The sequence below is a fragment of the Sphingobium cloacae genome, assembly GCF_002355855.1.
Classification (GTDB): domain Bacteria; phylum Pseudomonadota; class Alphaproteobacteria; order Sphingomonadales; family Sphingomonadaceae; genus Sphingobium; species Sphingobium cloacae.
The window spans coordinates 113274-167985 of record NZ_AP017656.1; the positions used below are offsets into that span (position 1 = coordinate 113274).

Genomic DNA, 54712 nt, shown 5'->3' on the forward strand with positions numbered 1-54712 from the left:
TTGTCTCTGAAAACGTTAACAGGCCAGCTTTTCAGCCTTAACCCGCGGCGTGTGCGGGCATCCGGTCATAGAACTCGACCTGCATTCGCATCGGTCCGAACGGTTCGACAAAATGTGGTTGGTCCGGGAGCACCAAGCCAGGACAATCGGGATCGAGTATGGTTTCCGAGGCCGGGTCGAGAACATGATAGCGCAATCGCCCGGCGCGCACTCGAATGGCGCCCACACCCCAGGCTTAGTGCGATGCTCTTTTCGCAGCCCGGCCGGAAGCGTGTTCTCGTCGAACACAGGGGTGCATTTATAGGGCAGCGGTCGCTCTGGAGGCGGAGAGCTCATGACAATGAATCCATCACTTCGTAGCCGCGTAGGTCAGATATTCGTCTGATCGGCGGGAACGTCGCGCGGCAGCGTCGCGGCGTCCTCTGCGTCCGTCTCGACCGGTAGGTTCGCGCCGAGTGCGTGGCATGTCATCGAGATCGAACCCATCGAAAAGCCGCGCACGATCGGTTCCGGCCGGGCGTCCTCAGCGGCCGCCAGGCCTGCCAGGTAGAGGAGCGGAACGAAGTGGTCGGGCGTAGGCACGGCGCGCGCGTAGTCGGGATGCTCGCGCACCCTCAGAATGTCGCTTGGCGCGTCGGCGAGCTGCGCTACCACGGCGTCGTCGAACCGCTCTGCCCAATCGAATGCTGTGTTAGGCTGGTCCCACTGGATTTCTCGTAGGTTATGGACGACGTTGCCGCTGGCGAGGATCGCCACGCCGCTGTCGCGCAACGCGGCGAGCCGCGCGGCGATGTCCACATGGTATTCGAGCGGGCGCAGCGCATTGATCGAAAGTTGCACCACGGGCACGTCGGCTTGCGGGTAGAGGTGCGCGAGCACGGACCAGGTGCCGTGATCGAGCCCCCACTGATCGCGGTCGAGACCAACCCATTCCGGTTTCACCACTTCCGCAATCTCCTGCGCCACGTCCGGCGCGCCGGGTGCCGGATAGTCGAAGTCGAACAGCGCCTGCGGGAAGCCGTAGAAATCGTGGATCGTTCGAGGTCTCGGCATGGCCGTCACCGCGGTCGCACCGAAATACCAATGGGCCGAGACGACCAGCAGTGCACGGGGACGGGGCAGTGTTCGCCCGAGCGACTTCCAGGCGTCGGTGAAGCCGTTCCGCTCCAGCGTGTTCATCGGGCTACCGTGGCCGATGAACAGTGCAGGCATCCGCCCGGCGACCATCATGCCCCTTCCCCGCGACGCTGGAGGGAAGCGTCCAGGCTCCAAGGTCCTGGCCCCGCGAACACGAGATAGAGGAACGCGAAGCAGTAGAGGATCGCTGCATCGCCCCCGTTGTTGACCGGGAATGCGTTCTGCGGCGCGTGCGCGATCCAGTAGGCGACGGCCATCGTGCCGGAAGCCAGGAAAGCGGCTGGACGGGTGAACAGGCCCAGCGCGATCAGAAGCCCGGCCGCCAGCTCGACCAAGCCCGCGTATGCCCCAGGGTTGTCGAATGCAAAGCCACTACCTGCCGCTTGGCCAAGCGGGAAGGACAGGAACTTCTGCATCCCGTGCTCAAGGAAGACGAGACCGGCAACGATCCGAAGGGCACTCAGCATTCGCGGTGCCCAGAAATGCAATCTTTCGTTCATGGCCATCGCCGCTCCTTGTTCCCTCAGTCAACGCGGCTTGTTCATTCAAAATCCAACATTTGGATGAAGGATCATCAAGAGCTTGCCTCGCGACAGGCATGCTTTTTGTCCCGCGCACTCAACGTAATGACCATCCCGGACCAATCCTCTCGTACACTCAGCTTTGCAGCGCGAGGCGACAGTCCCGCAAGCACCTGTGGGCGACTTAGGGCGTCGGACACGTAAGCTCAGTCCAAGCGGGGGGTATCTTGGGAGGCGAGGGTTAAGCCGCGCAAGTGGGTAAAAGAAGGTGGAAGGCCTGGGCGGCGCTTGTGTGGGCGGATGGTCCATAGCGTTTACATGCCCGACGCGGGTGGCGCGAGGGTGCCTAGCCATGCCACGAGCGCCAGAATGCCGATCACGCAGGCTGTCTCGATCGCGAGGCTGACCCGCAGCGCCCTAAGCGCCCCGCGATGGTCGTTCATGGCAATCGAGCGCTCAAAGGCCGGCGTGAGGCGAAACCGATTGAGGGAAGCGAGCCCCAGCATCCCGGCGAACAGGGCTAGCTTGGCGAGCAGCAACAGGCCGTAAAGTGTCGTTCCCAGAGCCATAAAATTGGTCGGCCCGACGAGCAGCCAACTATTGATCAAACCAGTTACCACCAGGGTAACAACAACGAGCGTACCAACGGAGCCAAACCCGTGCAGGGCGCGATGGGTCAGCCGAAGGTGCGCAGCATCGATCTCCTCGGCGCGCCGCGCCATCAGGAGAAGCAATCCGAACAGCGCCCCGACCCACAGACCGGCAGCAAGGAGATGGAGGATGTCCGCAGTGAGGTGAAGCCATCCCGTGCTTCCCTCGCTCGCGGCACCATGCCCGTTCCACGCGAGTGTCGCCAATGCCGCGGCTGCCGCAATCATGGCCATAGCCAGCCATGATGCTCTGCCTCGCGCCAGCAGGGCTGCACCGCCGGCGATGACGAGCGCCACCATACGCACCTTCCAGGCGGTGCCAACCGCCGACCCTCCGAGCAGCGCGGCCGCAGCAGCCTGATCGATCGGCCAGAACGGAGATCCGGCCATCGCCGAGGCCATGAGGATCAGGCCAGCGGCCGAGAGAAGCAACCCGAGCGCCGCGCTTGCCGTGAGCCAAGGCCGCAGCGCGATTGCATCATCGCGCTCGCCAAGGCGAAGGCCGTAGAGGCTGAAGGCCGACAGGCCGAACAGCGCCGCCAGGACCAGGTACAACGCCAAGCGGATGGCGACGGTCGGCCAGTCGAGCATTCGCTCACTTCACCGTGAAATTGTAGCTGCCGGTGATTTTATGTGTGTCGCCAGAGACGACCTGCCAGTCGACGCTGTAGCGTCCACGCGGGAGACGCTGCTTCGGGGTGATGGTGAGCGTCCGGCCATCGGCGCCGACTGCGGCGCTGCTGGGCATTTTCATGGCCGCCATGCCAGGCATCGCGGCCATGGTAAGGTCGGCCTTAGAGAAAGCCGGCACGAGCTTCTCGCTGAACTGGAGGCTGATCTTCTCGGGGGTCGCGACCGCCGCGTTGGCAGCGGGACTGGCGGACACCAGCTTCGGATGCGCGTTCGCCACGCCGCCTACGAAGAACAGGGCGGCGGCGGCAGTCGTGATGAACAAGCGGCGCATTTAGGTAATCTCCATTTCAATTGGGCTCACCTGTATTACGCAGCTGGACGGGTCACCCCTCACGATCTTTTTTCGTGCCGACGCACCGCTCTCGATGAGGGGTCGGCGGTGGCAGCGCGTATTCAGAAGGGAGCATGGAGCGCTTTTTCACTGCGTCTCCCCTTAAACCAACTGTGGCCGCGGGCCTGATAGGCGCATGCGCGGGGTAATGATGAGGTTGCGGTTGACCGATCAGGGCTGGACTGGAGATCCTGAGGAGGTCATCGACTGTCTGATAGTGGGCGGTGGTCCAGCGGGCCTCATGACCGCGATCTATCTGTCGCGGTTTCTCAGGAGCTGCGTCGTCTACGATGCGGCGGCAGGGCGCGCCGCGTCCATCCCGCGCTCGCACAACCTGCCAGGATTTCCCGGCGGCATTTCCGGCGTCACGTTTCTTGCCCGTTTGCAGGCTCAGCTGCGCGAATATGGCGGTACGGTCCAGAGAGGTGAGATTGACGCAATCGTCGCGTCAGGCGACCACTTCTCGGCAAGCTGCGAACTGAACGTCCTGTATGCGCGGACCGTTGTCCTTGCGACGGGCGTCGTCAACCGGCGTCCCGAGATGCCTGATGCGATGCATGACATCGGCGTGGCGCGTGGGCTTCTCCGCTATTGCCCGATCTGCGATGGTTATGAGGCCCGGCGCATGAACGTGGCGGTGCTCGGCGGCGATGGTCATGGTGCTGAAGAAGCCGAATTCCTGAGGGCTTATGGGGCCAAGGTCACGCTTCTGGCCGAACGCTCGCTCGATCTTGGGCCGACCGAACTTGCCAAGCTGGACCAGCAGGGCATTGATGTCGCCCCCTCGCCTGTCGGGCAGTTGCGTCTTGGCGAGTGTGTCGAGGTGAGGCTGGCCAATGGCTTGGAGCTACAATTCGACACGCTTTACCCCGCACTCGGCTCATCACCTCGGACGCGGCTTGCCTCTTTGCTCGGAGCACAGCTCAGCGAATCCGGGTGCGTGCTAACCAATGCCCACCAACAAACCTCGGTTAAGGGTCTCTACGCAGTCGGCGACGTCGTGGAAGGGCTCGATCAGATCAGCGTCGCAGCCGGACAAGCGGCGATCGCTGCGACCGCAATTCATAACCTGTTGCGCGACCGCGACAGTGGATTGTCATCCGCCCTCGCCGGGCTGTATTCCGCTCGGAGCGTACCGCCGACGTAGCGGGAGCCATTGGCGGTGCGACGAGCGAACACCGCCAACAAAGCGCTGATCGCCGGCTCGCTTGTCATCTTCTTCGGCTGCTTCGCGCTTATTCGTATCCACACGACGATCGGCGACACGGCCTTTCTCCGTTCGATGATCCCGTACCACGATCCCGTGGCTCGCGCGCGAGTGCATCGAGACAGTGTGCTATTATCAGGGTCGGGGTTCCTCGACACGCCCGAGCGGAGCCGGGATCGCTGGCGGCATCCTACGGCACGAAGGTCGGCGCTGCCGCATTCTCCTTCGAACCGCGCCAACACGCGAGCGGCTACTAAGCGTCGGGCCCCTCAGAACGCCAAGTGGTTTATTCCGCCATGCATGAAGGTTCCGCCGAGGAACCCCTGAATTGAGATCGCGAGCGTCATCAGGCCAAGCACCACCCAATACAACGACCGCGACCGCTCGGGACCCTTGCGGTGGCGGGCTGCCATCCAAGCCAGCACGACGCCGAAGACCGCGATCGATGTCCCGAGCCAGCGATGCGTCATCAGGATAGGGTTGCGGTCGGTCAGGTAGAACCCGCCTGCGAACCAGCCCAGGAACGCCGCCACGATCGCTCCCAGCGCGCCGACGACCAGCATTATGTGTGCGACATGCTGATAATCCCGGTTGCGGCGCCACAACCCGAACAGCTCCACCCCGAACGCACCGATGAACAGGGCGATGGGAAAATGAATGACCATGGTATGCACCCGCCCCAGCCAGCTCACAAGCCGTTCGCCGAAAGTCTTGTTCTTGTTGGCGGTCTCCTCGTGCATGCCGCCCATGTCCATGTCGTCGCCGGCGATGTCGCGGCCGCCCATGTTCATGTCCACGGTCGACATAGAGCCCATGCCCATGTGGCCGTCGCCAGCGTCCGCCCCATCTGCTTTCTGCGTCTCGGCTGCGCTGCTAGCGGCCGGCCCGGGACCGGCCCCGAGCGCATCGTGATCTTCGTGCGCCGATGCCGACGTGCTTACTGAGATTGCAACCGCAAGGAGTAGAGCGAAAGCCCCGCCTCGTTTACCGCCCATCACCCAACCCCTTGAACCGTGTTGTTTCAATCCAGTTTACGCACGCCGCGCCTTCTTCCCTCACCTGCCCAGCTTCCTTTGTGAAACTTTCCGTCTGCTCTTCAAGACGGACTGGACGCCACAGCTACGCTGGCTGCGGCGACCGCGTCATGCCACTCCGCCAAAAAACATCGGCCGATCAGCTGCCGTGGCGGGCGAACAGGCGGCGGCCGCTGGGACCAAAGGCGACCACGTCATAGGCTTGCGCCTTGACGCCCGGCACTTCCATTCCTGGCGAGCCGAACGGCATGCCGCCGACCGCGAGGCCTCGCACGCCCTTGGGCCGGGTCGAAAGAGACCGCTTCATGTCGGCGATCGGCACGTGGCCCTCGAAAGCGATGCCATCGGCGATTGCGGTGTGGCAGGACGAGACGTCCGCGGGAACGCCCGCGCGCTTCTGCAGCGCCGGGCGGTTGGGATCATCGACGACGCGCACCTGACGGCCGAGCTGCTGCTGCACCTGCGCCGCCCACTTGGCGCAACAGCCGCAGCCGGGGTCGCGGTGCATAACGATCGGGGTAGCCGCGCTGGCGGCAACCGGAACCAACAAGGCTGCGGCAGTAAGCGCAAATCGCAACGCTGACTTCATGGAAAAATCTCCTTGGTCGTTCCTCCCGTCTCCTCGCTGGGGGCGGGAGGAACGAGGCTTATTACTGAGGACGCTTGCCCATCGACCGGAGCATCGCCTGGAGTTCACCGATGCTCTTGTTCTGCTCGGCAATCGATTTCTGGGCCATTTGCCGGGTCTTCGCATCGGGCGACTCCCGGAGAACGATCTGCGACATGGCGATCGCACCGCGGTGATGCTCGATCATCTTGCGGACCCACGTCTCGCTCGCATTAGCGCCCTTGGCCTTCATCATCTTTTCGTGCATCGCCATTTCGGCGGGCATGAAAGGCGTGTTCATGCCAGGCATGTTGTCGTGGTTCATGCCTTGCATTTTCGAATGGTCCATGCCCTGCATCTGCTGCTGAGCCAAAGCGGGGCTCGCCGACGTCGCGGCCAGAGCCAGAAGTGTTACTGTCTTGAACATCGACTTCTCCTTCTTGACCTCAGCCAACCCGACAAGACTAGTCGGCCTCAAAACCATGTGCGAATGCCCAGAACGAGGCTGGTGGATATCGCATCCTCGCCATCCTCGCGTGCAAAACGAGCAGAACGGCCCACTCTGCGCTCGTACGAAACACCTATATAGGGGGCGAACTCTCGCTTCACCTCGTAGCGCAGCCGCAAGCCAAGCTCGATATCCGACAAGCCCGAACCGATCCGGTCTGCCGGAACGTCCTGCGCCGCAAACTCAGCTTCGACACGAGGCTGGAGAATCAGCCGCTGGGTGATGCGCTGATCGTAATAGCCTTCAACGCGGCCCAGCACGTCTCCCTTGCTAGACAAGAACAGTGCGCCCTCGACATCGAAGAAACCCGGAGCCAGGCTCTCAAAACCGACTGTCGCGTAAACACGCGAGGGATTAGGCTTGAAGTCGTACCGGATCCCTGCCTGAAAATCGGTATAGGGTCCGATTGCCCGTGCGTAGAGCGCCTGCAGCTCCGCCCTTTCCAAGCTTCTCCCAAAGTTCCCTTCGCCCTCGGTTTTAAGAACCAGACGATTAACGTCGCCACCGTACCAGGCGCTGCCATCCCAACGATAAGCATCGCGACCATCCCGGATCTGGACTTCAGCCAGGTTGAATATGACCTGCGAGAAATTCTGCCCGCCGTGCATCGACCGCAGATGCTGCTGCGAATGCGCCATGGCAGCGGCAGAGTAGACCTGGTCCGCGGCACGATCCGTCGGAATGGGGGGCGGCGGAGCGGTGCCGGCCTGCAGGTTGGTGCCGATCATCGCCGCGCCCGTGCCTGAGGGCATGCTTCCCATGTCGTGTCCCGGCATGCCTTGCATCGCGCCCGAACTCTGGCCCATTCCCGGCATCGATCCATGGTCCATGCCTTGCCTGGTGCTTGGCTGGCCGGAGGCGGCACCGCCGGAGGCACTTGGCATGGCCGACATGTCGTGCGCGGTATTGGGGTTGGGGTTGGCTCCAGGCGTATTCATGCCCGGCATGGTCGTCATGTCATGACCGGCGTGAGGATCGGCAACGATCGTTGCAGGGGCCGGAGGCTTGGCGGGCTGATTCGCAGCGGGCTTGGCCCCCGATCCCGTTTTCGCGGGCGGTGTCGATCTAGCGGCGGGCTTTGGGGACGCTTTGCGCGCGACGGGCTTGGTCGCTGCGGGCTTCTTGGCGGCCGGCTTTTTAGCGGCCGGCTTTTTCACCGCTGGCGTATTTGACGGCGGCATCTTCATGCCCGGCATATTGGAATGGTCCATCTGCGCGGCCACCGGACTTGCGAGGCCAAGTGCCGCGCCGCCAGCGATCAAGAGGAACTTAGGCTGCATCGCGGTTCTCCTCGCCCATCGGGCGAACCGTCACGACACGCATCATCCCCGCGGTCATGTGATAAAGATTGTGGCAGTGGAACGCCCAGTCGCCGGGCGCATCGGCCGTTACGTCGAATGTCATCTTACCGCCGGGCGCCACATTCACCGTGTGCTTGCGAGGCGCGAAGTCGCCATGTCCGGTCACCAGCTCGAAGAAGTGGCCGTGCAAATGAATTGGGTGCGGCATCATCGTGTCATTGACCAGGGTGACGCGCGCGCGCTCGTCCTTGCGGAACGGGATGGGGTCGGCAGGGTCGCTCATCTTCTGGCCGTCAAAGCCCCACATGTAGCGCTCCATATTGCCCGTCAGGTGGATCTCCAACTGACGCGACGGGGCGCGAACGTCCGGGTTGCGGTCGAGCGCGACAAGATCGCGATAAGTGAGCACGCGATGATCCGCGTCCTCCAGCCCCTGCGGCGGCTCGCCCGTGCGGTCCTTCGGCATCGGCGAGATGGTCTGCACTCCCGGCCCCATCTTGACGCCGGGCGCGTTCTTGGGGTTGCGCATGTTCATGTCCATGCTGCCGCCTGACCCATGATCCATCCCGGCCATGCCGCCGCTGCTCATCTGACCATGGTCCATGCCCGCCATCCCGGCAGCGCCCGCCGCCATTTGGCTATGGTCCATCCCTGGCATAGCGCCGCTCATCTGGTCGCCCCCCATCCCAGCCATGCCGGCCATCGCAGCGCCTACCGCCTTCGTTCCGTGATCGGTGGGCTCTTTCCACCCGGTGAGCTTCCACAGGTTGCGCGAGGCATTCTGCATCAACGTGGGATCCGGCCCGCGCTTTGCGACCGGGTTCTCGTCCGCCATACCGGACATCCCCTCCATCCCGCTCATGTCCATGCCCATGTCGGTCATGGTCAGCAACGTGCGCGGGCGGAGCGGCGGGACCGGGGCGATCATGCCCTCGCGCGGGGCCAGTGTCGCGCGCCCCATGCCGGATCGGTCGATCGCCTCGGAAACGAAGCTGTAGGCGCGGTCCTCGGGCGTCACGATCACGTCGAAGGTTTCCGCGACGCCGATCTGGAATTCGTCCACGGTTACCGGCCGGACGTTCTGGCCGTCGGCCTGCACCACCGTCATCGGCAAGTCAGGGATGCGCACGTTGAAGTTGGTTTGCGCCGCAGCATTGACGATGCGCAGCCGAACCCGCTCGCCCGGTCGGAAGAGGCCCGTCCAGTTGTCGTAAGGGCCAAAGCCATTGACGAGGAAGGTGTAGGTCGACCCCGTAACATCCGCAATATCGGCCGGGTCCATGCGCATCTTGCCCCATTCCATCCGATCCTTGAGGCGCATCTCGCGGCCGGCGAGCAGCCCGCTCAGCGTCGGGCGCTGATAGTTGAAATAGGCGCCGCCCATCTGCTTGAGCTTGCGGAAAATTTCCTCGCCCGTCATTTCGCTATGGTCGGAGAGGACGATCACATGCTCGCGGTCGAACGCGATCGGGTCGGCACCGGCCGGATCAATCACGATGGGTCCGTAGAGCCCTGCCTGCTCCTGTTCGCCCGAATGGCTGTGATACCAGTAGGTGCCCGACTGCAAGATCGGGAATTCGTATACGAAGGTCGAACGCGCCTTGATGCCAGGGAAGCTGATGCCGGGCACGCCGTCCATTTGGAACGGCAGAATGAGCCCGTGCCAGTGAATCGAGCTATCCTCGTCGAGATTGTTGGTCACTGCGAGACGGACGTTCTGGCCCTCCTGGAGGCGGACGAGCGGTGCGGGCACGGTGCCGTTGACGCCGATTGCCGGCGTCGTGATCCCGTCCATGACGAGCTTCATCCTGTCGATCGTCAGCGCGATGTTTGTGCCCGACACGGTCGGCAGGGGCCTGGCGATGCCGCGCGACACAGGTTGCGCCCAAGCCGGCAGGTAGGCCGACATGGCCAGCGTGCCGCCAAGCATGGCGGTTCCGCGCATTACGTCGCGCCGGTTTAGATTGCGGCTCATGCCTTTCCTTCGCTCCAGTTCAATGCTTGCGGCCGGCGGCGGGGGGGGGGGAGGGCCGCCGACCTTACCTTTCACTACGCGCGAACCGGCCCATCCCCTCACACTAAGTCGAGATTTTTCGACAATCTTTCACGCGCGCGCCGGAGTCGCATCTCCACGGCCTTGCCGCTGATCCCCAGCGCGGCCGCGGTCTCCCCCTGGGACAGTCCTTCCACGGTCCGCAGCAAAAGCGTCTCCTTGAGCGTGGCCGGCAGCTCGGACACCGCGCGCGAAAGCCGCGCAAGCTCTGCGCGATCGAAGGTTACCGCGTCGGCACCTGGCGCCTCGTCCCGCCCACTCTCCATGGTCTCGGGCGGCAGCGAAGAGGCGAACGATAGTATCTGGCGTATGCGCCGCCGCCTGTGCCAGTCGCGGCTCTTGTTGATCGCCACGCGGGTCAGCCACGCAGCGAGCGGTCGCTCTCCGTCATACTTTCGCAAGTTCTGAAAGGCGGCCACGAAGCATTCCTGAGTGAGGTCAAGCGCCTCTTCGGCGTCGCCGATATGCGAGCGGATCAGGCGGTAGACCGGTTTTTGGTGCCGCCGCATGATCTCAGCGAACGCAGCCTGACGTCCGCCGAGCGTCAAGGCGGCGAGTTCGCCGTCCGTGCAGGCCGCGAGATCGAGGCTCACCGCGCGTCTGCGGTCAGCGCCTTCACCACCGCGCGGTCGAACGCCGTCGTCTGATCCGGCCGCAGGATCTGCCGCATCGCGAACATATGGTTCAACGTCTCCTTTTGGAGCTCACCCATCGCGCCGTGCGAACGATCGACGGCCGCCGCGACCTGCGGCCCGTTACCATGTTCGGCCTCGATGGCGGCGGCGAGCCGGGCGTTGTCGGCTCTGAGCTCCAGCTCCAAGGCACGCCTTCGAACGGCGAAGTGAGACTCCAGCGCCTGGAGCTTAGTCCGTTGAGCTTCGTCTAGCTCGAGCCCGTCGTGGAGCAAGCTGTGAAGCTCAACGCCCGGGCTTGGCGGGGACGGGAACAACTCACGTCCAGCCCAAACGCCTGCGACCGCCGCCACGAACGCGATGATGGCGATCAGCATCGCCCTCCGGGCGCCGCTCGTCACTGGAACGCGAGCAAGGTCGAAGGCGCTAGCGGCATGGCAGGCCCGAAGGGTGTTAGCGTCGGCACCTGCGCAGTCGCCGCTGTGGACGACAATCCGCCGCCCACCACTCCCAAGGCGACTGCGCCTAGCGCTGCCAGCATGCCGGATCGCAGCGCCACTACGCCACCCGCGCGGCGCTCCGCCGCGATCAGTCGCATGACTTCGCCTTCCAGTTCAGCGAGCCGGGGATCAAGCGGTTGCTCGCCAAGGCGGCGCAACGCGCTGTCTAAATCCATGTCCATGGTCATTCCTCCGCCGTCCTCACATCCATTACGCACGGCCGGCGAACACCCCTCCAATCTGAAGTGAACGAATGCCACACGCCCCTCGGCGCGACTGCGCACTCTTCCATTGCGTCCAATCGCTCGCAGCTGGCTACGCAGCCGACAATCCACGCGTCCCGCTGTTCAAATTCCTTGGCAACTCTGTTTGCAGGCCGAGCGCGCCACTGAGCGGACGCCGCGGCGTTAGAAATAGAGGAGCCGGGCGACACCGGTCGGCACGGCTCTTCCGCTGTTTACAAATGAATGTGCTATCTCTTGGAAACCCTCGATTGCGGGAGGATCGCGCCGATCGCGCCCGAAGCGGCGAGAACGGCCTGTTCAGCTTCCGAAAACAGTCTCTTGTTTCCTTCTCCGAAATCCGACTATGGCGAGTCGAGTTTTCGGAGAAAGTCTTTGCTCGTCGGCTATGCGCGCTGTAAACGCTCGCGCTAAGTGGCGGCATTCTGATCGCGCTATTTGTCGGCGAGCGTCGCTACGCGGCTACCGGCTTGGTCTCGGCCGATCGCACATAGGCGTAGAGTTTTGGCTTGGAGATGCCGAGCATCGAGCAAATCTTGGCGATCGGCATCGTGTTCTCGTGGTAGAGCCTGACGGGCAGGTCGCGCTTGTCCTTGCCGAGTGCGGCCGGCCGGCCACCCTTCTTGCCGCGAGCGCGGGCTGCGGTGAGACCGGCCTGGGTCCGCTCGCGGATCAGGTTGCGCTCGAACTCCGCCAATGCCCCGAACAGGTGGAAGGTAAGCTTGCCCGACGTGGTGGTCGTGTCGATCGCCTCGTGCAGGCTCAGCAGCCCGACCTTTTCCTCGTCGAGGTAGGTCATCCATCCGATCAGATCACGGAGCGAGCGGCCGAGCCTGTCGAGGCGCCAGACCACCAGTGTGTCGCCGGCGCGAAGCAGCTCCTTCACCTTTTCCAATCCAGGGCGAGCGGCAGTCGCCCCGGAGGCCTTGTCGGTGATGACCTTCTCGCAGCCGGCAGCCTTCAGCGCATCACGCTGGAGGTCCAGGTTCTGCTCGGCGGTCGATACGCGGGCGTAACCGATTTTCATGCGTAGGGCCGGTGGCGCCCCGATCGGGCGCGGTTTGGGAAGAAAGTCGTCATCGGCAGGTCTATGTTGCCCTAGTTTTCTTTACCGGGTAGATTTACGTCGAACAGGCCGGTTTGGCAACGCGAGCGGACTCGCATGGCGATGGGCAGGCAAATCTCCGTTTTCCTTACCTGCGACACGGACCGTCGGCGGTGACGCATCCGGCGCTTGTCCCGCCGCTGGCGATCGAGCGCTACCGCGTCCTTGAACCGCACCTCGCCGATGGCATCCCGCTCGCGGACCTCGCCCGCACCGGCACGCTGAGCGAGCGGACGTTGCAGCGCTGGCTCGGGCGCTACCGTGCCGAAGGACTTGCCGGTCTCGCGCGTCTGCCGCGCAACGATCGGGGCAGGCTGCACCTGCCGGAACATCTGGTCGAACTGACCCGCACTCTCGCCACCAAGCGCCCGCGACCCCCGGTCGCCGCCATTCACCGAAAGGTGCAGGAACTCGCCATCGCGCATGGACACCGAACCCCCAGCTATGCGGCCGTCGCGCGTGTCGTCAGGGCGATACCGGCAAGCCAGATCGCCGCAGCCTCCGATCCGGCCGTCTACCGCGACCAGCACGAGCTAGTGCATCGGCGCGAAGCCGCGACCTCGAACGAGATGTGGCAGGCCGATCATACCGTTCTCGACATTCTCGTGCTCGATGATGCCGGAACCCCGGTGCGTCCTTGGCTGACCGTCATCGTTGACGATCACAGCCGAGCCATCGCCGGTTACTTCCTCAGCCTCGATGCCCCCAGTGCCCTCAACACGGCGCTCGCCTTGCGGCAGGCGATCTGGCGCAAGCCCAATCCCGAATGGATCGTCAGCGGCATTCCCGAACAGCTTTACGTCGACAACGGCTCGGATTTCATCTCCGAGCATATCGAGCAGGCGTGCATCGCCCTCAAAATCCGCCTCATCCATTCGCTGCCGGGGCGTCCTCGCGGGCGCGGCAAGATCGAGCGGCTGTTCCGCACCATCAACGACATGTTCCTGCCCGACCTGCCCGGCCACCTGATCGCGGGCAAGCCGCTGTCGGCGCCAGTGCTCACGCTCGACGAGCTGCGCGCCCGCTTCGAGGCGTTCGTGTGCGGCGTCTATCATCGTCGCCCGCATGGCAGCACCGGCGAACCGCCGATCACGCGCTGGCAGAAGGGCGGGTTCCTGCCCGCAATGCCCGACAGCCTTGAACAGCTCGACATGCTGCTCGTGCACGTGCCCAAGCCCCGTAAAGTGCTGCGCGACGGCATCCGTCTGATGGGCAGGCGCTATGTCGAACCCACGCTCGCGGCCTTCGTCGGCGAGCAGGTCGAGGCGGTCTATGACCCCCGCGACCTGACCGAGATCCACGTCTACCACCAGGGCCGGTTCGTCTGCCGTGCGCTCAGCTCCGAGCACGCTGGGCACCCGTCGTTGCGCGCGATCCAGCGCGCCCGGCGCGGCGCGAAGGAGCGCGACAAGCAGGTGCCTGCCCCCACGGAGACCTTCGATGGCGACCAAGAGGATACGGCTTCCCGGCCCACCACCTACCGAGGGCTCCGGCTCTACGCCGCTGACGATTGAGTTCCTGGTCGAGCAGCCGTTCCTGGCGACCCGCGAACATGCCCGGTTCGTCGAGTTTGCCGAAGCCTGCGCGCACTACCGCTATATCGGCGTGTGTCATGGCCGGCCGGGCGTCGGAAAGACGCGATCGGCGCGCGAGTTTTCCAGCTTCCCCGACCTGGGGGAATATGCCGCGCTCCGTCCCATTGCCGCGCTCCTTGGCGAAAAGGTCGCTCGCTGCCGCGCCGTCTTCTACACCGTGTCGGTCAGCAACACGCCCAAGACGATCGACGCGGTGTTGGGCCTCAACCTCATTAAGCTGGGCTATGCCCGGCTGACGGTCGCGGGCGGCTCGCAGGACGAAATCACCCATGACGCCGCCCGCATCGCCTGCCCCCTCGTCATCGTCGACGAGGCCGACCGCCTGACCATAAAGTCGCTCGAACATCTCCGCGACATGGCCGATCGCCACGGCTTCGGGCTGATCCTGATGGGTATGCCGGGCTTGGAGAAGCGCCTCGCCCGCTATGCCCAGCTCTACTCGCGGATCGGCTTCGTCCACGAGTTCAACCCGCTTACCGAGACCGAAATGCGGCTGCTGCTCGCGACCCACGCCGGCGATTTCGGGATCAGCTTCGACCCGGCCCAACTCGACGCGATCGAAGCGCAGGCAGCCGTGATCCGCATCACGCGCGGCAACTTCCGGCTCATGGAGCGCCTGTTCGCGCAGATGCGGCGGATCATGACCCTCAACCGCGTCGAGGAGGTCACCGCTGACATCGTTCAGGCCGCGCGCGATTGCCTCGTCATCGGACCCGGCAACTGACAAATAGCGCGATCAGAACGCCGCCATTTAGCGCGAGCGTTTACAGGAGATGCCGAGAATCTCGGCGGTTTCGGCTTCCGATTTCTCATCGATCGTCCGCAAGACGAGCGTGTCCTTGAGCGATGCGGGCAGGGCGGCGATCGCTTTCATGGCCTCTGCCAGCTGCTGCTCGGCGCCGATCGCCTGGTCGGGTAGTGGCGCCTCGTCGACGACATGTTCGGCTTCCCCCAGCGCCAGCGCGTGGGAGAAGAAGTTGCGGACCGCGCGGCGGCGGCGCCAGTCATGGCATTTGTTGATGACGATCCGCGACATCCAGACCGGAAAAGGTCGCGCAGCGTCATAGCGGTTGAGTGCGGCGAAGGCGGCGACGAAGCTCGCCTGGGTCACGTCGAGCGCTTCGTCGCGGTTCCCGACATGGCTGCGCACGAGGCGGTGCACCCAGCCCTGATGCCGGCGGACCAGCTCGCCATAGGCCGCTTGCCGGCCTCCAAGCGCCAGAGCCGCGAGCTCCCCGTCCGAGCAGTCGGGGAGGCACGCGGTCATTTGGACTTGGCCGTCAGCGCTTTCACCACGGCGTCGTCGAACTTGTCCGTCTGATCCGGGCGCAGCACGGCCCGCATCGCGAAGATATGCTCGAGTGTTTCCTTCTGCAGCGCGCCCATCGCCTGGTGCGAGCGATCCACCGCCCCTGCAACCCGAGGACCATAGCCATGCTCCGCCTCGATCGCCTCGGCGAGCCGCGCGTTATCGGCGCGCAGTTCGGCCTCCAGTGCCTGACGCCGGATCGCATAGTTCTTCTCGATCGTCTCGAGACGGCTATGTTGCGCGGTGTCCAGCTTCAGATCGCGATGGAGCAGGTCGTGCAACTCATTTTCGACCGGGCGCACCGGAACCACATAGACGCGGCCGATGACCACACCGGCGATCGCCGCGGCAAAGGTCAGCAGGACGAGGAGCAGGAGCCGGCGGTCGCGCATCATTGTGAACTCAGCAGCGTCGAAGGAGCGAGCGCGAGCCGCGCGTTAAAGGGCGATATCGGCCCGGCTTCGGTCGACCGCACAGGCACGGCCGAGCCGGCAATTCCCAGGAACAAGGCTGCTGCCGCGGCGATACCGAATGTCGTGGCGCTCAGGCGGGGCATGGCCTGGAGCCGGGCGATCTCGGCCATGACGCGGCTGTCCAGCCCGGCAAGCCGGGGATCGAGCGGCGCTTCCCGCAACCGGCTGAGCATGTCGTCGAGGTGGTCCATGATGTTTCTCCGTCTTCTCTTCACAATACGCATTCTGGCCCACGACCCCTTGGCTCGGAACAGAAAAGAAATTTGAGAGGGGTGCAGGCTGCAGCTGCGTATTCTCTCATGTCACTGACAGGAGAATGTCCAAATGCGCTTCTTTTCGCCGCTCGCAGCCATCGCCGCCGTCGGCCTGAGTGTTTCGGCTCCGGCCTACGCCCATCCCAAGCTCGTGTCCTCGACGCCCGCCGCCAACGCCAGCGTCCCGGCGCCGTCGCGTATAACGCTCACCTTCAGTGAAGGTCTGATGCCGAAGCTGTCGGGCGCCGAGATCGTGATGACCGGCATGCCCGGCATGCCCAACCACCGCATGGCGGTAACCGGCTTCAAGACGTCCGTCGAAGGCGACAAGACGCTCGTGCTGACGCTCGCCAAGCCGCTCATGGCGGGCAGCTATCAGGTCGCCTGGCACGTCGTCTCGACCGACACGCACCGCATCCAGGGCAATCTCGCCTTTACCGTCAAGTGACGCCATGAACGACGTGGCACTCGTCGCCGTCCGCTGGGCGCTCTACGTCGATCTCGGCCTGTTGTTCGGCCTGCCGCTGTTCGCGCTCTATGCGCCCGGCGGCGGCCGGATGGTACAGCGGCATCTGCCGATGGTAGCAATGGTGGCCGGTCTCGCCTGTCTCGCCCTCCTGCTGTCGGCGCTGGGGTTCGCGTTGCAGGCAGCGGCCATGACCGGGCTGCCGCTCACCCAGCCTGATCTTTCCATGGTCGCAGAGCTGTTCAACGGCACGTCCATGGGAACGGCGCTGAAGGCGCGCCTCGTCGCGCTCCTCGTTCTTCTGCTCTCCATCCCCTTCTATCGCCGGCAATCCCGTCCTGCCTTCATCGCCTCCACTCTGGCAGGCGCGGTCGCACTCGCGACCCTCGCCTGGAGTGGGCATGGCGCGGCTGGCGAAGGCGAGGCGGGCTGGCTGCAACTGGGGGCCGATCTCATCCATCTGCTCGCCGCCGGCGCCTGGGTCGGCGCGCTTGCCGCATTCCTCGCGCTGGTACTTCCCAGGCTCGCAACCGACGATCTCGCCGCTCAAGACATGGACCGGGTCACGCTCGCCGAGGAAGCGTTGCGGGGCTTCTCCCTCGTCGGCACGATCATCGTCGCCCTGCTGATCCTGACCGGGACGGTGAACGGCTGGTTCCTCGTCGGTCCGGGCAACATCGCCTCGCTCGGGCAGTCGACCTACGGCCTGCTGCTCATCGCCAAGCTGCTGCTGTTCGCCGGCATGCTGGGCCTGGCCGCGCTCAACCGTTATCGCCTGACCCCGGCACTTGCGCAGGCGATCGAGGAAGAGGACGCGCCACGGGCGCAGGCGCTGCTGCGCGCGAGCCTCGTCGTCGAAGGCGGTCTTGCGATCGTCATTCTCGGGCTCGTCGCCTGGCTGGGGACACTATCGCCGCCCATGTCGATGTAGCTTATCGTTTCGGACGCCTCGCGTTGGGAGAAGCCAATGCAATCCTACACCCCGCCGCTCGGGACCGGATCGACGAAAGACTATGATCGCGCGATCCGCCTGTGGACGCGGGAGAAGCGGTGGCGTGCCGCCATGCTCGCCGCCCTGGCGCCCAAAGCCGGTGAGACGGTCGTCGACGTCGGCTGTGGCACCGGCAGCTTCGCGCTGATGCTCAAGCAAGCCGAGCCCAGGACGCAGGTGATCGGTCTCGATCCCGATGCCGAGGCGCTCGACATCGCGCGGCACAAGGCCGCTGTGCGGCGGGCCGATATCGACTGGCGTCAGGGATTTGCCAGGGACGTGGCCCCGGGTACCGCCGACGCTGTCGTGTCGAGTCTCGTGCTGCATCAGATGCCGGTCAGGGAGAAGGCGGCAACCCTGCGCGCCATCCTGCGCGCCATGTTCGCCATGCTGCGCCCGGGTGGGCGCCTGGTGATCGCCGATTATGGCCGCCAGCAGGGTTTCATGCGGCTTGCCTTCCGCCTGACCGTGCAGCGGCTCGATGGCATCGATGATACCCGGCCCAATGCCGACGGCGTGCTCCCCGGCCTGATCGCGGCGGCCGGCTTCAGGCATGTGGCCGAGACGTTTCGGCTTTTGACCATCACCGGCGCGATCGACTTGTTTACGGCGCATCGACCGGCGCAGGACCACGGCCTTACGGTTGCCAATGACCTTGGCTGATGGCGGCCAGGCGAACGGGCCCGCCGATTTGTCCGCTTAGGCGATTACGTATTGACCCTGACACGGTGTCAGACCCTAGATCGTCAGGCGTCGAAAGGAGCAAGGCGATGAACGAGACACATGGAGCGGCGCATGGCGGCGGTTGCTGCGGCGGCCACAGCGCCGCGAAAGCGGCGACCGGCGTCAAGGACCCGGTCTGCGGCATGACCGTCGACCCGGCGACCACGGCGCATCAAGCCGAGCATGGCGGTGAACGCTATCATTTCTGTAGCGCGGGCTGCCGGACCAAATTCATCGCCGATCCCGAACGCTATCTCGGCCCGCCAGCGCCGCCGGTCGCGGCGCCCGAAGGCACGATCTGGACCTGCCCGATGCATCCAGAGATCCGGCAGGACCATCCCGGATCCTGTCCGATCTGCGGCATGGCGCTCGAGCCCGCGACCGTGACTGCCGACAGCGGCCCCAGCCATGAGCTGGTCGATTTCACACGGCGCTTCCGGGTCGGCCTGATGCTGGCCCTCCCGGTGCTGATCCTCGAGATGGGCGCGCATCTCTTTCCCGCGATCCATCGCCTCGTGCCGATGTCGATCTCGGTATGGATCCAGTTCGTGCTGGCGACACCCGTCGTGCTCTGGGCGGGCTGGCCCTTCTTCGAGCGTGGCTGGGCCTCGCTCAAGACCCGCAACCTCAACATGTTCACCCTGATCGCGATGGGGACCGGGGTCGCCTGGATCTACAGCGTCGTCGCGACGCTCGCGCCCCAGCTGTTCCCGCCCGCCTTCCGCGGAGAGGACGGCATGGTTGCCGTCTATTTCGAGGCGGCCGCGGTGATCACTGTCCTCGTGCTGCTCGGCCAGATGCTCGAACTGCGCGCGCGCGAGCGGACCTCGGGCGCGATCAAGGCGCTGCTTAACCTTGCGCCAAAGACCGCGCGCCGGATCGGTTCCGATGGCAGTGAAGAGGAAATCAGCCTCGATCTCGTTGCGGTCGGCGACCGCCTGCGTGTGCGTCCCGGCGAGAAGGTGCCGGTCGATGGCGTGGTCGAGGACGGCCGTTCCTCGCTCGACGAGTCGATGGTCACCGGTGAGTCCATGCCCGTCACCAAGGCCAAGGCCGACACGGTGATCGGCGGCACGCTCAACCAGACCGGCGCGCTCGTTATCGTCGCCGACAAGGTTGGCCGGGACACCATGCTGGCGCGCATCGTCCAGATGGTCGCCGAGGCGCAGCGCTCGCGCGCGCCGATCCAGCGCATGGCCGATCAGGTGTCGGGCTGGTTCGTGCCCGTGGTCATCGCGGTCGCGGTGGTCGCGTTCATCGCCTGGGGCATCTGGGGCCCCGAGCCGCGCTTCGCCTACGGGCTGGTTGCGGCGGTCGCCGTGCTGATCATCGCCTGTCCCTGCGCACTGGGTCTCGCCACGCCGATGTCGATCATGGTCGGGGTTGGCCGCGGCGCCGGGCTCGGCGTCCTCATCAAGAATGCCGAAGCGCTCGAGCATATGGAAAAAGTCGACACGCTCGTCGTCGACAAGACCGGCACGCTGACCGAAGGCCGGCCTGCCGTCACCCAGATCGTGCCGGCGCCCGGCTTCGACGAAGCCGAACTGCTGCGGCTTGCCGCCTCGGTCGAGCGGGCCTCCGAGCATCCGCTCGCGCTGGCGATCGTCGAGGCCGCCAAGGATCGCGGCATCCCCACGAGCGACGTCACCGACTTCGATTCCCCCACCGGACGCGGCGCGCTCGGCACCGTCGACGGCCGCCGGATCGTGCTCGGTAATGCGCGGTTCCTCTCGGAAGAGGGCATAGCAACCGACGCGCTGGCGGAGCAGGCCGACGCCCTGCGCCGGGATGGCGCCACCGCGATCTTCATCGGCGTCGACGGCACCGTCGGCGGCGCCTTTGCAATCGCCGATCCCGTGAAGCAGACGACGCCGGAGGCCCTGGCCGCACTCAAGGCCGAAGGCATTCGCGTGGTGATGTTGACCGGCGACAACCGCACCACAGCAGAGGCGGTGGCAAGGCGGCTCGGCATTGACGATGTCGAAGCCGAGGTACTGCCCGACCAGAAGAGTGCCGTCGTCGCGCGGTTGAAAAGCGAGGGGCGCGTGGTGGCGATGGCCGGCGACGGGGTCAACGACGCCCCCGCACTGGCTGCCGCCGATGTCGGTATTGCCATGGGCTCGGGCACCGACGTCGCGATCGAGAGCGCGGGCGTGACGCTGCTCAAGGGCGATCTCATGGGCATCGTGCGGGCACGGCGGCTGAGCCAGGCGACCATGTCCAACATCCGCCAGAACCTGGTCTTCGCCTTCATCTACAATGTCGCCGGGGTGCCGGTGGCGGCGGGCGCGCTCTATCCGCTGTTCGGCATCCTGCTCTCGCCGATCATCGCGGCCGCCGCCATGGCGCTCTCCTCGGTCAGCGTGGTCACCAACGCGCTGCGCCTCAACCGGAAAGCGCTGTGAACATCGGGGAGGCGTCGAAGCAAAGCGGGGTCTCGGAGCGGATGATCCGCCATTATGAGAAGATCGGCCTCATCCCGGCGCCGCCGCGCCGGGGAGCGGGTTATCGCGACTATGGCGAGAGTGACCTCCATCGCCTGCGGTTCATCGCCAATGCCCGCGATCTCGGTTTTCCGATCGAGGAGATCCGGACCCTGCTCGGCCTGTGGGCCGACACGGGCCGCAGCAGCGCCGATGTAAAGCGGGTCGCGTTGGCGCGGGCGGAGGAATTGCAGCGCAAGGCCGAAGCGCTGACGACACTGCGCGAGACCCTCGTCGATCTCGCCGAGCGCTGTCATGGCGACGAGCGGCCAGATTGTCCCATCATCGCCGAACTGAGTCTCGACAGAAAATGTTAGCGCCGGCCGCCTCTCGGACCAGACCCGCTCTGGCGGCCGGGGTGCTGATCGCACTTGGCATTCTCACGACGGGCCTCGCGATATATTTCCTCGCAGTCCGCCCGCCACTGCTGGCGGAGGATCTTCGCCATATCGGCGGCAACCCGCAGACCCTTTCGCCGGTATTGCGGGACTGGTTCGGCGGGATAGCTGGCTCGCCCGTGCGACCGCACTGAGCCTCCTGATCGTATTTGGCCGCTTTTCATACAGCAATGTCGTGCTGAGCTCTGACTTCTGGGGCTGGCATATGCGAGGCAATCCCTCCGTAGGACTACGGAGTGCGCAGAGGCTTCCTGCGCTTCAGGGCTTGTTGCACCGCAGCAGGAGCGAAAATGTGCAGAGTCGAAGCAATATCCCTGACCCGTTGGACGGTCTGGCCACGACGCTGGATCGGTCGAGCTTCGCCGCCATCGCGCAGCTGACTTCAGGCCAGTCGCCCGCCACTTTGGCGCAGTCTTTTTCCGACTGGTGGACGCACATTCTCTGCTCGCCAGGCAGGCAGCTGCAGCTCGCCGCCAAGGGCGGGCGCAAGCTGATGCGGCTCGCCGACTATGCCATGCGCAGCGCATCCGGCAGCGATCCCGAGCCGGCGATCGATCCGCTGCCCCAGGATCGGCGCTTCGCCGACGCAGCCTGGAAGCGCCATCCGTTCGACCTGATCGAGCAGGCCTTCCTGCTCCAGCAGCAATGGTGGCATGCCGCGACGACCGGCGTGAGCGGCGTCACCGGGCACCACGAAGCGATCGTCGAGTTCGCGACCCGCCAGATGCTCGACATGGTGTCCCCGACCAATTTCATCCCGACCAACCCCGTGCTCCAGCAGCGCATCCTCGAAACCGGAGGACAATGCCTTGTCGAGGGTGCGCGATTTTTTTGCGACGACCTGGAACGCCTGGTACGCGGGGAGCCCGCAGCGGGCACGGAGGCCTATCGGGTCGGCGAGAAGGTCGCAGCCACGGCTGGCAAGGTCGTGTTTCGCAACAGGGTCATGGAACTGATCCAATATGCGCCCGCAACCGAGACGGTGCGTCCGGAGCCGATACTGATCGTGCCGGCATGGATCATGAAATATTACATCCTCGACCTCTCCCCGGAAAATTCGCTCATCCGCTGGCTGGTAGGGCAGGGCTACACCGTGTTCTGCATCTCCTGGCACAATCCCGACAGCGCCGACCGCGATCTCGACATGGAGGATTATCGCCTGCTTGGGCCGATGGCCGCCGTGGATGTCATCCAGGCGATTACCGGCACCGAGAAGATCCACGCGGCCGGCTATTGTATCGGCGGCACGCTGCTCGCCATCACCGCGGCCGCGATGGCGCGCGATGAAGATAAGCGTCTGGCGAGCGTCACGCTGTTCGCCGCCCAGACCGAGTTTAGCGAGCCGGGCGAACTTGGCCTGTTCATCGACGAGGCGGAAATCAACCTGATCGATGCGATGATGTGGGCGCGCGGCTTTCTCGACAGCAGTCAGATGGGCGGCGCCTTCCAGATGCTGCGATCCAACGATCTGGTCTGGTCGCGCATCCTCTCGACTTATCTCATGGGCGAGCGCGAGCCGATGACCGACCTCATTGCATGGAATGCCGACGGCACCCGCATGCCCTATGCCATGCACGCGCAATATCTGCGGCGCTTGTTCCTCGACAATGACTTGGCCGAAGGGCGCTACGAGGCCGGCGGCCACCCGGTCTCGCTCTCGGGGCTGCGCATGCCGATCTTCATGGTGGGCACGGAAACCGACCACGTCGCGCCGTGGCGCTCGACCCACAAGCTCCACATGCTGACGGGCGCGGAGATCCGCTTCGTGCTGACGAGCGGTGGCCACAATGCCGGGATCGTCTCCGAGCCCGGGCATCCTCATCGCCACTTTCGCGTCGCGACACGGATGCAGGATGGCCCGGCGCCAGGTCCCGATACCTGGCTGGAGCGGGCCGAGCTGCGCGAAGGGTCGTGGTGGCCGGAATGGAGTTCATGGCTTGGATCGCACTCGGGCAAGGCGGCCGCCCCACCGTCGATGGGCGCGCCCGAACGGAACTATCCGCCGCTCGGTGATGCCCCCGGGCGCTACGTGCTGGAGCGCTGAGCCATGGCCACCGCCAACCTCATCGAGAACCGCACGTTCGACGAGATCGCCGTCGGCGACACGGCCAGCCTCACCCGCACGCTGACCGCCGACGACATCCAGCTCTTCGCGGCGGTGTCAGGCGACGTGAATCCGGCGCATCTCGACCCTGTCTATGCCGAAACGGACATGTTCCACAGGGTCATCGCTCATGGCATGTGGGGCGCGGGGCTCATCTCGGCGATCCTGGGAACCGAGCTGCCAGGGCCCGGTGCGATCTATCTCGGCCAATCGCTTCGCTTCACCCGCCCGGTGGGCGTCGGCGACACCATCACGGCCTGCGTCACCGTCGCGCAGAAGCGCGCCGAGCATCATGTCATCGTTCTCGACTGCGCCTGCGTGAACCAAAAGGGCGAGACCGTCATCAGCGGCCAGGCCGAGGTCAAGGCGCCCACCGAGAAAGTCAGCCGGCCCCGCATGCCGCTTCCCGACGTGCGGATCGCCAGCCACGACCGCTTCCGCCAGTTGATGGAGCGCGCCAAGGACGGATCCGCGTGCGTCACGGCCGTGGTCCATCCGTGCAGCGCCGACGCCATGCGCGCGGTGGCTGAGGCCGCCGACGCCGGCATCGTCGTTCCAATTCTCATCGGACCTGCGGCGCGTATGACGAATGCGGCGAAGGACGCCGGTGTCGATATTGCCGCCTTCCGGGTGATCGGGGTCCCGCACAGCCACGCCGCCGCCGCCGAAGCCGTCGCGCGCGTACGGGCCGGCGAAGCCGCGCTGCTGATGAAGGGTTCGCTTCATACCGACGAGCTCATGGGCGCGGTCGTATCGTCCGACATGGGCCTTCGGACCGAACGCAGGATCAGCCACGCCTATGTGATGGATGTGCCCGGCTATCCGCGCCCGCTCATCATCACCGACGCCGCGATTAACATCGAGCCGACGCTTGAGGACAAGGCCGACATCGCGCGCAACGCGATCGACCTTGCCCATGTGATCGGGATCGAACAACCCAGGGTCGCGATCCTCGCCGCCGTCGAGACGGTCAATCCAAGGATGCGCACCACATTGGATGCCGCGGCGCTCTGCAAGATGGCGGACCGGGGCCAGATCGAAGGCGCGCTGCTCGATGGACCGCTCGCCCTCGATAATGCGATCAGCGAGGCGGCCGTGCGCGACAAAAGTATCGTCTCGCCGGTCGCCGGCCGGGCGGACATCCTGCTGGTGCCCAATCTGGAGGCCGGCAACATGCTCGCAAAGCAGCTGACCTTCCTGGGCGGCGCCGATGCCGCAGGCGTGGTGCTCGGCGGGCGCGTTCCGATCATCCTCACCAGCCGGGCAGACAGCGTGCGCACGCGCCTCGCCTCCTGCGCGCTCGCGGTGCTGCTGGCGCGGGCTGCAACCAAGGCGTCTCCCGGCGTTGCGGGACAGCGCCGCGATGGCTGAAATCCTGTGCCTCAACGCCGGTTCGTCGAGCCTTAAGTTCGCGCTCTACGCCGAGCCGGGCACTGATGAGCCCTCTTTGCTGGCGAGCGGCAAGATCGAGAATATCGGCCTTGAGCCGCACCTGATCGCGCGCGATGCGAAGGGGGATGTCCTTGCCGACCGGCGCTGGACGAAAGACGTCACGATCACGCATGAGACGCTGCTCAAGGATTTGCTGCGGGAGATCGAAGCTTCGGTCGGCGAGGATCTGATCGCGGTAGGACATCGGATCGTTCATGGGGGCGCCGACTATTCAGCGCCGGCGCGGGTCGACGCGCCACTCCTCGCCGCACTCGAGGCGCTTTGCCCACTGGCGCCATTGCATCAGCCCCATAATCTCGCCGCGGTCCGCGCCGTCTCCAGGCTGCGCCCCGCTCTGCTGCAAGTCGCCTGCTTCGACACCGGCTTCCATCATGGCCAGCCCCCGGTTGCGACGCGCCTCGCGCTGCCGCGCGCGCTCGGCGAAGAGGGCATGCGGCGCTACGGCTTTCACGGCATCTCCTACGAATATATCGCGCGGCAGCTGCGTTTGATCGATCCCGATACAGGCGGTGGCCGCACGATCGCCGCGCATCTCGGCAACGGGGCCAGCCTCTGTGCGATGGACGGGGGGCGCAGCATCGACACGACGATGGGGTTCACCGCACTCGACGGATTGGTGATGGGCACGCGGTGCGGAGCGCTCGACCCGGGCGCGGTGCTCTATCTTCTCCAGCAGAGGGGCATGACGGCGCGCGAAGTCGAGCATCTCCTCTACAGTGAGTCCGGCCTTTTGGGCGTGTCCGGCACATCGAGCGACATGCGCGCGCTTCTCGGCAGCGAAACGCCCGCCGCTGGGGAAGCGATCGACCTCTTCGTCTGGCAGATCGCGCGCCAGGCTGGCGCCCTCGCATCCTCGCTCGGGGGGCTCGATAGCTTCGTGTTTACCGCCGGGATCGGCGAGAATGCGCCTGAAATCCGCGCCCGCGTCGCCGATCGGCTCCGCTGGCTCGGCGTGGCGCTCGACACGGACGCGAATCTCCGCGGAGCGTCGGTCATCAGCGCGCCGTTCAGCCGTGTCACGGTGCGCATCATCCCGACCGACGAGGAGTGGATGATCGCCATCCACACCGCCGATCTTCTGCGTGAGGAGCCGAAACCATGAAACCTCTCGTCGATCTTACTGGCAAGCGCGGCCTGGTGATCGGCATCGCCAACGCGCAGAGCATCGCGGCGGGCTGCGCCCAGGCCTTCCACGACTGTGGCGCGAGACTGGCGGCGACCTATCTCAACGGAAAGGCCGAGCCGCTCGTGGCGCCCGTCGCGGAGACCCTGGGAGTCGAATGGCTCGCCGCGTGCGATGTCCGGGTGCCGGGCGAACTGGAGGCCCTGTTCGAGCGGGTGAAGTCCGAATAAGGCGGCCTCGATTTCCTGCTTCATTCGATCGCTTTCGCGCCGAACGAGGATTTGCACGGCCGCGTCGTCGACAGCTCGGCCGAAGGCCTCGCGCTGGCGATGGACGTCTCGTGCCACAGCTTCCTGCGCATGGCGCGTCTCGCCGAGCCGCTGATGTCGGATGGCGGCTGCCTGCTGTGCGTCACCTTCTACGGGTCGGAGCGGGTGGTCGAGCACTACAACCTGATGGGGCCGGTCAAAGCGGCCCTCGAAAGCGCGACCCGCTATGTCGCGGCTGAGCTTGGCCCCAAGGGCATTCGCGCCCATGCGATCTCGCCAGGCCCGATCGCGACCCGCGCTGCCAGCGGCATCGACCGCTTCGACGAGCTGCTCGAACGGGCCGCGGCGACGGTCCCGCAGCACCAGCTCGTGACCATCGAGGATGTCGGAGGGCTCGCCGCCTTCCTGGTGAGCGATGCCGGCCGCCATATCACCGGTACGATCATTCCGGTCGATGGCGGTCAGCACCTGCTCGGCTAGGGCGGCTCGCCGCGATCGGGGGCTATCCTATTTGTCGCTGGTGGCCTGCTTCTCGCCGTCGCCCGGGCTTTTCTGCCCGAACCATGGTCCGACAATGGCAGCAAAGGCATCCAGCGCCCCGGGAGCCGTCTGAGCGCTCGCGACGGCCTGCCAGGCCTGCTGCCATTCCTCGAACGCCGATCTTGTGCCGGCAATCATATGCTCGCGGACCGTGGCCATGTCCTCGAACAGTGCCCGCGGTCCGGCCGGGCTGACCGCGCCGGCGTCCGACGTCTTGTCCGTCGCGCCCGCAATCGAGGCACGCGCCTCTTCGGCGAAGCGGCCGGCGGCGCGGTTGCCGACCTCGAGCGACTCTTCGCCACCTTTCCGGGCGACTTCGGCGAGCTTCAGCATCAGGCCGACATTCGCTTTGGCGAGCGCGGCAAGTTGATCGACCGGATAGGGCATGGGACGATGAACCTTTCTCTTCGCGTCTAAGCTCCAGCGTATCGGGCATGCAGCCCTGGCCTGAGGCTCATCGCGTCGCGCCGCCGATATTCGGCGAGGCTGAATCAGAGAGAATCGGTAACTCTACGTATGCCGAATCTGCGGCTTGCCTGCGACGCTCAGCCAATGCACTTTTGGCTTGTCGTCCATGTCGTGCCCGCGGGCAGCGACTTCTACCCGTCCCGTCATGATCGCGGCACGGTCGGGCATGATTATGGTCTGACCCGGCAACCGGCATGGGCGTGATACCGTCCATAGCCAGGCTCGGCCGGATTGCGGCGCTCCGCGGTCCCGTCCTCGATGTCGAGTTCGACGAAGGGCCGCTGCCCGCAGTCAATGAAGCACTGCGCATCGATGCGGCGTCAGGCCCGCTGGTCGCGGAAGTGCAGAGCCATATTGATGATCGGACCGTCCGCGCCGTCGCGCTTCAGCCGACCTCCGGTCTGGCGCGCAATGTCGGCGTGGTGGCCTTAGGCGCACCCATCGCGGTTCCGGTCGGAGACAAGGTTCTTGGGCGGCTCCTTACGCCGACCGGGCAGGTGGGGGACGGCGGCGCGCCGCTCGGACCGGATGTGCCATTGAGGCCGATCCATCGCGCACCCCCACCGCTCGACGAGCAGAGCGCGGCGACGGCGATGTTCGAGACCGGCATCAAGGTCATCGATCTGCTCGCACCGCTTGCCCAGGGCGGCAAGGCCGCCATGTTCGGGGGCGCGGGGGTGGGCAAGACCGTGCTGGTGATGGAACTCATCAACGCGATGGTCGCCCGCTACGAGGGTGTCTCAGTGTTCGCGGGCATCGGCGAGCGATCGCGCGAGGGCCATGAGCTGCTCACCGACATGCGCGGCTCGGGTGTGATCGACAAGACCGTGCTCGTTTTCGGGCAGATGAACGAGCCGCCGGGCGCGCGCTGGCGGGTCGGGCTGACCGCGCTCACCATCGCCGAACATTTCCGCGACGAGCAGAAGCGCAACGTCCTGCTGCTCATGGATAATGTGTTCCGCTTCGTCCAGGCCGGCAGCGAGGTGTCGGGCCTGCTTGGACGCATGCCTTCGCGCGTCGGCTATCAGCCGACGCTGGCCAGCGAGGTGGCCGCGCTGCAGGAGCGCATCGCCTCTGTGCATGGGGCTGCGGTGACCGCGATCGAGGCGGTCTATGTGCCCGCCGACGATTTCACCGACCCGGCAGTCACCGCCATCTCCGCCCATCTCGACAGTTCCATTCTGCTCTCGCGCGCCATGGCGGCCGAAGGCATCTATCCCGCGGTCGATCCCTTGGGGTCCTCGTCGATCCTGCTCGATCCGCAGGTCGTGGGCGATCATCATTACGCGCTCGCCCAGCAGGCCCGCGAGACGATCGCGCATTATCGCGAGCTCCAGGACATCATCTCGCTGCTCGGCATCGAGGAACTGGGCCGCGAAGACCGGCTGATCGTCGGCAGGGCGCGGCGGCTCCAGCGCTTCCTGACCCAGCCTTTCATGGTGACCCAGGCCTTCACCGGACAGGCCGGCCGCTCGGTGGCGCTGGCTGATACCCTGAAGGGCGTCGCGGCCATCCTGTCGGGCGAGACCGACGACTGGCCCGAAAGCGCCTTCTACATGGTGGGCGATATTGAAGAGGCACGCTCTCGCGTGGGGCAGGGCGCATGAAGCTGCGCATCACCGATCCGACCGCGATCCTCGTCGACGCCGATGTCGCGTCGGTTCGCGCCGAGGATGCCAGCGGCAGTTTCGGCATCCTGTCGGGCCATGCCGATTTCCTGACCGCGCTTGGCGTCTCGATCGTCTCCTGGCGCGGCCCCGATGGCGCTCCCGGCTATTGCGCGGTGCGCAACGGCATTCTGACCGTGAGCCACGGCACGGAGGTCGCGGTCGCGACGCGCGAAGGCCATGTCGGCGATGACCTTGGAACGCTCGAGCATGACGTGCTCGCGCGCTACCGCGAGCGCGACGAGGGCGAACGATCCGAACGGACCGCGTCGGCGAAGCTCAGGATGCAGGCGATCCGCCATATGGTCGAGGCCCTGCAGGGTGGTGGCCGGGAGATCGGCCTGTGAGCACGGACAAGCCCGAGCAGCCGATCGTCGAAGCCATCCGGACCCGCGCGGAACGGCGGCGGCTTGCGCAGCGGCTTCCTTCCGTCGCCCGCAATCTCGGCCAGATCGGCGTGCTCGGCTGGCAGATCGTCCTGCCCGCGCTGGTCGGTCTCGCGATCGGCCGCTGGCTCGACCACCGGCTGGATAGCGGCATCTTCTGGACCGCGCCGCTCCTGCTCGTCGGGCTCGCCCTCGGCTGCTGGTCGGGCTGGCGCTGGATGCACCGGCAATGAGCCAGCTCTCCCCCATCCTGTTCCTGGCCCTCGGATTTGCGGTCGGCCTCGCCCATTTCGCGGCCATCGCCAGAGAAGCCGACCTCGTCACCCATGGCGGCCCGGCATCGCGCGCGATCCTGCTCAGGCTCGGGCGCCTCGCCGTCACTATTCTGGTTCTTGTCATCGCCAGCCGGCAAGGGTGGCCGGCGCTTCTTGCCGCAACAACCGGCTTCATGGGCGGGCGCCAGATCATGCTCCACCGGCTCGGAGGCGCCCGATGATATTCGCGTCACCACTTGAAAGCCATGTGCTGTTCGCGATCGGTCCGGTGCCGATCAGCCAGCCGGTCGCCACGACCTGGGGCATCATGGCCGTCCTTACAATCGGAAGCTGGCTGCTGACCCGCCGCCTTGCGTTACGCCCAACCCGAGCCCAAGCGGCGCTCGAGCTGGTCGTCGAGACCGTCGCCGGCCAGATCCGCGAGACGATGGAGGCGGAGCCGCGGCGTTATCTGCCGCTGATCGGCACGCTGTTCCTGTTCCTGCTGGTCGCCAACTGGTCGTCGCTGATCCCCGGCGTCGAGCCGCCGACCGCGACCCTCGAAACCGACGCGGCGCTGGCGCTGATCGTCTTCGGCGCGACGCTCTGGTTCGGCGTCCGCGCGCTCGGGCCCAGGGCCTATCTCGCGACCTTCGCGCGCCCCTCGATCCTGCTCGCCCCGCTCAATATCGTCGAGCTCTTCACCCGCAGCTTCTCGCTGATGGTGCGCCTGTTCGGCAACGTCATGAGCGGTGTCTTCATGATCGGCGTCGTGCTGAGCCTGGCCGGGCTGCTCGTCCCGATCCCGCTGATGGCGCTCGAAATGCTGACCGGCGCGGTCCAGGCCTACATTTTCGGCGCGCTCGCCATGGTCTTTATCGGCAGCGCTATCAGCGAGAACGGCGCCCGCCCGCCATCCAAACAGGAGTCCCCCGCATGAACTGGATCCATCTCGCCAGCATCCTCGGCGCCGCTTTCGCGATCTCGATCGGCGCAATCGCCCCGGCGCTCGGGCAGGGCAGGGCCGTCGCCGCCGCGATGGACGCGATCGCGCGCCAGCCCGAAGCCGCCAACACCATCTCGCGCACGCTGTTCGTGGGCCTCGCGATGATCGAGACGATGGCGATCTACTGCCTCGTGATTGCGCTGCTGCTGCTCTTCGCCAACCCGTTCGCCTGACATGCGGATCGACTGGTGGACGCTCGCGCTGCAGGCGGTCAATGTCCTCATCCTCGTGTGGCTGCTCGGACGCTTCCTGTTCCGTCCGGTGATGGATGCCATCGCTGCCCGCCAGGCATCGGCCCAGGCGCTGCTCGACGAAGCGCGGGAGGCAAAGGACCGGGCACAGGCCGAAGCGCAGGCGCTCAAGACGCAGAATGACGGCTTCGTCGCGGATGCGGCGGCTCGCCGCGCCGAGATCCGGACCGAGGCCGAAGCGGAGCGCCAGCGCCTCCTCGCGCAGGCCAGGCTCGAGGCGGACGCCGTCGTCGAGCAAGGCCATGCGGCGATCGATGCCGAACGCGGGCGGGTGGCGGCGCAGTGGCGGGAAAAGGCAGCGAGCCTCGCCGCCTCGATGGCAGGCACGTTGCTCGCTCGTCTCCCGCCCGAGCAGACGGTGCAGGCCATGGTCGACGCGCTCAAGGCGCGGCTCGGGGACCTTTCCGAGGCGGATCGCCTCAGCCTGGCGGCCGCCGGGCCCGTCACCGTCGCGACGCCCGCGCCGCTGACGGCCGATCTGCAGACGCAGGTAGCGCGCGCGCTTGGCGAAATCCTGCCGGATACCGCGACCCCGATTTTCGCGGTCGATCCAGATCTCATCGCCGGCGCGGAGCTTCGCACGCCCCACGCCGTCGTGCGCAACAGCTGGCGCGCCGATCTCGACGCCATGGTGGAGAGCCTCAATGAGGACAATCATGCCCGGATCGCCTGAAGACTGGCTGACGCAGGCCCAGAGCTGCATCGCGCGCGCCAATCTCGGGCCGCGTGTCGATGCAATTGGCCGGGTGGAATCGATCGGCGACGGCGTTGCCATGGTCTCGGGCCTTCCGGACTCGCGCCTCGACGAATTGCTCTATCTCGCCCGGGGCCAGACCGGATTCGTCCACACGCTCGACCGGGACCGGATTGGCTGCGTGCTGCTCGACGATGCCGCACAGGTGGAGGCAGGAGACACCGTAACCGGCTCGGGCGAGGTGGTGCGCGTGCCGGTTGGCGAGGCATTGCTTGGCCGAGTCGTCGATCCGCTCGGCCGTCCGCTCGATGGGGGCGCGCCGATCCGGGCCAGGCGCTTCGATCCTGTCGAACGGCCGGCGCCGGCGATCATCGAACGCGACCTCGTCGTCCAGCCGGTGCAGACCGGCACGCTCGCAATCGATGCGATGTTCGCCATCGGCCGGGGGCAGCGCGAACTCATTCTCGGTGACCGCGCCACCGGCAAGACGGCGCTCGCGGTCGACACGATCATCAACCAGCGCACCAGCGACATGATCTGCGTCTATGTCGCGATCGGCCAGAAAAGCTCGGCGGTCGCGCGCGTGGTCGATCAGGTGCGGCGGCATGGCGCGCCGGATCGCACCATCTTCGTCGTGGCGAGCCCCGCCGCGGCGCCGGGGCTGCAATGGATCGCGCCGTTCGCGGGCTTCACGATGGCCGAGTATTTTCGGGATGGTGGCGGCCATGCGGTGGTGGTGCTCGACGATCTCACCAAGCATGCCGCGACCCATCGCGAGATCGCCCTGCTGATCGGACAGCCGCCCGGGCGCGAGGCCTATCCAGGCGACGTCTTCTTCCTCCATTCCCGCCTGCTCGAACGTGCGGCGCGTCTCTCGACGGAGAAGGGGGGCGGTTCGCTCACGGCTCTGCCGATCGCGGAGACCGATGCCGGCAACGTCAGCGCCTATATTCCGACCAATCTGATCTCGATCACCGACGGTCAGATCATTCTCGACGCGAAGCTGTTCGCGCAGGGGCACAAGCCCGCCATCGACGTGGGCACGAGCGTGAGCCGGGTCGGCGGCAAGACGCAGCTTCGCGTCCTGCGCGACGCGAGCGGGACCATGCGCCTCGACTATGCGCAGTTCCTCGAGCTCGAGATGTTCACCCGCTTCGGCGAGCAGCCCGAGCCGCGTGTCCGCGCCCAGATCGAACGGGGCAAGCGCTTGCGCGCCTTGCTCGTGCAACCGCTGTCGAGTCCCCTACGGGTCGTCGACCAGGTGGCGCTGGCCGTGGCGCTCGGCGAAGGGTTGCTCGATGGCATGGTGGTCTCGGAGATACCGTCGCTCCGCGCGCGGCTGCCCGCCTGGATCGACGATCACGTCCCCGATCTATGCGCGCAGATCGAGCGGACTGGACAGATCGACACCGCGCAGCGGTCCGCTCTGATAACGACGGTGAAAGCGCTGATCGAAAGCCAGCCGGCCGGTTCTGCATCATGAGCGATCGCCTCGCCGAGATCGGCCACCGGATCGAGACCGTCCGCCAGCTCGGTGCGGTGGTCAACGCCATGCAGGGCATCGCCGCGCAGCGGGCGCAGCAGGCGCGCGCGCTGCTGCCCGCGGTGCGACGCTATGCGGAGACCGCCCGCACCGCCATTGGCCAGGCGCGCCGCCTTGACGAGCCACTGGCGCGTTTTCCGGCGCGGGCGGTCGGTGGTGCGAGAGGCGGCCTTATCCTGTTCGGTGCGGAGCAAGGCTTTGCCGGGGCCTTTCCGGAGCAGCTGCTCGACGGCGCCGCGGCCGACATGCAGGACAGGCATATTCTTCTGATTGGCGCGCGCACGGCCACGCTTGCGACCGAGCGCGGTCTGCGCATCGCATGGAGCGCGAGCATGCCGAGCAAGGCCGATGCGCTGCCCGCACTCGCGACAAGCATCATCGACGCGCTGTACGACTATCTGGACGAGACCGGCGCGGTGCCCATCACCATGGCTTATCCGGTCTGGAGCAGCGGCAAGGGCGTCTCGATCGTGCGCGCGAGCCTCCTGCCGCTCGACCTCGACACTTTCCCCGCGTCCACGGCGGATTTGCCGCCGCTCGTCAATATCAACGCGGCGGACCTTATCGGCGACCTGACCGCGGAATATGTCTTCGCCCAGATCTGCGCGGCTGCGGTCGAGACGTTCGTCGCCGAGAATGAGGCACGGCTGCGCACCATGGCGACCGCCCGCAGCCACATCGATCGCAAGGGCGAGGCCCTGCGCCTCGAGGAGCGCCTCACGCGTCAGGATCAGATCACCAGTGAAGTCGTCGAACTGAGCGGCGGGCGACATCGGCGAGAATGAATGCAGGGCAGGCACTTCTGCTGTTCAGCAAGAAACCGCAGAACCGCCATTGTCGTCGGGATCGAAGAGGGAGTTCGCCATGCACTATAGTAGCGGAAACTACGAAGCTTTCGTGCGCCCCCGCAAACCTGAGGGCGCTGACAGGAAGACGGCCTGGTTCGTCGGCTCGGGTCTTGCGGGACTAGCGGGCGCGGCGTTCCTGATCCGCGACGGCGGCGTCGCCGGCGAGCGTATTACCATCCTTGAGGAGCTGCATGTTCCCGGCGGCGCGCTCGACGGCCTCGACGTCCCCGAAAAGGGGTTCGTCATCCGCGGAGGGCGCGAGATGGAGGAGCATTTCGAATGCCTCTGGGATCTCTATCGCTCGATCCCTTCGCTGGAGATCGAGGATGCGAGTGTGCTCGACGAATTCTACCGGCTCAACAAGGACGATCCGAATTTTTCGCTGCAGCGCGTCACGCAGAACCAGGGCCAGGATGTGCCTGACAAGGCTTTGCTGACACTCAGCGATCGCGCGCGAAGAGATCTGATCTCCGTCTTCCTCGCGACGCGGGAGGAGATGGAGAACAAGCGGATCAACGAAGTCTTCGGCGATGATTTCCTCAGGAGCAACTTCTGGCTCTACTGGCGCACCATGTTCGCCTTCGAGGAATGGCATTCCGCGCTTGAGATGAAGCTCTATCTCCATCGCTTCATCCACCATATCGGCAGTCTGGCGGATTTCTCCTCACTCAAGTTCAACCGCTACAATCAATATGAATCGATGGTCCTGCCGCTGGTCAACTGGCTGCAGGATCGCGGCGTCAGGTTTCGCTACGGCGTCGAGGTCACCGACGTCGATTTCGACATCCGGCCCGGCCGCAAACAGGCGACCCGGATTGCCTGGATCGAAAACGGGGTCGAAGGCGGCGTCGATCTCGGCGCCGACGACCTCGTCTTCATCACCATCGGATCGCTGACCGAGAATTCCGACAATGGCGATCATCATACACCGGCCAGGCTGAATGAGGGGCCGGCGCCGGCCTGGGACCTGTGGCGCCGGATCGCGGCCAAGGACCCGGCCTTTGGTCGTCCCGACGTGTTTGGATCCCATATCCCGGAAACCAAATGGGCGTCGGCGACCATCACCACGCTCGACGCGCGCATTCCGGCGTACATTCGCAAGATCGCCAGGCGCGATCCGTTCAGCGGCACGGTGGTGACCGGCGGCATCATCACGGTCAAGGACTCGAGCTGGCTGCTGAGCTGGACGGTGAGCCGGCAACCCCACTTCAGGAAGCAGCCGAAGGACCAGATCGTCGCCTGGTTCTATGCCTTGTTCGTCGACCGACCCGGCGACTATGTGAAGAAGCCGATGCAGGACTGTACGGGCGAGGAGATCACGCAAGAATGGCTCTATCATCTCGGCGTGCCGGTCGAGGATATTCCTGGGCTCGCCGCGACGGGGGCGACGACCGTGCCGGTGATGATGCCCTACATCACCGCCTTCTTCATGCCGCGCCAGGCCGGCGACCGGCCGGACGTGGTGCCCGAGGGCGCGGTCAACTTCGCCTTTGTCGGCCAGTTTGCCGAGTCGAAGCAGCGTGATTGTATCTTCACGACGGAATATTCGGTGCGCACGCCGATGGAGGCCGTCTACACGCTGATGAAGGTCGAACGCGGCGTGCCGGAAGTGTTCAACTCAACCTATGATATCCGCACGCTTCTGGCCACAATCGGGCCGCTCAGGGATGGCAAAGGGATCGACATTCCCGGCCCGTCCTTCCTGCGCAAGCTGTTGATGAAGAAGCTTGAAGGCACAGAGATCGCCCAGCTGTTGGAAGAGTTTCATCTCCTTTCGCGATAGCAATCAAGCGCGACCCTTCGCCTGGGCTCACGAAAATTCCGCCAAAAGCTGATGAACAACGTCGATGCATCCCGGCAGGCACTATGTCCGCGCCATCAGGTGACACGCAGAGATTCAACCGCAGCAGCCCTGGCCGCCTTTACCTACAGCGGCCTTCCCATTCCAGCCGCAAAGGCGATCCGCAAGGTTTCGGCAAGGGTACGGACTCCAAGCTTGGACATGATGCTCGCGCGATGGACTTCGACCGTCCGTGAAGAAATGCCCAGATCATAGGCGATGGTCTTGTTCGGAAGGCCTTGCGCAAGGCCTTCGAGAACATCCCGTTCGCGCGGTGTCAGTAGATCGACCTGTCGGCATGCCTCGGCTTCTTCGAGAGCGCGCCCCTCGGCCGTGTCGATGCGCGCGAACGCTCGGTCTATCGCATCGAGCAGCAGCGCCCGTTCGATAGGTTTGGCCAGGAAATCGACAGCACCCGCCTTCATCGCTTGGACAGCAAGCGCAATGTCTCCGTTGCCGGTCAGCATCACGACTGGCATGCTTATATCCATCTGCGTCAGCGCTGCCTGAACCTGTAGACCGTTCATGTCCGGCATGTGCATGTCGAGAACGATGCTACCTCTTTCAGCTTCATCTGCAATTTTCAGAAAGTCGACTCCCGAGCCATAGGTCTCGACGGCAAATCCCGCTGTCCTTAATGTGAATCCTACAGCTTTCCTGATTGTTTCTTCGTCATCAATGACATGAACGACGCGCTTGCTCTCCATGGCCCCCCGGACGTGTTGGCATTGCTGCGCACCCCAGCGGGCACAGCTTCAAAGGGGAGACCTTCTACGGGTAGGACCATGGTCCAAGGTCAAGGCCGAAATACCGCCGCATCACAACAGGCAAGGCAGGTGCTCGGCGAGAGGGGGGTAAGCGACCCGGCATCATGTGCCGAACTTTGCGAGATGACCGCTCTTGCGAACGGGGCGGCGCTCCCTCTGGTCTCCCGGCGGCAAGGCGCCGCAAGACGCTGCCGCCGGGAGTGGGCACGCCTCTTGGGGGATGAGCGCGCTGGTTGCTCCTAAGCTCGACGCGTCATGTTGTCATGGCAAGAAGCTGATAATCGCTATTCTGTGTCAGCAGCGCGCCGTAACGCCGATGTCCGGGGCGGATCGCAGCTCCGCTCGCGCGCCGCTACGGCACGGCGAATCCGATTCAGCACGAACCGGTGATCATAGGGTTTTGAGATCGAAGGCTGATCATCGCAGAGATCGCCCGCCTTCCGTGTCGCAGTTTCGATATTCCCGGCGAGGATGGCACCGATACCGGGTTGTTCCTGACGAACCAAGGATGCCAGGCCCGCGCCGCGCTCAGCGCGATCGAGCCAGCGCAGCGCTGCCATCACATCGTCGACCGGCACCGGGATGCTGGCGGGCGACGGAGGGCCGGTTGGCCCTCGACGGCGGAGCGATCGGACGCCCAGGATGCAAGGATGGCGGGCTTCACTTCGGGCTCAAGCTGCGGGTCCGAGCAACGATGAAGGGATCAAGGAAAGAGCGTGTGTGCGACATGACATATCCTCCTTTCCTGCCGCGACTTTCTCCGAAAGCGAAGTTCCCGGAAGATTGGTTCGGGCTCGTGTAGGGTCAATGGATGGGAATGCGCCCGGCGTTTGCCGGGCGTTCGTTTTCATCGTGCATTGAGCATTGAGTACTGAAGAACTGACGCGCAGCGCACCGTTCAAATTCCGTGACGAACGGCCTCCGCAATCGCCGGCATCACGTCGATATCATTAGAGGTATGCGCAACAGCGTTCGTGCTCACGATCCTCTCGACGAGCCCACCCAGGACTTGCGCTGCATCGCCGGCGAAAAGCGGATGCACGACCACGCAATCCGGTCGCGCGAACCCCATGCCGACCAGCTGGCGCGCCGCCTCGGCGAGGGTCCGGCCGGATGAGGCGATATCGTCGACCAGCACCGGCTGGCGATCGAGAAACGCTGGGGCATTCGGAATCGAGATGGTGACGTCACGGTCGCCGGACCGGATTTTCTCGCACACGAGAAACGGAGCATCGGCATCGGCCGCCACCTGCGAGACCCACTGTTCGCTTTCCAGGTCCGGACCGATGATCAGCGGACGAGCGACATTGCGCTTGATCCACGAGGCCAGAAGCCGCGCAGCATGAACAACCTGGGTCGGGATGCGGTAGATTTCCGACAACGCATGATAGCGGTGGAGATGCGGATCGACCGTCACCAGCCAGTCGAGATGGCGGGACAGGATCGCGGCAAAGGTTCGCGACGTCACCGCCTCGCCGGCATGGAAGCGAATGTCCTGGCGCATGTAAGCGAGGTAGGGGGCGACGAGCCCGATCCTGCGAGCGCCCAGATCGCGCGCGGTGTCGGCTGCGAACAGCAGCGGCAACAGCTTGGCGTCCGGATGATCGAGACTGCACAGCAGGATGACGTCGCGGTCGCTGATGTCGCTTACGACCCTGAGATAGGTTTCCCCGTCGGGAAACTGACGATGCTCGATCGTGCCGACCTCTGCATCGAGTGCGGCGGATAGCGGCTGTGCCAGGGCCTCGCTGCCAGACAGCGCGAACAGCACGGGACGGTTCATAGCGCTTCAATCCCGAAGATCGGCCCGTCGCTCACCGCATAGGCCGCCGCATAATCGAGCTCGCCCGGGCTCTCGGCATGAATGGTGCTCAAGGGAGCCCCGGCATCCACCATCTGGTTCAGCCGACACTGCAGCGCGACGCCGGCGGCCTTGGCCATCGGCGCGCCGGCAAGCTTCGCGACCGTCGCGAGCTTGCGATTGTCGATACTCACCAGGCGGCCGCTATAGGGAGCGATCATATCCTGTTGGAACCGGGCGACCGGTGGAGCCCGCATGCCGCCCTGCGCTTCGCAGATACGTTGGAACTTGGCCCAGGCCCGGCCGCTTTCGAGGCACGCCCGCGCACGCGCATAGCCTTCGCCGGCCGGGGCCGCGTCCGCGAGCTCAAGCAGTCCTCCCGCCAGCTCGCAGGCCCGGTGGGCGAGATCCTCGGCGCCAGGCTGCCCCTGGAGCACGGCAAGGATATCCTGCGCCTCGAGCGCCGGACCGATGCCCCGTCCGATCGGCTCCGCGCCGGGGCCGCGCATCACGCGCGTGCGAAGCCCGAAGGCTTGGGCGACCGAGCTCAGCGCGCGCTCGAGGGTGTCGGCGGCAGCGGCTCCGCGGACCTTGGCGGTCGGCCCGACCGGGATGTCGATGACCAGATGGGTCGCACCGGCCGCGACTTTCTTGGACAGCACCGAGGCGACCATCTGCCCGACGGCATCGATATCGAGCACGCGCTCCACGCCGATGATCACGTCGTCGGCAGGGCTGAGATTGACGGCGCCGCCCCAGGCGATGCAGCCGCCTTCGCGCTCGACCACCTTGCGGATTGCGGAAACGTCGAGGTCGACAGGTGCCAGCACCTCCATCGTGTCCGCCGTGCCGGCCGGCGAGGTGATCGCCCGCGACGATGTCTTGGGCATGATCAGGCCCTCCGCGGCCATGATCGAGACGATGATCGGCGTGGTGCGATTGCCCGGCAATCCACCGACGCTATGCTTGTCGACGATGACCGTTCCGGGCCACTGCAATCGCTCGCCGACATCGACCATCGCCCTGGTCAGGCTGATCGTTTCGTCCGTATCGAGCGGGACCGCCGAGCAGGCCGTGACGAATGCCGAGAGATGGACATCGCTATAGCGTCGCTCGGCGATGTCGGTGATGATCGCTGAAAAAGCCCCGTCACTGAGACGATTGCCATAGATACGCCGACGCACTTCGGCGAGCGAGGCGAGAGGCTGGGCGTGCGCGATCTCGACCGGATCGCCCTCGCTGACGCCGAGCCGCTGCCATGCGGATTCCGAGAGGCCGATCTCGCCGGGCGCTGGAGCCTCCGCGGAACTGTGCAGCAGCGAGACGACGATTTCCCGCCCGCCGGCGCGCAGCGCGACCTGCGCGCGGGACGCAAGACCTTCCGAGCGGCAGACGGGACAGTCGTGGCGCATGACCGCAATCAGATCGCTACCGGCACCCGACAGGCCGATGCGGCGTGCCCGCAGCGTCGTCGCGACAGACTCTGCTTCGGCGTTCTCGATGATCCCGGGCTTCACGCGAGCATGCCCCAGCTACCCAGCGCCGGTACGCTGCATGCCCAGCCCAGTTCCTCCGAGACACGCTTCGCCAGGACGTGGGCGCCGGTCGGCTCGCCATGGGTGACATAGACGTGGCGCGGGGCCTCGTGCAGCGAGCCGAGCCAGCGCATGAGCTCGTCGCTGTCGGCATGCGCCGAGAGCATCGTCAGGTTGGCGACCTCGGCTTCGACCGGGATATACTCGCCGTGGATCTTGATCGTCCGGGCGCCGCCGATCATGGCGGCGCCGCGGGTGCCCGCCGCCTGGAAGCCCGAGAAGAGGATGAGGTTCTTCCCATCCGGCGCGAAGCGCTTGAGATGGTGGAGCACGCGGCCGCCCGTTGCCATTCCGCTGGCCGAGATGATGACCTTTGGGGCGGGGTTGGCGGTGAGTTCCTTGGATTCCTCCACTTCGCGCACATAGTGCGCGACGCTGCACGCCGCTTCGCACTCGGCGCGGGCCAGGCGATGCTCGTCCATGAAATCGCACATCAGCCCGCTCGCGTTGATCGCCATCGGGCTGTCGAGGAAGATCGGGATGTCGCGGAGGCGTCCCTGCGCGCGCAGACGCGAGAAATGATAGAGAAGCGACTGGACCCGTCCCACGGCGAAGGCCGGGATCACCACCGTCCCTCCTCTCTCGACGCATCGTTCGACATGATCTCCAAGCGTCTTTGTCGGATCGACCTGCTCGTGGCGCCGATCGCCATAGGTCGATTCCACCAGGACATAGTCGGCGCGCGCGGGCGGCTCGGGATCTTTCATCACCGAATCGCCGTAACGGCCGATGTCGCCTGAGAAGAGGATTGTCCGCCCCTTCCAGTCGATCTCGATCGACGCCGCGCCGAGGATGTGGCCGGCGCGATGATAGCGCACCCTGATGCCGTCCGTGACTGCATGCCACGCTCCGAACTCGATCGGCCGGAAGAGCTGCAATGCCAGACGCGCGTCAGCCTGGGTGTAGAGCGGCAGCGCCGGCTGGTGCCTGGAGAAGCCGTGCCGGTTGGCGAACTCCGCATCCTTTTCCTGCAGATGACCGCTGTCGGGAAGAAGGAGCTCGCACAGGGCCGCGGTCGCCCGGGTGGCAAGGACGGTACCGTCCCAGCCCAGGCGCGCCATGCGCGGTAGCGCGCCCGAGTGATCGAGATGAGCGTGGGTCAGCAGGACTTGGCCGACATCGGCGACTTCGGGTGGAATTGGCGCCCAATTAAGGCGGCGCAGATCCCTGGGTCCTTGAAACAGGCCGGAATCGACAACGATCTGAGTTTCACCATCGTCCACCAGATAACGCGACCCTGTGACCGTTCCCGATGCGCCGAGAAAGGCGACGCCGAGACCATCGGCCGGGCGCTTAGCCAGATCGATCCTTGCTTCGCGCTCGAGGACGGTCACGCCGGACTGGTTGCGGGAATGGTGCCGTTTCTTTCTCTTGTGCATGGACGCGGGCCTGCCTCTCACGATTATGTTCGTGAGCGCAGCTTTGATTCGCGGACGCCGCACGCCTATACGCAAAAGCCGCAGCACGACTGCTGCTCCCGACAGTTGCGTCGCGCGAACACCGGTGGCCGATCCGATCGATCACCTTACCCATGCTTGCGCGATGCCCTTCGGACTTCGCTCTCTACTTATACCTTGCTCCTTGGACTCGAGCCTATGCAGGCTGGAGGTTGACTAGAAGAGAACGGCATATGGGCGAACATGACCATCGCATGCGCAAGCGCGGCAAGATCGTTCTGATCGGCTTCCTGCTCGTCGCCAGCTTCTTCCTCATTACCGAGCATACCGCGCACTTCCTGGGTGTGCTGCCCTATCTCATCCTGCTCGCCTGCCCGCTCATGCACCTGTTCATGCACCACGGCCAAGGTGGGCATCAGCATGGCCATGAGCCCGGCCAGGCACCCGCCGGCTTGCCGGCCAATCCCAACGGCCGCATCGAAGGAGAGTCGCGATGACGCACGCCGACTATGGCTATGGTCTGTGGGGGCTCGCGCTGGTCAATGCCGCCGTTTTCATCCTCTTTGCGTTCAGCTTCTTCAAGCCGGCAACGCGGCGCGACTGGCGCAGCTTCGGCGCGTTCAGTGCGTTCATCGTCGCGCTCTTCGCCGAAATGTATGGCTTCCCGCTCACCATCTTCCTGCTGTCGGGGTGGCTCCAGTCGCATTTCCCCGGCGTCGACTGGTGGAGCCACGATGCTGGCCACATCCTGGAAATGATGTTCGGCTGGCGCATCAATCCGCATTTCGGCCCGTTCCACATCGCCAGCTTTGTGCTGATTGGTGTAGGCTTTTGGCTAATCTCGATCGCGTGGACGGCGCTTCACACGAGTCAGCGCAAAAACGAATTGGCAATGACGGGGGTCTACGCCCGGGTGCGGCACCCTCAATACGTAGGGTTCATCCTCGTCATGCTCGGTTTCTTGCTACAATGGCCGACGCTTCTGACGCTTGCCATGTTTCCGGTGCTGGTGGTGATGTACATTCGTTTGGCTAAGCATGAGGAGAGATACGCGCTCGCGACCTACGGCGATAGCTACCGCCAGTACATGGCCCATGTTCCCGCCTTCTTCCCCAGCTTGCGTTGGAAGCGGGAGATTGCAGGACTGGCCTTCACAGGAAATGCTCGAATGGCAGGCCATCAGACGGACGGGCCGGTTAGCGAGGGTTCTCGAGAACACGACAACATGCTGCCAGGAGGTTAGACGTTGTCCTCCTCCGCAAGATCATCACGAACATGACGAAATCGAGGGGGCGTATGTGACCATGCAGGTGACGATCCTTGCGATTGTAGTAAACGGCGTTCCCGTCCTGAGCCTCCATCAGACCCGATCCGCGGCCTGGAAGCGGCTCATGAGATTCATAGACGCGAAATGGCCGGAGCGCCTGGGAGCGATGCTTCCCCCTGCCGAAGACGAAGCGAAGGCGCGCATGTTCTTTCGCGAGGAAGATAAAGACCTGTACGCGATCATCGACGCCGACATATCAGAGCTGCACGATGCCTTGGGGTGGGTCAAAGATCCCGTCGTTGGTTAGCCCGTCACGCGATCGCCCTCGAAAAGCTGGGCCGCCCACCGATCGAGATCGCAGCCACGTCCTGAACGTCACCGAAGTTCAGGACGTGACCGAGCCCGGGCAGTGCGATCGGGCGCTATCTGTAAGCCGGACAAGCAACTGACCTGTTCGACCGCCGTGCCAGCGGGCTGATTGCCAAGGGCGCGGCCGGATTTTGCGTCGGCGCAACGGGTGTCAGTCGGTGTCGGCCTCTACGGAGAGATGTGCAGCGGCTGTCATCTATCGCCCCGGCGCGGAGGAATCGGAGGTGAGCCAAGGCCCTTAACGGCAAGCCCCGAACTGGCGAGGGGTGGCGCAACGCCTCACGCCCGCTCAGCAGCCCTGGATTATCAAGCATGGTGTAAGCTGACGGCCGAGCCGGCGGGGGGCAAGACGCACCGGATCCCCTGTCTGGGACACGGTGGCGTTCGTGCGCTAACTCTCGGGGATGACGGCTGAGCCGTACAAGCGCTGGTCGCGGGCGCACCTGTCGGCCACGCGGGATGATGAAGAATCTGGCAGGCACGAAATGAGACACGCAAGGATGGAGATTCGACCCTGAGAAGCACCAAACTTCGGCTGCACCTTCTCGCGAGCCGCACTCACAAGTGGCTCGCGATCATTGTCGGCGCGCAGCTTCTTTTGTGGTTCGCGAGCGGCGCGTTGATGAGCTTCTTGCCCATCGATCGAGTGCATGGCGATCACCTTGTGGACCGCAAAGCCGTGGCGCCCTTGCCTCGCGGCGTGGCGCTCGTCCCACCATCAGTGATCGTCGCGGCGACCGGGACGCGGATCGAGACCGTGAGCTATCGCATGTGGCTTGGCCGCCCGGTCGCTGAGGCGACAACGGCCCGAGGGACGCGGCTGTTCGACGCGAGAACGGGCGCACTGTTGCCCGCCCCAACTGCGGCGCAAGCCCAAGCGGTAGCGAGGGCCGCCTGGCGGAGCAACGATCACCCAAGTGTGAACGTGGAACTGATCGATCGCGCCAGTCCCGAATATCGCGGCACGCTTCCCGCCTGGCGTGTGACGTTCGCCGATCCGGACTCCACTCGGATCTTCGTGGCGGCCGATACCGGCCGGATTGCGGCGGTGAGGACAGGCACGTGGCGGCTTTATGACTTCTTCTGGAGCCTTCACATCATGGATTGGAAGAATCACGAGGACTTCAACACGCCATGGCTTCTAGGGTTTGCGCTCGGCGGCCTCGGACTTTGGCTTGGCGGGGCCGTGCTTCTTTGCATGCGTTGGCCGAAGCGGCGTCGGTCAAGCGCGTCAGGCTAGCGGACCGGCAGAAACCGGAGAAGCATGATGATAAAGAAAAGTGATAAGTCGCGCGGCGGGTTGGAACGCAGTTGAACAGGCGAGACTTCGTTTGGCAGCGATGGGGTAGACCATGGCGCATCTGAGCGATGCTGAAATGATCAACTGGATGGCGCTTTATACTGCGACCGCTCTGTGCTGCGCGATCGCAATGGCCTTGGCGATCCTTGTTCTCGCCTGTCGCCTCTGGCGCGAGAAGGCCTGGGCGCAGCTTCGCAGCGCCAAGGATGTGGCGCTGTTCCTCCCCAAATCCTGGTGGCGGTGGCAGAAGCTTTATCTGCTTTCGACGCCCGTGACGCTCGCGATCGTCAGTTCGTTCGGATTCACGTTGAGGTGGAGCTGATCGTTTAAAGGGCGAAGGCGTCTGAGAGTCGGGCTACCAGGTGCGCCGCGTTGCGGTCGGCCGGGGTGACAGTCAACAGTGGCGCTACTCGCCGAAGCCTTTCGCGTTGGTGGACCTCGGGCTCGCCGAACTCCAGCACCTCCAAGATCCATTGCCTGATCTCGCCGGTCGTGCCTGAACGCGCTTCGATCAGGAAGTCGGGGCGGCAGGGGCCGGCGGGAGTGAGGTGATCAAAGACGGGCTTCTCGACAAAGATATCAAGGCCCTCCTCGGCTAGCTCGCGCCTCGCTTCCAGAAGCGCGCGCAGAACGTCTCGCTCGAACTCGGAATTGACCGGGATGAAGCGACGGCCCGAATAAATCGGTTGGGCAAATGCGCGCAATGGTGCGTAGCCGTGCGCTTCCGGATACTCGCCTGCGACGATCATTACCAGGAACGGCCCCTTCACCGGTTTTCCGGCGAAAGAGAATGACTGCACCCGAGATCGCACCCAGTATAGAGCTAAGCCGCGCTTTCTGGACCCATGCCGATGCGCTGCACAGCCGCCGTGCGTATGCTGCACTTCGATTTCTCGGCGATGCTGATCTGCCGCAGAGCCTCGAGCGCGCGGATCAGCCGGGGGCCGGCGTAGCTCGGGTCGGGTTCGACCCGCGCGCCCAGGTCCTCGCGCCAGTGGCGCCGGGTGTTTCCGGCGAACTGGGCCTGCCATCTGGCGAAGCCTTCGAAGGGATCGTCGAGCGTCGCGATCCGTGGCCGGCCGGGGACGGGGAGGGCGCAGCCCCACGAAAAAACATCGATTTCGTCGATCTCGTGGCCCTGGAGCTGGAGCGCGGCGGCGTAGCCGGTCCAGGCGGCGCGCAATTGCCACGCGCGAGCACCCGAAGTGGCGGAAGTCCGCGCATCGAGCCGCCCGACGGCGGCGCTCGCCTGCTCGAGCGCCGCGGCGAGACCGTCGCTCCACGGCAGCGATGTCAGCGCGGAAGAGCGGCGAGCCATCCCCAAGCATATCCCGAGATCGCCCTTTGAGTATAGCGTGGAGTCACGCCTAGTGTTGATAATGAACCCTTATCAACACCCCATTGTTGAAGCTTCTATATGCCGGTAAGGAACAGGAGCTGGCTGTTCGGGCACCGGCGGGCCTCCGCACCGGGGCGCAACAGGAAAGACGAGGCGTGTACGAGCATCTGAGTGACCTTGCGCAGCGGCTCGGCCGCCACATGGCCGAGCACAGCCCCAAGGGCCTGCCGACGCATTTTGGCGACGAGCTGCTCGAGGCCTTCCCCCAGGAAAGCCGCAAGACCTTGGGAATGGCGCTGGCCGAGCTCGAGGCCGACGGGCTCGTGACGCTCTCGCATGTGCTGGGGCCGCACCTGCCGCGCGTGCGGACGACGGTAGAGCTGTTCATCGCCAGCGATCCCGCGATCACCGGGCACGACCCGGTCGAGGATTCGGTCGTGCTCGCCCGGTTGCTGCTCGACCAGCCCGAGCTGGGCGGGAACGCCAGGAAGCTCGAGGAGGCCGCGGGCTGGGAGCGCCGCCGCTTCAACCCCGCCTTCGCGCTGCTGATCCCATGCGTTCACGACGGCCGCGTGCGCAAGTCGCTGCAGGACGACTATCCGACGATGGGGATTCTGCTCGCCGACGAGGATCTGGTGGAGCTGCGCCGATACGTTCAGCGCCACAGCCAATGATCAAGTTCACCCACAATGGCCGGCCGTTCGACGCCAGCAGGTTTGCCGCCGACATCGAGGCCAAGGCGATCGCGCTCGGCATGCAGGCGCTCGAGGAGAAGGCGAGGGGAGCGGCCGCCTCGATCGTCGATCCCGAGACCGGCCATCATGCCGACGTCTTCGTCGACCGGCTGTCGGGCAATCGGGTGGCGATCCGCACCACCGGCTCGCCTGCTTTCGCGCGGCTTCTGGAAAAGCGTCTGGGTGTCGACCCGGGAAAGGTTCAGGTCATGAATGCCGCCGACGGCGCCCCGCACCCCAAAGTCTATCTGGCGCATGCGAGCGAGGACAAGGATCGGGTGCGTCCGATCGCGGAATATCTGATGGCGAACGGCGTCGACGTCTGGTTCGACGAATGGGAGATCGAGCCGGGCGATAGTCTTCGGCAGAAGATGGAGGAGGGCCTCGGCGCCATGACCCATTTCGTCGTGGTGCTGACCGAGAAGTCGATCGCCAAGCCGTGGGTCGCAAAGGAGATCGACGTCGGGCTCGTCCAGCAGGTCGGTGGCAAGAGCCGGTTCGTGCCGCTCGTCGTCGACCTCGATCCTGCAAAGCTCTCGCCCTTCCTGCAGGCGATGCTGTTCCTCAAGATCGATCCCGCGAGCGAGGCGGACCTCAAGGGGCTGGTGGACCGCCTGCACGGCGTGAGCCGCAAGCCGGCGCTCGGCGACGCCCCCCGCTATGTCCAGACCGCGCCCAGCGGGCTGGAGGGCTGGTCGCCGGCTGCGATCGCGGTGGGCAAGCACGTCGTCGAGACCAGCGCGCATGCGCTGGCCGTCGACCCGGTGGCGACCCTTGAGGACCTCACGGCCTCGCTCGACATAGCGACGGATGATCTCAGGATCGCGCTGCTCGATCTGAAGAACGGCGGTTACCTGCGCGAGATGAACGTGCCCGGACATTACGCGCCGCAGCCCGCGCTGTTCGTGGACTTTGACGAGGCGTTCATGCCGTTCAGCCCCAGCGAGGATGCGCGGACGCTGGCGAACCGGATGGTGACGGGCGAGGAGCGGGCCGCCGACACCAAGCGGCTTGCCGAGACGCTCGGATGGGAACCGCGCCGGATGAACAGCGCCATCTGCTATCTCGAGCGGGTCGGGGCGATCAAATCCCGGCATGCGCTGGCCTCGGCGCCCTGGCGGGCCGTGCAGCTTGTGCGCACGGACGAGACGTTGCGCTTCGCGCGCAATCATGACTGAACCTGCGCTCCACCGTGTCGAGGCGGCGCCGATCAGCGAGATCGTCTCGCAGGTCGAGGCGCTGGCGCCGGCCCGCCGGCTCGCCGATCCGCAGCTCGTCGCCGCGGCCGCGCGGGCCTGGTCGACGAACACGATCCGCGCCTTCCTGTCGGATCTGAAGATCTGGGACCAATGGTGTCGGCGGCGCGGACTTGCCACAGCCCGGGCCGATGCGGACGCGGTCGCTTGCTATCTGCGGGCCTTGTCGGGGATCGAGCAGGATCCGCGCAATCCGCTGAAGCGAAGGGCCCCGGCGACGATCGAGCGCTATCTGGTGAACATCGGCTGGGCTTATCGCATGGCCGGGCTTGATGATCCGACAGCGGCGCCGCTGGTGCGGCTCGAGCTCAAGGGCTTGCGCAAGCTATTGGGCACGCGCCAGCGCCAGGCGCGCGGCATCCGGTTCAAGGGTGAGGTGAGCGACCTCGACGATCCGGCGACCGGCATCTGCCTGGCGCATCTGCTCAAGGCCTCTCGCCGCGACATGCTCGGCGCGCGCGACCGCGCGCTGCTGCGGGTCGCCTATGACAGCGGCTGCCGGCGCTCCGAGCTGGTGGCGATCGTCTGTGACGCGGTCGAAGGGCCCGATTCCGACGGCTCGGGAACCCTGTTCATTGCGACCAGCAAGACCGACCGCGAGCGCGCGGGCGCCATCGCCTATCTCTCGCCCGCGACGATGCAGGCGATTGCGGAGTGGAAGCGGGCTGGCGGGATAGCGGGCGGACCGCTCTTTCGGCGCGTCGAGACCTATTTCGACGGCTCGGTGCGGTCGGTAGGGGAGGGGCCCCTGCACCCGAACACGATCACCTTGATCTACCGTCGGCTGATCCGCGCCGCGTTCGAGAAGAAGCTGCTCGGAGGGATGAGCGAGGCGGAGCTCGAACGCTGGGTGGCCGCCGTCTCGAGCCACTCGATCCGGGTTGGCGTCGCCCAAGACAATTTCGCCGCAGGCGAGAGCCTGCCGGCGATCATGCAGGCCTATCGCTGGCGGGATCCCAAGACGGTCATGCGCTATGGCGCCAAGCTCGCCGCGAAGAGCGGCGCGAGCGCGCGCTTGGCGAAGCGGTTCTCCCGATAGCAGAACCCTGCACCAAGCGTGCTGCTGCTCGACAAGATAGCCATCGGCCGAGCCAGGCCGGCCTCAACCGAGGCCCGTCTCATCCGTGGTTCAGATCAAGCCCTCGTCCGTCATCGCCTTCTGCACGGCCGGGCGCCCCATCATTCGGTCGCGGAAGCCGGCAAGCTTTTCGGGCACGTCGAGGCCCATCTTCTGTGCCCAAAGCAGCATGACGAACAGGTAGCAGTCGGCGACGCTGATGTCCGCGCCGAACAGGAACTCGCCTTTCATCGTGTCGGCGAGATAGGCCATCCGCTTGACGATCGCTTCACCAGCCCTGGTCTTCTCGTCGTCGCCGCCGCCGGCGAAAAAGGGCTTGAAGCTCTTGTGGATCTCGGTCGAGACGTAGGCTAGCGCCTCCAGCAGGCGCGTGTGCCCCATCTCGCCGGAGGGCTTCAGCGCCGGGTTCTGATGCGCGATCCAGTCGAGAATTGCGATGTTCTCGCTCAGGGTTTCGCCCGAGTCGAGAGTGAGCGCCGGGACATATCCCTTCGGATTGATCGAGGTGTAATCAGCGCCGCCTTCGGTGCGCTTGGTCTGCAGATCGACCTGTTCCCTTTCGAAAGGAAGTTGCGCTTCGTGGAGAGCGATATGGTCAGCCAGACTGCAAGCGCCAGGGGTGTAATATAGTTTCATCAAACTCTCTCCGCATTGTTTACTGTAACAGGTCGGCAATCAGGGCATGTGATCGTGCGCGGCTTCCATGATCGGTGATGAGGTCCTGGATCATGATCTCGTCCGGCCGGGTCTGCTCGATCATGCGCTCGAGCACCGAGGCGACGCGCGCGGGATCGCCGATCACGAAGCGCGGCCACTCATCATTCTCGGCACTGATAACTTTGCCGAAGTGAGCGATCGCCTGCTCTGGGGTAGACAATCTGCGCTCGAGCTTTCCGCTCGAAAGTGTCGCATACATGTGCCGGACCGGCATTGCGAGGCGCTCGGCTTCCTCGGTCGTGTCGGCACATACGACGTGGATCGCGAGGATTGCATGCGGCTTCTCGAGGCCCACCACCTGGGAAGGCCGGAAGCTTCGGCGGTAGCTCGCAAGGGCCGGGACGGCGCCTTGCGGAGAAATGAAGCCGGCAAAGACATAGGGAAGGCCCAATTGTCCAGCCAGATGCGGGCTCGATTGGCTCGACCCCAGAAGCAGCATCTCGGGCCAGCCGGGAACGTCCGGCGCGAGATCGAGAGAGGCAAAGGCGTGGCCAGGGGGCATCGTCCCCGTCAACCAGGAGAGCAGTTCGAAAACCTGATCGGCATGATCGTCGACGCGCCTGCCGTCGCGGTGCCTTTGCAGGGCGATGTCCGCGACGGGTCCGGCAAACGCACGCCCGACGCCAAGGTCGATGCGCCCCGGATGAAGCGCATGAAGCGTGCGGAATTGCTCGGCAACCTTCAGCGGGCTGTAGTGGTTCAGCAGCACGGCTCCCGATCCCACGCGGATCGTCTGCGTTGCCGAAGCGACGTGCTCGATAAGGATCTCAGGGGCGTGCGAGGCGACCGCAGCCGAGCCATGATGCTCGGCGAGCCAATAGTGCTTGATTCCGAGTGCCTCTGCCCGCTGGGCAAGATCGACTGCATTGCGGAAAGCGTCCGCCTGCGTGCCATTCGGGGGAGTGGGGCAGATATCGACGATACCGAGATCCATTGGGCACTCATACGCTCGTGGGCGACGGTTCTAGGTTGTCGCGGGGCGGGGTCTCAATCCGGAAACCCGCTCCGCAAGTACGAAGAGAGGCCAGAGACAAGTGGCATCTAATTATGAAAGGCAGCGATCTCAACGACTGTGACCTCAACGCGGATTGCAGGCCACGAGACTCGCGGTGCGCTGAAGGCTGTCTCTCGAGGGGAAGCTGACGAAACACGGATGCGACAGAGCGCGCGACTGAATGTTTGATCAGGAGGGTGCATGGCGCCAAACCCGCCTTCACGACGCGATCGCCCTCGAGAATCCGCAACATCCCAGGCAGGGTGCGAGGAAGCTATGCAGCATCGCCGCCCAGGCGTAGTCGTTGCTCGGCCTCCACCATATAGTCGCGTATTTCCGGCACGGCAGCGCGACTCTTCGCGAGTTGTACCTGATAATTGACCATACCTCCTGTGCGGAAGGCTTCCGCGGCGCCGGCGAGGTAGAAGGTCCATAGACGAAAGAAGCGCTCGTCATATAGCGCGATGATCTGGTCCTTCGCGGCGACTGTACGATCGTACCAATGATCGATCGTCCTCGAATAGTGACGTCGGAGGATCTCGATGTCGGTCGGAAACAGCTTCGTTCCTTCATAGCCGCGCACGATCTCAGACAGTGCAGGGTTGTACCCGCCCGGAAAGATGTATTTGGTCGTAAACGTGTCGGTGACCCCCGGGCCATCCATCCGGCCGATCGTATGCAGCAGCATCACTCCGTCATCAGAAAGCAACGCGCGGCACTTGCGGAAGAAGGTTCCATAATATGCTGGGCCGACATGCTCAAACATGCCCACAGAGACGATTCGGTCAAACCGGCCGGTTACAGCACGATAGTCGAGCAATTCGAAGCGGACCTTATCGGAGACGCCCGCCTCATCAGCGCGCCGTCGAGCGAACTTTAGCTGCTCCTCGGACAGCGTGATCCCCAGGACCTCGGCGCCCGTAGCTCTGTGCAGGTACAGCGCCATACCACCCCAGCCGCATCCGATATCGAGTACGCGCATACCTCGCTTGAGCAGGAGCTTGGCCGCGATATGGGCCTTCTTATCCGCTTGGGCTTGCTCCAGCGTATTCGCCGGGTCGGTGAAATATGCACAGCTATATTGGCGATCAGCATCGAGAAAGAGGTCATAAAGGCGGTCGGACAGATCGTAATGATGCGCAACGTTACGCTTGGAGCGACGCTTCATGTTGATACGGTCAATGCGATGCACGAATTGCTCCAGCAGCCGGATTGGAGCCAATGGTCTTAGCCGGTCTCCTTCCTCCCACGGGCTGTTGCCTTTCAACAGATTGATCAATCCACGGATATCACCTCTGTCTATCAACAGCCGTCCGTCCATATATGCTTCCGCCGCACCGAGTGCCGGATTGCGGACAATTCGCGCGGCGACCGCGGAATCGCTGAACCGTATTGCGATGTCAGGCATCATTGGGTCGGGTGTGCCAAAGGTTTGGACCCTGCCGTCGGCGTGGGTGACGGAAAGCTGTCCCCGCTTGACACGCGTGGCAAGAAAGCGATCGATGAGAGCCATGAGCCGCGGCTAACAAGGCTCAGCTCGCAGCACCATGAGGAAGATCAGCCTCTCGCCCCTGTCCTTGCGAAAGGCACGGCGCCGCCGAAACCCCGGGGCATCTACGCACAGGTGCAGCACGGCCTCTCTATAGCCGAAGGTCGGCGCCATCTATCGGCGGGACGGCCGGCGGAGTAGGCCACCGGGACAGCCGCGCGGAACGACGTGGCATAGCCGCCCCGAAGTTCGACCTCGACGGGGTGCGATCCCGCAATGGCCGTCGCCGCCGATGCTGACCACCCCGCGCCGGCACGGTCGGCGACCTCGCCGGCTCCGAGAGCGGCAGGAAGCCGCCCTTATCGACGCCGAACGCACTCTCGCGATCCTCGGCCAACACCTTGCCCGCAGGCCGCAGCTATTGCCGGGTCCGTGAGCAGCTATTCAAATCATGATGGCGTCGCCTATCTCTGCGCGTGATGGTCGCCGGCGCGGAAGTGCCTGATCAGGGCTCCCGTGTCGGCCTCCGCTGTTGAACTGGGAGAGATCATATGACCGCAATGTCTTTTGCCTCCCCCTTCTCCACGGGGAGTGCTTATGCCCGGGGTTCTGCGCTGTTGAGGCGGAACTGGGGTTGGATTGTGTTCCGTGGTGCCCTGGCCCTGTTGCTGGGCGTAGTCACTATCCTGTTTCCGCTGAATGCTCTGTTCGCTTTCACCCTCGTGTTTGCCGCTTATGCCGGCGCAGACGGCATCCTGTCGCTGATCGCGGGTGTACGGGGGGCGACGAAGAAGGAGGATCGCTGGTGGGCGATGGTCCTGCGCGGCGTCATCGGCATCGCGGCCGCGGTGGCCGTTGCGCTCATGCCTGAGGTCGCAACCCTAAGCTATGCGCTCGTAACGCTCGGCGTACTGATCGCCTGGGCGTTCCTCACCGGTGCCCTTGAGATCGCGGCCGCTATCCGGCTTCGCAAGGAGATCAAGGGCGAATGGCTGCTTGGAATCTCGGGCGCGCTGTCGATCCTGCTGGGCGTTTGGGTGTGGACCATGCTGTGGCTCTACCCCATCGCCAGCATCCTCTCGGTGGCGTGGGTGATCGCGGCCTGGGCGTTCTTTGCCGGCTTCACGCTGATCAGCCTCGGCATCCGCCTGAAGCGACTTCAGGCTGTTGAGAATGGTCTTGAAAGCCGTTCTGACGAAACCAAATAATCTCCTGCCGGGTGCCGAAAGGACCCGGCATGGAGAGTGCGTCCGCTCTCTCGGACGCTCTTCATACACTCGTTGCTCAAAGGAGGACTTGTTTATGAGGACCAACTATGACTTCACGCCGTTCCGGCGTTCGACTGTTGGCTTCGACCGGCTGTTCGACCTGCTCGAGAACGGTCTGACTTCGCAGGTTGCCGACAACTATCCGCCGTTCGACCTCGTGAGCGAAGGCGAGGACCGCTACCGCATCAACATGGCGGTGGCCGGCTTCCGCCCCGACGAGATCGAAGTGACCGCTCAGCAGAATCTGCTCGTGGTCTCTGGCCGCAAGCAGGAAAGCGAGGAAAGCCGCTACATCCACCGCGGCATCGCTGCGCGTGACTTCGAGCGCCGCTTCGGCCTGGCGGATTATGTTCAGGTGAAGAATGCGGAGCTCAAGGATGGCATGCTCTCGATCGAGCTGGTGCGCGAGATCCCCGAGGCGATGAAGCCGCGGAAGATCAGCATCGGCGCGGCTGGTGAAAATGCCCGCCGGATCGAGGACTCGTCCGCGAACAATAACGAGAAGGCCAACGACGGCGCCAAGCAGCGCGAAGCTGCCTGATGCCGAACCGGGCTCGCCGCGCCTTCCGGGGCGGCGAGCCCTCTTCGCCAGCAACCAAGGAGACGAATCATGTCGATGCGTGATTTGATTCCGTGGCGCCGGCAGGAGAACCCGGCGCCCGCGCTCTTCCGCGACGAAGAGCGCAGCCCCTATGTTCAGCTCCGCCGAGAGATGGATCGCCTGTTCGAGGACTTTTTCCGGGCACCGCTTGTGGGCGGCATCGGCCTCTCCAGCAATGTGCAGAGCTGGCCGTATCTGGAGGTTAAGGAGACCGATGATCAGGTGATCGTCACCGCCGAGCTTCCCGGCCTGACCGAGAAGGATGTGGACGTCACCGTGGACGATGGCGTGCTGACGCTCCGGGGCGAGAAGAAGTCCGAGCACCAGGACAAGGATCGCGGCTGGTCCGAACGCTACTATGGCCGTTTCGAACGCTCGATCGTGCTGCCCGATGGCGCCGACGAAGAGAACTGCCAGGGCGTGCTACGCGATGGCGTGCTGACGGTGCGGATGCCCAAGTCGCAGCGGACGACGCGCGGTCGCAGGATACCGCTCGGCGACGGCGCGACGCAGCACTGATCGATACCGCGCGCCGGCGCCGCCGGTGCGCGGCTTTCGAAACACACGCTCCCTGCGCCGGCTGGTGGAGGACGAAGCAGAGGGAACAGTCATGGTTCGATCCCACCGGCAATCCAGGGGCATCTGGGCAGCATGGGCTTTGGTGCTCACGTTCGTTGGCGCAACCCTTGGCGGCGCGGCCGTCGAGATGCTGACGAGCACCGCCCCGGCTGAAGCGACCGGGCAACGGGCGATATCGAGCGATGCCGTTCCCCTCAACCGGTTGACGCTGGCGCCACTGGTGGAGCGGGTTGCGCCGGCGGTGGTCAACATCGCCGTGCTGCAGAGTTCGCCCTATGCGCAGAACCCTCTGCTCCGCGATCCCTATTACCGCCTCTTTCTTGGTGTTCCTGACGAAGCCCTCGCGCCGCGCATATCGGCCGGGTCGGGGTTCGTGGTCGACGCCGAACGCGGGCTGGTGGTGACCAACCAGCATGTCGTCTCGCACGCGCGTGCAATTGCTGTCGGCATCGGCGATCGACAGGTCGAGGCGGAACTGCTCGGGAGCGATCCACTGACCGACA

59 protein-coding genes and 5 pseudogenes (1 of these 64 running past the window's edge) are annotated in these 54712 nt (G+C 65.0%); 36 read left to right on the forward strand and 28 right to left on the reverse strand.

Features of this window, described 5'->3' with window-relative positions:
• Positions 1-88: 88 nt before the first annotated feature.
• The 5 genes and pseudogenes from SCLO_RS19160 to copC (SCLO_RS19180) all read right to left on the reverse strand — a co-directional run.
• Positions 89-336 (reverse strand): annotated as a pseudogene (locus SCLO_RS19160) (DUF1971 domain-containing protein); the annotation flags it as partial.
• A 33-nt stretch (positions 337-369) separates the two neighbouring features.
• A complete protein-coding gene (ygiD, locus tag SCLO_RS19165; RefSeq protein ID WP_456154412.1) occupies positions 370-1212 on the reverse strand; it encodes a 4,5-DOPA-extradiol-dioxygenase in 843 nt (280 codons plus the stop codon).
• Positions 1213-1226: 14 nt separating this feature from the next.
• A complete protein-coding gene (locus SCLO_RS19170) occupies positions 1227-1637 on the reverse strand; it encodes a DoxX family protein (RefSeq protein ID WP_066520826.1) in 411 nt (136 codons plus the stop codon).
• Positions 1638-1972: 335 nt separating this feature from the next.
• Positions 1973-2899, reverse strand: a complete 927-nt coding sequence (gene copD, locus SCLO_RS19175) for a copper homeostasis membrane protein CopD (RefSeq protein WP_007407019.1) — start codon at positions 2897-2899, stop codon at positions 1973-1975.
• A 4-nt stretch (positions 2900-2903) separates the two neighbouring features.
• Positions 2904-3272, reverse strand: a complete 369-nt coding sequence (copC, locus tag SCLO_RS19180; RefSeq protein ID WP_007407009.1) for a copper homeostasis periplasmic binding protein CopC — start codon at positions 3270-3272, stop codon at positions 2904-2906.
• Positions 3273-3483: 211 nt separating this feature from the next.
• Here copC (SCLO_RS19180) and SCLO_RS19185 point away from each other — a divergent pair, with 211 nt between their 5' ends.
• Entirely contained in the window at positions 3484-4479 is a 996-nt protein-coding gene (locus SCLO_RS19185) for an NAD(P)/FAD-dependent oxidoreductase (protein WP_314375488.1), read from the forward strand.
• 24 nt (positions 4480-4503) lie between these two features.
• A pseudogene (locus SCLO_RS24020) lies at positions 4504-4629 on the forward strand (DUF305 domain-containing protein); the annotation flags it as partial.
• Between the two features lie 179 nt (positions 4630-4808).
• Here SCLO_RS24020 and SCLO_RS19195 read toward each other — a convergent pair.
• From SCLO_RS19195 to SCLO_RS19235, 9 genes are all read right to left on the reverse strand, one after another.
• Entirely contained in the window at positions 4809-5345 is a 537-nt protein-coding gene (locus SCLO_RS19195) for a DUF2231 domain-containing protein (RefSeq protein WP_082102658.1), read from the reverse strand.
• 367 nt (positions 5346-5712) lie between these two features.
• On the reverse strand, positions 5713-6162 hold the full coding sequence (locus SCLO_RS19200) for a DUF411 domain-containing protein (RefSeq protein WP_066520818.1): 450 nt from the start codon (positions 6160-6162) through the stop codon (positions 5713-5715).
• 61 nt (positions 6163-6223) lie between these two features.
• Positions 6224-6607 carry a DUF305 domain-containing protein gene (locus SCLO_RS19205; protein ID WP_030541567.1) on the reverse strand — a complete coding sequence of 128 codons (384 nt, stop codon included), beginning with the start codon at positions 6605-6607 and terminating at the stop codon, positions 6224-6226.
• A gap of 47 nt (positions 6608-6654) precedes the next feature.
• Positions 6655-7968 (reverse strand): copper resistance protein B, encoded by a 1314-nt coding sequence (locus tag SCLO_RS19210; RefSeq protein ID WP_007407010.1) that lies wholly within the window; start codon positions 7966-7968, stop codon positions 6655-6657.
• Complete coding sequence (locus SCLO_RS19215) at positions 7958-9964, reverse strand: copper resistance system multicopper oxidase (protein WP_030541566.1); 2007 nt, start codon at positions 9962-9964, stop codon at positions 7958-7960. The genes SCLO_RS19210 and SCLO_RS19215 overlap by 11 nt, the downstream gene beginning before the upstream one ends.
• A gap of 98 nt (positions 9965-10062) precedes the next feature.
• Positions 10063-10635, reverse strand: a complete 573-nt coding sequence (locus tag SCLO_RS19220; RefSeq protein ID WP_046407140.1) for an RNA polymerase sigma factor — start codon at positions 10633-10635, stop codon at positions 10063-10065.
• Positions 10632-11051 (reverse strand): periplasmic heavy metal sensor, encoded by a 420-nt coding sequence (locus SCLO_RS19225; RefSeq protein ID WP_046407154.1) that lies wholly within the window; start codon positions 11049-11051, stop codon positions 10632-10634. Before SCLO_RS19225 ends, SCLO_RS19220 begins: the two co-directional genes overlap by 4 nt.
• Positions 11052-11071: 20 nt before the next feature.
• Complete coding sequence (locus tag SCLO_RS19230; protein WP_007407013.1) at positions 11072-11356, reverse strand: hypothetical protein; 285 nt, start codon at positions 11354-11356, stop codon at positions 11072-11074.
• A 514-nt stretch (positions 11357-11870) separates the two neighbouring features.
• Positions 11871-12443 carry a recombinase family protein gene (locus SCLO_RS19235; protein ID WP_009824027.1) on the reverse strand — a complete coding sequence of 191 codons (573 nt, stop codon included), beginning with the start codon at positions 12441-12443 and terminating at the stop codon, positions 11871-11873.
• Between the two features lie 191 nt (positions 12444-12634).
• Here SCLO_RS19235 and SCLO_RS19240 point away from each other — a divergent pair, with 191 nt between their 5' ends.
• Both SCLO_RS19240 and SCLO_RS19245 read left to right on the forward strand, forming a co-directional pair.
• Positions 12635-14035: a Mu transposase C-terminal domain-containing protein gene (locus tag SCLO_RS19240; RefSeq protein ID WP_004212864.1), complete on the forward strand. Its 1401-nt coding sequence runs from the start codon at positions 12635-12637 to the stop codon at positions 14033-14035.
• Positions 13962-14840: an AAA family ATPase gene (locus SCLO_RS19245; protein ID WP_082102860.1), complete on the forward strand. Its 879-nt coding sequence runs from the start codon at positions 13962-13964 to the stop codon at positions 14838-14840. Before SCLO_RS19240 ends, SCLO_RS19245 begins: the two co-directional genes overlap by 74 nt.
• A gap of 27 nt (positions 14841-14867) precedes the next feature.
• Here SCLO_RS19245 and SCLO_RS19250 read toward each other — a convergent pair whose 3' ends face one another.
• Genes SCLO_RS19250 through SCLO_RS19260 form a run of 3 tightly spaced genes read right to left on the reverse strand, consistent with a single transcriptional unit; the run spans position 14868 to position 16089 of the window.
• Positions 14868-15383, reverse strand: a complete 516-nt coding sequence (locus tag SCLO_RS19250) for an RNA polymerase sigma factor (RefSeq protein ID WP_046408689.1) — start codon at positions 15381-15383, stop codon at positions 14868-14870.
• Positions 15380-15817 (reverse strand): periplasmic heavy metal sensor, encoded by a 438-nt coding sequence (locus SCLO_RS19255; RefSeq protein ID WP_025550099.1) that lies wholly within the window; start codon positions 15815-15817, stop codon positions 15380-15382. The genes SCLO_RS19250 and SCLO_RS19255 overlap by 4 nt, the downstream gene beginning before the upstream one ends.
• The gene (locus SCLO_RS19260; RefSeq protein WP_030541624.1) at positions 15817-16089 is read right to left on the reverse strand and encodes a hypothetical protein; all 273 of its coding nucleotides are present in this window, start codon (positions 16087-16089) and stop codon (positions 15817-15819) included. Before SCLO_RS19260 ends, SCLO_RS19255 begins: the two co-directional genes overlap by 1 nt.
• Positions 16090-16222: 133 nt before the next feature.
• On the opposite strand from SCLO_RS19260, the gene copC (SCLO_RS19265) reads away from it, so the two are divergent.
• The 10 genes and pseudogenes from copC (SCLO_RS19265) to fabI all read left to right on the forward strand — a co-directional run bounded on the left by copC (SCLO_RS19265) (position 16223) and on the right by fabI (position 26641).
• Positions 16223-16600: a copper homeostasis periplasmic binding protein CopC gene (copC, locus tag SCLO_RS19265; protein ID WP_007406420.1), complete on the forward strand. Its 378-nt coding sequence runs from the start codon at positions 16223-16225 to the stop codon at positions 16598-16600.
• 4 nt (positions 16601-16604) lie between these two features.
• Complete coding sequence (copD, locus tag SCLO_RS19270; protein ID WP_007406374.1) at positions 16605-17549, forward strand: copper homeostasis membrane protein CopD; 945 nt, start codon at positions 16605-16607, stop codon at positions 17547-17549.
• Between the two features lie 36 nt (positions 17550-17585).
• A complete protein-coding gene (locus SCLO_RS19275; protein ID WP_007406390.1) occupies positions 17586-18272 on the forward strand; it encodes a class I SAM-dependent methyltransferase in 687 nt (228 codons plus the stop codon).
• A 107-nt stretch (positions 18273-18379) separates the two neighbouring features.
• A complete protein-coding gene (locus SCLO_RS19280) occupies positions 18380-20737 on the forward strand; it encodes a heavy metal translocating P-type ATPase (protein ID WP_004206948.1) in 2358 nt (785 codons plus the stop codon).
• Positions 20734-21132, forward strand: coding sequence for a Cu(I)-responsive transcriptional regulator (cueR, locus tag SCLO_RS19285; protein ID WP_007406402.1), 399 nt, complete (start codon positions 20734-20736; stop codon positions 21130-21132). Before SCLO_RS19280 ends, cueR begins: the two co-directional genes overlap by 4 nt.
• The gene (locus SCLO_RS23045; RefSeq protein ID WP_017501310.1) at positions 21126-21347 is read left to right on the forward strand and encodes a hypothetical protein; all 222 of its coding nucleotides are present in this window, start codon (positions 21126-21128) and stop codon (positions 21345-21347) included. Before cueR ends, SCLO_RS23045 begins: the two co-directional genes overlap by 7 nt.
• Positions 21348-21535: 188 nt before the next feature.
• Positions 21536-23257, forward strand: a complete 1722-nt coding sequence (locus tag SCLO_RS19290; protein ID WP_007406387.1) for a PHA/PHB synthase family protein — start codon at positions 21536-21538, stop codon at positions 23255-23257.
• A gap of 3 nt (positions 23258-23260) precedes the next feature.
• Positions 23261-24688: a bifunctional enoyl-CoA hydratase/phosphate acetyltransferase gene (locus SCLO_RS19295; protein ID WP_030541622.1), complete on the forward strand. Its 1428-nt coding sequence runs from the start codon at positions 23261-23263 to the stop codon at positions 24686-24688.
• On the forward strand, positions 24681-25871 hold the full coding sequence (locus SCLO_RS19300; protein WP_007406370.1) for an acetate/propionate family kinase: 1191 nt from the start codon (positions 24681-24683) through the stop codon (positions 25869-25871). The genes SCLO_RS19295 and SCLO_RS19300 overlap by 8 nt, the downstream gene beginning before the upstream one ends.
• Positions 25868-26641, forward strand: a pseudogene (gene fabI, locus SCLO_RS23050) (enoyl-ACP reductase FabI). The gene SCLO_RS19300 and the pseudogene fabI overlap by 4 nt, the downstream one beginning before the upstream one ends.
• A 27-nt stretch (positions 26642-26668) precedes the next feature.
• On the opposite strand, the gene SCLO_RS19315 reads toward fabI, so the two are convergent.
• The gene (locus SCLO_RS19315) at positions 26669-27088 is read right to left on the reverse strand and encodes a hypothetical protein (RefSeq protein ID WP_030541621.1); all 420 of its coding nucleotides are present in this window, start codon (positions 27086-27088) and stop codon (positions 26669-26671) included.
• Positions 27089-27363: 275 nt separating this feature from the next.
• On the opposite strand from SCLO_RS19315, the gene atpD reads away from it, so the two are divergent.
• The 10 genes from atpD to SCLO_RS19365 all read left to right on the forward strand — a co-directional run bounded on the left by atpD (position 27364) and on the right by SCLO_RS19365 (position 35601).
• Positions 27364-28776, forward strand: coding sequence for a F0F1 ATP synthase subunit beta (gene atpD / locus SCLO_RS19320; RefSeq protein ID WP_046408695.1), 1413 nt, complete (start codon positions 27364-27366; stop codon positions 28774-28776).
• Complete coding sequence (locus SCLO_RS19325; RefSeq protein ID WP_030541620.1) at positions 28773-29183, forward strand: F0F1 ATP synthase subunit epsilon; 411 nt, start codon at positions 28773-28775, stop codon at positions 29181-29183. Before atpD ends, SCLO_RS19325 begins: the two co-directional genes overlap by 4 nt.
• Entirely contained in the window at positions 29180-29455 is a 276-nt protein-coding gene (locus SCLO_RS19330; protein WP_030541619.1) for an AtpZ/AtpI family protein, read from the forward strand. The genes SCLO_RS19325 and SCLO_RS19330 overlap by 4 nt, the downstream gene beginning before the upstream one ends.
• A complete protein-coding gene (locus SCLO_RS19335) occupies positions 29452-29718 on the forward strand; it encodes an ATP synthase subunit I (RefSeq protein WP_017501319.1) in 267 nt (88 codons plus the stop codon). The genes SCLO_RS19330 and SCLO_RS19335 overlap by 4 nt, the downstream gene beginning before the upstream one ends.
• The gene (locus SCLO_RS19340; protein ID WP_030541618.1) at positions 29715-30416 is read left to right on the forward strand and encodes a F0F1 ATP synthase subunit A; all 702 of its coding nucleotides are present in this window, start codon (positions 29715-29717) and stop codon (positions 30414-30416) included. Before SCLO_RS19335 ends, SCLO_RS19340 begins: the two co-directional genes overlap by 4 nt.
• Positions 30413-30655 (forward strand): F0F1 ATP synthase subunit C, encoded by a 243-nt coding sequence (locus SCLO_RS19345; protein ID WP_046408697.1) that lies wholly within the window; start codon positions 30413-30415, stop codon positions 30653-30655. The genes SCLO_RS19340 and SCLO_RS19345 overlap by 4 nt, the downstream gene beginning before the upstream one ends.
• Position 30656: 1 nt before the next feature.
• A complete protein-coding gene (locus SCLO_RS19350) occupies positions 30657-31406 on the forward strand; it encodes a F0F1 ATP synthase subunit B family protein (RefSeq protein ID WP_030541616.1) in 750 nt (249 codons plus the stop codon).
• Positions 31390-32910, forward strand: coding sequence for a F0F1 ATP synthase subunit alpha (locus SCLO_RS19355; protein WP_030541615.1), 1521 nt, complete (start codon positions 31390-31392; stop codon positions 32908-32910). The genes SCLO_RS19350 and SCLO_RS19355 overlap by 17 nt, the downstream gene beginning before the upstream one ends.
• Positions 32907-33755, forward strand: coding sequence for a F0F1 ATP synthase subunit gamma (locus SCLO_RS19360; RefSeq protein WP_046408699.1), 849 nt, complete (start codon positions 32907-32909; stop codon positions 33753-33755). The genes SCLO_RS19355 and SCLO_RS19360 overlap by 4 nt, the downstream gene beginning before the upstream one ends.
• A 79-nt stretch (positions 33756-33834) precedes the next feature.
• Positions 33835-35601: an oleate hydratase gene (locus SCLO_RS19365; protein WP_030541613.1), complete on the forward strand. Its 1767-nt coding sequence runs from the start codon at positions 33835-33837 to the stop codon at positions 35599-35601.
• Between the two features lie 143 nt (positions 35602-35744).
• Here SCLO_RS19365 and SCLO_RS19370 read toward each other — a convergent pair whose 3' ends face one another.
• From SCLO_RS19370 to SCLO_RS19385, 5 genes and pseudogenes are all read right to left on the reverse strand, one after another.
• Positions 35745-36365 (reverse strand): response regulator transcription factor, encoded by a 621-nt coding sequence (locus SCLO_RS19370; protein WP_030541612.1) that lies wholly within the window; start codon positions 36363-36365, stop codon positions 35745-35747.
• Positions 36366-36958: 593 nt separating this feature from the next.
• Positions 36959-37154: pseudogene (locus tag SCLO_RS24430) on the reverse strand (hypothetical protein); the annotation flags it as partial.
• A gap of 147 nt (positions 37155-37301) precedes the next feature.
• Positions 37302-38208: pseudogene (locus tag SCLO_RS19375) on the reverse strand (ribose-phosphate pyrophosphokinase); the annotation flags it as partial.
• Positions 38205-39743 carry a thymidine phosphorylase family protein gene (locus SCLO_RS19380; protein WP_030541610.1) on the reverse strand — a complete coding sequence of 513 codons (1539 nt, stop codon included), beginning with the start codon at positions 39741-39743 and terminating at the stop codon, positions 38205-38207. The gene SCLO_RS19380 and the pseudogene SCLO_RS19375, both read right to left, overlap by 4 nt.
• Positions 39740-41200 (reverse strand): MBL fold metallo-hydrolase RNA specificity domain-containing protein, encoded by a 1461-nt coding sequence (locus tag SCLO_RS19385; protein ID WP_021245239.1) that lies wholly within the window; start codon positions 41198-41200, stop codon positions 39740-39742. The genes SCLO_RS19380 and SCLO_RS19385 overlap by 4 nt, the downstream gene beginning before the upstream one ends.
• 251 nt (positions 41201-41451) lie before the next feature.
• Here SCLO_RS19385 and SCLO_RS19390 point away from each other — a divergent pair, with 251 nt between their 5' ends.
• The 5 genes from SCLO_RS19390 to SCLO_RS19410 all read left to right on the forward strand — a co-directional run bounded on the left by SCLO_RS19390 (position 41452) and on the right by SCLO_RS19410 (position 44476).
• Positions 41452-41715, forward strand: a complete 264-nt coding sequence (locus SCLO_RS19390) for a DUF2933 domain-containing protein (protein ID WP_013039078.1) — start codon at positions 41452-41454, stop codon at positions 41713-41715.
• A complete protein-coding gene (locus SCLO_RS19395) occupies positions 41712-42461 on the forward strand; it encodes a methyltransferase family protein (protein WP_082731805.1) in 750 nt (249 codons plus the stop codon). Before SCLO_RS19390 ends, SCLO_RS19395 begins: the two co-directional genes overlap by 4 nt.
• A 55-nt stretch (positions 42462-42516) precedes the next feature.
• Complete coding sequence (locus tag SCLO_RS19400) at positions 42517-42792, forward strand: hypothetical protein (protein WP_030541607.1); 276 nt, start codon at positions 42517-42519, stop codon at positions 42790-42792.
• 597 nt (positions 42793-43389) lie between these two features.
• Complete coding sequence (locus SCLO_RS19405; RefSeq protein WP_331386562.1) at positions 43390-44094, forward strand: PepSY domain-containing protein; 705 nt, start codon at positions 43390-43392, stop codon at positions 44092-44094.
• Between the two features lie 112 nt (positions 44095-44206).
• On the forward strand, positions 44207-44476 hold the full coding sequence (locus SCLO_RS19410) for a hypothetical protein (protein ID WP_037448046.1): 270 nt from the start codon (positions 44207-44209) through the stop codon (positions 44474-44476).
• A 4-nt stretch (positions 44477-44480) separates the two neighbouring features.
• On the opposite strand, the gene SCLO_RS19415 is transcribed toward SCLO_RS19410, so the two are convergent.
• A complete protein-coding gene (locus SCLO_RS19415) occupies positions 44481-44924 on the reverse strand; it encodes a hypothetical protein (RefSeq protein WP_179948864.1) in 444 nt (147 codons plus the stop codon).
• 53 nt (positions 44925-44977) lie between these two features.
• The gene (locus SCLO_RS23495; RefSeq protein WP_053000798.1) at positions 44978-45472 is read right to left on the reverse strand and encodes a hypothetical protein; all 495 of its coding nucleotides are present in this window, start codon (positions 45470-45472) and stop codon (positions 44978-44980) included.
• A gap of 176 nt (positions 45473-45648) precedes the next feature.
• Here SCLO_RS23495 and SCLO_RS19425 point away from each other — a divergent pair, with 176 nt between their 5' ends.
• Genes SCLO_RS19425 through SCLO_RS19435 form a run of 3 tightly spaced genes read left to right on the forward strand, consistent with a single transcriptional unit; the run spans position 45649 to position 48522 of the window.
• Positions 45649-46167 (forward strand): hypothetical protein, encoded by a 519-nt coding sequence (locus tag SCLO_RS19425; RefSeq protein WP_066519579.1) that lies wholly within the window; start codon positions 45649-45651, stop codon positions 46165-46167.
• The gene (locus tag SCLO_RS19430; protein WP_066519574.1) at positions 46164-47405 is read left to right on the forward strand and encodes a toll/interleukin-1 receptor domain-containing protein; all 1242 of its coding nucleotides are present in this window, start codon (positions 46164-46166) and stop codon (positions 47403-47405) included. Before SCLO_RS19425 ends, SCLO_RS19430 begins: the two co-directional genes overlap by 4 nt.
• On the forward strand, positions 47398-48522 hold the full coding sequence (locus SCLO_RS19435) for a tyrosine-type recombinase/integrase (protein WP_066519572.1): 1125 nt from the start codon (positions 47398-47400) through the stop codon (positions 48520-48522). Before SCLO_RS19430 ends, SCLO_RS19435 begins: the two co-directional genes overlap by 8 nt.
• A 90-nt stretch (positions 48523-48612) precedes the next feature.
• On the opposite strand, the gene SCLO_RS19440 is transcribed toward SCLO_RS19435, so the two are convergent.
• The 3 genes from SCLO_RS19440 to SCLO_RS19450 all read right to left on the reverse strand — a co-directional run bounded on the left by SCLO_RS19440 (position 48613) and on the right by SCLO_RS19450 (position 51785).
• Entirely contained in the window at positions 48613-49197 is a 585-nt protein-coding gene (locus tag SCLO_RS19440) for a glutathione S-transferase C-terminal domain-containing protein (protein WP_066519570.1), read from the reverse strand.
• A gap of 19 nt (positions 49198-49216) precedes the next feature.
• Positions 49217-50212, reverse strand: coding sequence for an LLM class flavin-dependent oxidoreductase (locus SCLO_RS19445; protein ID WP_066519568.1), 996 nt, complete (start codon positions 50210-50212; stop codon positions 49217-49219).
• A gap of 334 nt (positions 50213-50546) precedes the next feature.
• The gene (locus tag SCLO_RS19450; protein WP_066519565.1) at positions 50547-51785 is read right to left on the reverse strand and encodes an SAM-dependent methyltransferase; all 1239 of its coding nucleotides are present in this window, start codon (positions 51783-51785) and stop codon (positions 50547-50549) included.
• Positions 51786-52312: 527 nt separating this feature from the next.
• On the opposite strand from SCLO_RS19450, the gene SCLO_RS19455 reads away from it, so the two are divergent.
• The 4 genes from SCLO_RS19455 to SCLO_RS19470 form a co-directional block, all read left to right on the forward strand.
• A complete protein-coding gene (locus SCLO_RS19455; protein ID WP_174521975.1) occupies positions 52313-52969 on the forward strand; it encodes an HdeD family acid-resistance protein in 657 nt (218 codons plus the stop codon).
• A 94-nt stretch (positions 52970-53063) separates the two neighbouring features.
• The gene (locus SCLO_RS19460; protein WP_066519559.1) at positions 53064-53570 is read left to right on the forward strand and encodes an Hsp20 family protein; all 507 of its coding nucleotides are present in this window, start codon (positions 53064-53066) and stop codon (positions 53568-53570) included.
• A 69-nt stretch (positions 53571-53639) separates the two neighbouring features.
• Positions 53640-54149, forward strand: coding sequence for an Hsp20/alpha crystallin family protein (locus SCLO_RS19465; RefSeq protein WP_030541424.1), 510 nt, complete (start codon positions 53640-53642; stop codon positions 54147-54149).
• 91 nt (positions 54150-54240) lie between these two features.
• Positions 54241-54712, forward strand: partial view of a trypsin-like peptidase domain-containing protein gene (locus SCLO_RS19470; RefSeq protein WP_231726632.1) — the 5' portion only. 377 nt of this gene lie beyond the right edge of the window; 472 of the gene's 849 nt are visible here — the first part of the coding sequence; it begins with the start codon at positions 54241-54243; the stop codon falls past the right edge of the window.

Excerpts from the sequence above, each read along its gene's own strand:
- ygiD (WP_456154412.1), bottom strand. The coding sequence starts at position 1,212 with ATGCCTGCACTGTTCATCGGCCACGGTAGCCCGATGAACACGCTGGAG.
- SCLO_RS19170 (WP_066520826.1), bottom strand. The coding sequence starts at position 1,637 with ATGAACGAAAGATTGCATTTCTGGGCACCGCGAATGCTGAGTGCCCTT.
- copD (WP_007407019.1), bottom strand. The coding sequence starts at position 2,899 with ATGCTCGACTGGCCGACCGTCGCCATCCGCTTGGCGTTGTACCTGGTC.
- copC (WP_007407009.1), bottom strand. The coding sequence starts at position 3,272 with ATGCGCCGCTTGTTCATCACGACTGCCGCCGCCGCCCTGTTCTTCGTA.
- SCLO_RS19185 (WP_314375488.1), top strand. The coding sequence starts at position 3,484 with ATGAGGTTGCGGTTGACCGATCAGGGCTGGACTGGAGATCCTGAGGAG.
- SCLO_RS19195 (WP_082102658.1), bottom strand. The coding sequence starts at position 5,345 with ATGTCGACCGTGGACATGAACATGGGCGGCCGCGACATCGCCGGCGAC.
- SCLO_RS19200 (WP_066520818.1), bottom strand. The coding sequence starts at position 6,162 with ATGAAGTCAGCGTTGCGATTTGCGCTTACTGCCGCAGCCTTGTTGGTT.
- SCLO_RS19205 (WP_030541567.1), bottom strand. The coding sequence starts at position 6,607 with ATGTTCAAGACAGTAACACTTCTGGCTCTGGCCGCGACGTCGGCGAGC.
- SCLO_RS19210 (WP_007407010.1), bottom strand. The coding sequence starts at position 7,968 with ATGCAGCCTAAGTTCCTCTTGATCGCTGGCGGCGCGGCACTTGGCCTC.
- SCLO_RS19215 (WP_030541566.1), bottom strand. The coding sequence starts at position 9,964 with ATGAGCCGCAATCTAAACCGGCGCGACGTAATGCGCGGAACCGCCATG.
- SCLO_RS19225 (WP_046407154.1), bottom strand. The coding sequence starts at position 11,051 with ATGCTGATCGCCATCATCGCGTTCGTGGCGGCGGTCGCAGGCGTTTGG.
- SCLO_RS19230 (WP_007407013.1), bottom strand. The coding sequence starts at position 11,356 with ATGGACATGGATTTAGACAGCGCGTTGCGCCGCCTTGGCGAGCAACCG.
- SCLO_RS19235 (WP_009824027.1), bottom strand. The coding sequence starts at position 12,443 with ATGAAAATCGGTTACGCCCGCGTATCGACCGCCGAGCAGAACCTGGAC.
- SCLO_RS19245 (WP_082102860.1), top strand. The coding sequence starts at position 13,962 with ATGGCGACCAAGAGGATACGGCTTCCCGGCCCACCACCTACCGAGGGC.
- SCLO_RS19250 (WP_046408689.1), bottom strand. The coding sequence starts at position 15,383 with ATGACCGCGTGCCTCCCCGACTGCTCGGACGGGGAGCTCGCGGCTCTG.
- SCLO_RS19255 (WP_025550099.1), bottom strand. The coding sequence starts at position 15,817 with ATGCGCGACCGCCGGCTCCTGCTCCTCGTCCTGCTGACCTTTGCCGCG.
- SCLO_RS19260 (WP_030541624.1), bottom strand. The coding sequence starts at position 16,089 with ATGGACCACCTCGACGACATGCTCAGCCGGTTGCGGGAAGCGCCGCTC.
- copC (WP_007406420.1), top strand. The coding sequence starts at position 16,223 with ATGCGCTTCTTTTCGCCGCTCGCAGCCATCGCCGCCGTCGGCCTGAGT.
- copD (WP_007406374.1), top strand. The coding sequence starts at position 16,605 with ATGAACGACGTGGCACTCGTCGCCGTCCGCTGGGCGCTCTACGTCGAT.
- SCLO_RS19275 (WP_007406390.1), top strand. The coding sequence starts at position 17,586 with ATGCAATCCTACACCCCGCCGCTCGGGACCGGATCGACGAAAGACTAT.
- SCLO_RS19280 (WP_004206948.1), top strand. The coding sequence starts at position 18,380 with ATGAACGAGACACATGGAGCGGCGCATGGCGGCGGTTGCTGCGGCGGC.
- SCLO_RS23045 (WP_017501310.1), top strand. The coding sequence starts at position 21,126 with ATGTTAGCGCCGGCCGCCTCTCGGACCAGACCCGCTCTGGCGGCCGGG.
- SCLO_RS19295 (WP_030541622.1), top strand. The coding sequence starts at position 23,261 with ATGGCCACCGCCAACCTCATCGAGAACCGCACGTTCGACGAGATCGCC.
- SCLO_RS19300 (WP_007406370.1), top strand. The coding sequence starts at position 24,681 with ATGGCTGAAATCCTGTGCCTCAACGCCGGTTCGTCGAGCCTTAAGTTC.
- SCLO_RS19315 (WP_030541621.1), bottom strand. The coding sequence starts at position 27,088 with ATGCCCTATCCGGTCGATCAACTTGCCGCGCTCGCCAAAGCGAATGTC.
- atpD (WP_046408695.1), top strand. The coding sequence starts at position 27,364 with ATGGGCGTGATACCGTCCATAGCCAGGCTCGGCCGGATTGCGGCGCTC.
- SCLO_RS19325 (WP_030541620.1), top strand. The coding sequence starts at position 28,773 with ATGAAGCTGCGCATCACCGATCCGACCGCGATCCTCGTCGACGCCGAT.
- SCLO_RS19335 (WP_017501319.1), top strand. The coding sequence starts at position 29,452 with ATGAGCCAGCTCTCCCCCATCCTGTTCCTGGCCCTCGGATTTGCGGTC.
- SCLO_RS19340 (WP_030541618.1), top strand. The coding sequence starts at position 29,715 with ATGATATTCGCGTCACCACTTGAAAGCCATGTGCTGTTCGCGATCGGT.
- SCLO_RS19345 (WP_046408697.1), top strand. The coding sequence starts at position 30,413 with ATGAACTGGATCCATCTCGCCAGCATCCTCGGCGCCGCTTTCGCGATC.
- SCLO_RS19350 (WP_030541616.1), top strand. The coding sequence starts at position 30,657 with ATGCGGATCGACTGGTGGACGCTCGCGCTGCAGGCGGTCAATGTCCTC.
- SCLO_RS19355 (WP_030541615.1), top strand. The coding sequence starts at position 31,390 with ATGCCCGGATCGCCTGAAGACTGGCTGACGCAGGCCCAGAGCTGCATC.
- SCLO_RS19360 (WP_046408699.1), top strand. The coding sequence starts at position 32,907 with ATGAGCGATCGCCTCGCCGAGATCGGCCACCGGATCGAGACCGTCCGC.
- SCLO_RS19365 (WP_030541613.1), top strand. The coding sequence starts at position 33,835 with ATGCACTATAGTAGCGGAAACTACGAAGCTTTCGTGCGCCCCCGCAAA.
- SCLO_RS19370 (WP_030541612.1), bottom strand. The coding sequence starts at position 36,365 with ATGGAGAGCAAGCGCGTCGTTCATGTCATTGATGACGAAGAAACAATC.
- SCLO_RS19385 (WP_021245239.1), bottom strand. The coding sequence starts at position 41,200 with ATGCACAAGAGAAAGAAACGGCACCATTCCCGCAACCAGTCCGGCGTG.
- SCLO_RS19390 (WP_013039078.1), top strand. The coding sequence starts at position 41,452 with ATGGGCGAACATGACCATCGCATGCGCAAGCGCGGCAAGATCGTTCTG.
- SCLO_RS19395 (WP_082731805.1), top strand. The coding sequence starts at position 41,712 with ATGACGCACGCCGACTATGGCTATGGTCTGTGGGGGCTCGCGCTGGTC.
- SCLO_RS19410 (WP_037448046.1), top strand. The coding sequence starts at position 44,207 with ATGGCGCATCTGAGCGATGCTGAAATGATCAACTGGATGGCGCTTTAT.
- SCLO_RS23495 (WP_053000798.1), bottom strand. The coding sequence starts at position 45,472 with ATGGCTCGCCGCTCTTCCGCGCTGACATCGCTGCCGTGGAGCGACGGT.
- SCLO_RS19430 (WP_066519574.1), top strand. The coding sequence starts at position 46,164 with ATGATCAAGTTCACCCACAATGGCCGGCCGTTCGACGCCAGCAGGTTT.
- SCLO_RS19435 (WP_066519572.1), top strand. The coding sequence starts at position 47,398 with ATGACTGAACCTGCGCTCCACCGTGTCGAGGCGGCGCCGATCAGCGAG.
- SCLO_RS19440 (WP_066519570.1), bottom strand. The coding sequence starts at position 49,197 with ATGAAACTATATTACACCCCTGGCGCTTGCAGTCTGGCTGACCATATC.
- SCLO_RS19445 (WP_066519568.1), bottom strand. The coding sequence starts at position 50,212 with ATGGATCTCGGTATCGTCGATATCTGCCCCACTCCCCCGAATGGCACG.
- SCLO_RS19450 (WP_066519565.1), bottom strand. The coding sequence starts at position 51,785 with ATGGCTCTCATCGATCGCTTTCTTGCCACGCGTGTCAAGCGGGGACAG.
- SCLO_RS19455 (WP_174521975.1), top strand. The coding sequence starts at position 52,313 with ATGACCGCAATGTCTTTTGCCTCCCCCTTCTCCACGGGGAGTGCTTAT.
- SCLO_RS19460 (WP_066519559.1), top strand. The coding sequence starts at position 53,064 with ATGAGGACCAACTATGACTTCACGCCGTTCCGGCGTTCGACTGTTGGC.
- SCLO_RS19465 (WP_030541424.1), top strand. The coding sequence starts at position 53,640 with ATGTCGATGCGTGATTTGATTCCGTGGCGCCGGCAGGAGAACCCGGCG.